At 67.2% G+C, this 55,283-nt stretch carries 55 protein-coding genes and 1 pseudogene (1 of these 56 running past the window's edge); 25 read left to right on the forward strand and 31 right to left on the reverse strand.

Features of this window, described 5'->3' with window-relative positions:
• Nucleotides 1-77: 77 nt before the first annotated feature.
• Nucleotides 78-686 (reverse strand): DUF4365 domain-containing protein, encoded by a 609-nt coding sequence (locus ACFWPH_RS10095; protein WP_378749528.1) that lies wholly within the window; start codon nucleotides 684-686, stop codon nucleotides 78-80.
• 209 nt (nucleotides 687-895) lie between these two features.
• Between ACFWPH_RS10095 and ACFWPH_RS10100 the strand changes: the two are divergent.
• Nucleotides 896-1,379 (forward strand): annotated as a pseudogene (locus tag ACFWPH_RS10100) (IS5 family transposase); the annotation flags it as partial.
• Here the strand turns inward: ACFWPH_RS10100 and ACFWPH_RS10105 are convergent.
• Complete coding sequence (locus tag ACFWPH_RS10105) at nucleotides 1,371-2,435, reverse strand: dTDP-glucose 4,6-dehydratase (RefSeq protein WP_378749530.1); 1,065 nt, start codon at nucleotides 2,433-2,435, stop codon at nucleotides 1,371-1,373. The pseudogene ACFWPH_RS10100 and the gene ACFWPH_RS10105 overlap by 9 nt on opposite strands.
• Before the next feature lie 123 nt (nucleotides 2,436-2,558).
• Nucleotides 2,559-3,050, reverse strand: a complete 492-nt coding sequence (locus ACFWPH_RS10110) for a DUF6083 domain-containing protein (RefSeq protein ID WP_378749532.1) — start codon at nucleotides 3,048-3,050, stop codon at nucleotides 2,559-2,561.
• 698 nt (nucleotides 3,051-3,748) lie between these two features.
• Here ACFWPH_RS10110 and ACFWPH_RS10115 point away from each other — a divergent pair.
• Nucleotides 3,749-4,417, forward strand: coding sequence for a hypothetical protein (locus tag ACFWPH_RS10115; RefSeq protein ID WP_378749534.1), 669 nt, complete (start codon nucleotides 3,749-3,751; stop codon nucleotides 4,415-4,417).
• A gap of 428 nt (nucleotides 4,418-4,845) precedes the next feature.
• Here ACFWPH_RS10115 and ACFWPH_RS10120 read toward each other — a convergent pair whose 3' ends face one another.
• A complete protein-coding gene (locus ACFWPH_RS10120; protein WP_378749536.1) occupies nucleotides 4,846-5,253 on the reverse strand; it encodes a VOC family protein in 408 nt (135 codons plus the stop codon).
• A 200-nt stretch (nucleotides 5,254-5,453) separates the two neighbouring features.
• On the reverse strand, nucleotides 5,454-6,614 hold the full coding sequence (locus ACFWPH_RS10125; RefSeq protein ID WP_378749538.1) for an epoxide hydrolase family protein: 1,161 nt from the start codon (nucleotides 6,612-6,614) through the stop codon (nucleotides 5,454-5,456).
• A 62-nt stretch (nucleotides 6,615-6,676) separates the two neighbouring features.
• Between ACFWPH_RS10125 and ACFWPH_RS10130 the strand changes: the two genes are divergently transcribed.
• A complete protein-coding gene (locus ACFWPH_RS10130) occupies nucleotides 6,677-7,639 on the forward strand; it encodes a helix-turn-helix transcriptional regulator (RefSeq protein ID WP_378749540.1) in 963 nt (320 codons plus the stop codon).
• Nucleotides 7,640-7,938: 299 nt separating this feature from the next.
• On the opposite strand, the gene ACFWPH_RS10135 is transcribed toward ACFWPH_RS10130, so the two are convergent.
• The 4 genes from ACFWPH_RS10135 to ACFWPH_RS10150 all read right to left on the reverse strand — a co-directional run bounded on the left by ACFWPH_RS10135 (nucleotide 7,939) and on the right by ACFWPH_RS10150 (nucleotide 10,366).
• Nucleotides 7,939-8,328 (reverse strand): MGMT family protein, encoded by a 390-nt coding sequence (locus ACFWPH_RS10135; protein ID WP_378749542.1) that lies wholly within the window; start codon nucleotides 8,326-8,328, stop codon nucleotides 7,939-7,941.
• Complete coding sequence (locus ACFWPH_RS10140) at nucleotides 8,325-8,861, reverse strand: DUF488 family protein (protein WP_378749544.1); 537 nt, start codon at nucleotides 8,859-8,861, stop codon at nucleotides 8,325-8,327. The genes ACFWPH_RS10135 and ACFWPH_RS10140 overlap by 4 nt, the downstream gene beginning before the upstream one ends.
• Complete coding sequence (locus ACFWPH_RS10145) at nucleotides 8,854-9,069, reverse strand: DUF2945 domain-containing protein (RefSeq protein ID WP_378749545.1); 216 nt, start codon at nucleotides 9,067-9,069, stop codon at nucleotides 8,854-8,856. Before ACFWPH_RS10145 ends, ACFWPH_RS10140 begins: the two co-directional genes overlap by 8 nt.
• A 310-nt stretch (nucleotides 9,070-9,379) precedes the next feature.
• Nucleotides 9,380-10,366: a helix-turn-helix transcriptional regulator gene (locus ACFWPH_RS10150; protein WP_378749547.1), complete on the reverse strand. Its 987-nt coding sequence runs from the start codon at nucleotides 10,364-10,366 to the stop codon at nucleotides 9,380-9,382.
• A gap of 102 nt (nucleotides 10,367-10,468) precedes the next feature.
• On the opposite strand from ACFWPH_RS10150, the gene ACFWPH_RS10155 reads away from it, so the two are divergent.
• Complete coding sequence (locus tag ACFWPH_RS10155) at nucleotides 10,469-10,930, forward strand: VOC family protein (protein WP_378749549.1); 462 nt, start codon at nucleotides 10,469-10,471, stop codon at nucleotides 10,928-10,930.
• A gap of 261 nt (nucleotides 10,931-11,191) precedes the next feature.
• Here ACFWPH_RS10155 and ACFWPH_RS10160 read toward each other — a convergent pair whose 3' ends face one another.
• The gene (locus ACFWPH_RS10160) at nucleotides 11,192-12,133 is read right to left on the reverse strand and encodes a LysR family transcriptional regulator (RefSeq protein WP_378749551.1); all 942 of its coding nucleotides are present in this window, start codon (nucleotides 12,131-12,133) and stop codon (nucleotides 11,192-11,194) included.
• A gap of 156 nt (nucleotides 12,134-12,289) precedes the next feature.
• Between ACFWPH_RS10160 and ACFWPH_RS10165 the strand changes: the two genes are divergently transcribed.
• Entirely contained in the window at nucleotides 12,290-13,033 is a 744-nt protein-coding gene (locus ACFWPH_RS10165; protein ID WP_378749553.1) for an SDR family oxidoreductase, read from the forward strand.
• 316 nt (nucleotides 13,034-13,349) lie between these two features.
• Here the strand turns inward: ACFWPH_RS10165 and ACFWPH_RS10170 are convergent, their stop codons facing one another.
• The gene (locus ACFWPH_RS10170; protein WP_378749555.1) at nucleotides 13,350-14,915 is read right to left on the reverse strand and encodes an ArnT family glycosyltransferase; all 1,566 of its coding nucleotides are present in this window, start codon (nucleotides 14,913-14,915) and stop codon (nucleotides 13,350-13,352) included.
• An 82-nt stretch (nucleotides 14,916-14,997) separates the two neighbouring features.
• Complete coding sequence (locus tag ACFWPH_RS10175) at nucleotides 14,998-16,641, reverse strand: FAD-dependent monooxygenase (RefSeq protein WP_378749557.1); 1,644 nt, start codon at nucleotides 16,639-16,641, stop codon at nucleotides 14,998-15,000.
• A 100-nt stretch (nucleotides 16,642-16,741) separates the two neighbouring features.
• Between ACFWPH_RS10175 and ACFWPH_RS10180 the strand changes: the two genes are divergently transcribed.
• A complete protein-coding gene (locus ACFWPH_RS10180) occupies nucleotides 16,742-17,389 on the forward strand; it encodes a TetR/AcrR family transcriptional regulator (protein ID WP_378749559.1) in 648 nt (215 codons plus the stop codon).
• A 43-nt stretch (nucleotides 17,390-17,432) separates the two neighbouring features.
• Here the strand turns inward: ACFWPH_RS10180 and ACFWPH_RS10185 are convergent, their stop codons facing one another.
• Nucleotides 17,433-17,750, reverse strand: a complete 318-nt coding sequence (locus ACFWPH_RS10185; RefSeq protein WP_378749561.1) for a DUF222 domain-containing protein — start codon at nucleotides 17,748-17,750, stop codon at nucleotides 17,433-17,435.
• Nucleotides 17,751-18,123: 373 nt separating this feature from the next.
• Between ACFWPH_RS10185 and glsA the strand changes: the two genes are divergently transcribed.
• The 3 genes from glsA (at nucleotide 18,124) to ACFWPH_RS10200 (ending at nucleotide 23,854) form a co-directional block, all read left to right on the forward strand.
• Nucleotides 18,124-19,158 carry a glutaminase A gene (gene glsA, locus ACFWPH_RS10190; RefSeq protein WP_378749563.1) on the forward strand — a complete coding sequence of 345 codons (1,035 nt, stop codon included), beginning with the start codon at nucleotides 18,124-18,126 and terminating at the stop codon, nucleotides 19,156-19,158.
• A gap of 2 nt (nucleotides 19,159-19,160) precedes the next feature.
• On the forward strand, nucleotides 19,161-20,780 hold the full coding sequence (locus ACFWPH_RS10195) for an MFS transporter (RefSeq protein ID WP_378749565.1): 1,620 nt from the start codon (nucleotides 19,161-19,163) through the stop codon (nucleotides 20,778-20,780).
• A 107-nt stretch (nucleotides 20,781-20,887) separates the two neighbouring features.
• Entirely contained in the window at nucleotides 20,888-23,854 is a 2,967-nt protein-coding gene (locus tag ACFWPH_RS10200) for a BTAD domain-containing putative transcriptional regulator (protein ID WP_378749567.1), read from the forward strand.
• A gap of 12 nt (nucleotides 23,855-23,866) precedes the next feature.
• On the opposite strand, the gene ACFWPH_RS10205 is transcribed toward ACFWPH_RS10200, so the two are convergent.
• The 3 genes from ACFWPH_RS10205 to ACFWPH_RS10215 form a co-directional block, all read right to left on the reverse strand.
• Complete coding sequence (locus tag ACFWPH_RS10205) at nucleotides 23,867-24,499, reverse strand: hypothetical protein (protein WP_378749569.1); 633 nt, start codon at nucleotides 24,497-24,499, stop codon at nucleotides 23,867-23,869.
• 91 nt (nucleotides 24,500-24,590) lie between these two features.
• Nucleotides 24,591-24,770 carry a hypothetical protein gene (locus tag ACFWPH_RS10210; RefSeq protein WP_280417050.1) on the reverse strand — a complete coding sequence of 60 codons (180 nt, stop codon included), beginning with the start codon at nucleotides 24,768-24,770 and terminating at the stop codon, nucleotides 24,591-24,593.
• 198 nt (nucleotides 24,771-24,968) lie between these two features.
• Entirely contained in the window at nucleotides 24,969-25,280 is a 312-nt protein-coding gene (locus tag ACFWPH_RS10215) for a hypothetical protein (RefSeq protein WP_378749571.1), read from the reverse strand.
• A gap of 172 nt (nucleotides 25,281-25,452) precedes the next feature.
• Here ACFWPH_RS10215 and ACFWPH_RS10220 point away from each other — a divergent pair, with 172 nt between their 5' ends.
• Nucleotides 25,453-26,655 carry a helix-turn-helix domain-containing protein gene (locus tag ACFWPH_RS10220; RefSeq protein WP_378749573.1) on the forward strand — a complete coding sequence of 401 codons (1,203 nt, stop codon included), beginning with the start codon at nucleotides 25,453-25,455 and terminating at the stop codon, nucleotides 26,653-26,655.
• Between the two features lie 325 nt (nucleotides 26,656-26,980).
• Here the strand turns inward: ACFWPH_RS10220 and ACFWPH_RS10225 are convergent, their stop codons facing one another.
• Nucleotides 26,981-27,205 (reverse strand): hypothetical protein, encoded by a 225-nt coding sequence (locus ACFWPH_RS10225; protein ID WP_378749575.1) that lies wholly within the window; start codon nucleotides 27,203-27,205, stop codon nucleotides 26,981-26,983.
• 94 nt (nucleotides 27,206-27,299) lie between these two features.
• On the reverse strand, nucleotides 27,300-28,511 hold the full coding sequence (locus tag ACFWPH_RS10230) for a hypothetical protein (RefSeq protein WP_378749577.1): 1,212 nt from the start codon (nucleotides 28,509-28,511) through the stop codon (nucleotides 27,300-27,302).
• Between the two features lie 101 nt (nucleotides 28,512-28,612).
• Between ACFWPH_RS10230 and ACFWPH_RS10235 the strand changes: the two genes are divergently transcribed.
• Nucleotides 28,613-29,374: a helix-turn-helix domain-containing protein gene (locus ACFWPH_RS10235; protein ID WP_378749579.1), complete on the forward strand. Its 762-nt coding sequence runs from the start codon at nucleotides 28,613-28,615 to the stop codon at nucleotides 29,372-29,374.
• On the opposite strand, the gene ACFWPH_RS10240 is transcribed toward ACFWPH_RS10235, so the two are convergent.
• Together ACFWPH_RS10240 and ACFWPH_RS10245 are read right to left on the reverse strand one after the other, a co-directional pair.
• Nucleotides 29,356-29,931 carry a dihydrofolate reductase family protein gene (locus ACFWPH_RS10240; RefSeq protein WP_378749581.1) on the reverse strand — a complete coding sequence of 192 codons (576 nt, stop codon included), beginning with the start codon at nucleotides 29,929-29,931 and terminating at the stop codon, nucleotides 29,356-29,358. The two genes, ACFWPH_RS10235 and ACFWPH_RS10240, sit on opposite strands and share 19 nt — an antisense overlap.
• A gap of 101 nt (nucleotides 29,932-30,032) precedes the next feature.
• Nucleotides 30,033-31,073 carry a hypothetical protein gene (locus ACFWPH_RS10245; protein ID WP_378749583.1) on the reverse strand — a complete coding sequence of 347 codons (1,041 nt, stop codon included), beginning with the start codon at nucleotides 31,071-31,073 and terminating at the stop codon, nucleotides 30,033-30,035.
• Nucleotides 31,074-31,580: 507 nt separating this feature from the next.
• On the opposite strand from ACFWPH_RS10245, the gene ACFWPH_RS10250 reads away from it, so the two are divergent.
• The 5 genes from ACFWPH_RS10250 to ACFWPH_RS10270 all read left to right on the forward strand — a co-directional run bounded on the left by ACFWPH_RS10250 (nucleotide 31,581) and on the right by ACFWPH_RS10270 (nucleotide 34,949).
• Nucleotides 31,581-31,949 (forward strand): ArsR/SmtB family transcription factor, encoded by a 369-nt coding sequence (locus ACFWPH_RS10250; protein ID WP_378749585.1) that lies wholly within the window; start codon nucleotides 31,581-31,583, stop codon nucleotides 31,947-31,949.
• The gene (locus ACFWPH_RS10255; RefSeq protein WP_378749587.1) at nucleotides 31,946-33,013 is read left to right on the forward strand and encodes an SRPBCC domain-containing protein; all 1,068 of its coding nucleotides are present in this window, start codon (nucleotides 31,946-31,948) and stop codon (nucleotides 33,011-33,013) included. Before ACFWPH_RS10250 ends, ACFWPH_RS10255 begins: the two co-directional genes overlap by 4 nt.
• A gap of 89 nt (nucleotides 33,014-33,102) precedes the next feature.
• The gene (locus ACFWPH_RS10260) at nucleotides 33,103-33,516 is read left to right on the forward strand and encodes a hypothetical protein (RefSeq protein WP_378749589.1); all 414 of its coding nucleotides are present in this window, start codon (nucleotides 33,103-33,105) and stop codon (nucleotides 33,514-33,516) included.
• Nucleotides 33,513-33,710, forward strand: a complete 198-nt coding sequence (locus ACFWPH_RS10265) for a DUF6186 family protein (protein WP_378749591.1) — start codon at nucleotides 33,513-33,515, stop codon at nucleotides 33,708-33,710. Before ACFWPH_RS10260 ends, ACFWPH_RS10265 begins: the two co-directional genes overlap by 4 nt.
• Before the next feature lie 144 nt (nucleotides 33,711-33,854).
• Nucleotides 33,855-34,949 carry a CapA family protein gene (locus ACFWPH_RS10270; RefSeq protein WP_378749593.1) on the forward strand — a complete coding sequence of 365 codons (1,095 nt, stop codon included), beginning with the start codon at nucleotides 33,855-33,857 and terminating at the stop codon, nucleotides 34,947-34,949.
• A gap of 153 nt (nucleotides 34,950-35,102) precedes the next feature.
• Here ACFWPH_RS10270 and ACFWPH_RS10275 read toward each other — a convergent pair whose 3' ends face one another.
• Complete coding sequence (locus tag ACFWPH_RS10275) at nucleotides 35,103-36,485, reverse strand: FAD-dependent oxidoreductase (RefSeq protein WP_378749595.1); 1,383 nt, start codon at nucleotides 36,483-36,485, stop codon at nucleotides 35,103-35,105.
• A gap of 264 nt (nucleotides 36,486-36,749) precedes the next feature.
• On the opposite strand from ACFWPH_RS10275, the gene ACFWPH_RS10280 reads away from it, so the two are divergent.
• From ACFWPH_RS10280 to ACFWPH_RS10290, 3 genes are read left to right on the forward strand one after another with little or no spacing between them, the layout of a single operon-like run.
• A complete protein-coding gene (locus ACFWPH_RS10280; protein ID WP_378749597.1) occupies nucleotides 36,750-37,496 on the forward strand; it encodes a DsbA family protein in 747 nt (248 codons plus the stop codon).
• Between the two features lie 46 nt (nucleotides 37,497-37,542).
• Nucleotides 37,543-37,806, forward strand: a complete 264-nt coding sequence (locus tag ACFWPH_RS10285; protein ID WP_378749599.1) for a type II toxin-antitoxin system Phd/YefM family antitoxin — start codon at nucleotides 37,543-37,545, stop codon at nucleotides 37,804-37,806.
• Entirely contained in the window at nucleotides 37,806-38,078 is a 273-nt protein-coding gene (locus ACFWPH_RS10290) for a Txe/YoeB family addiction module toxin (protein ID WP_378749601.1), read from the forward strand. Before ACFWPH_RS10285 ends, ACFWPH_RS10290 begins: the two co-directional genes overlap by 1 nt.
• A gap of 157 nt (nucleotides 38,079-38,235) precedes the next feature.
• Here the strand turns inward: ACFWPH_RS10290 and ACFWPH_RS10295 are convergent, their stop codons facing one another.
• Nucleotides 38,236-39,630: a DHA2 family efflux MFS transporter permease subunit gene (locus ACFWPH_RS10295; RefSeq protein ID WP_378749603.1), complete on the reverse strand. Its 1,395-nt coding sequence runs from the start codon at nucleotides 39,628-39,630 to the stop codon at nucleotides 38,236-38,238.
• Nucleotides 39,631-39,695: 65 nt separating this feature from the next.
• Nucleotides 39,696-40,292 carry an NADPH-dependent FMN reductase gene (locus tag ACFWPH_RS10300; RefSeq protein WP_378749605.1) on the reverse strand — a complete coding sequence of 199 codons (597 nt, stop codon included), beginning with the start codon at nucleotides 40,290-40,292 and terminating at the stop codon, nucleotides 39,696-39,698.
• 184 nt (nucleotides 40,293-40,476) lie between these two features.
• Between ACFWPH_RS10300 and ACFWPH_RS10305 the strand changes: the two genes are divergently transcribed.
• Nucleotides 40,477-41,421: an ATP-binding cassette domain-containing protein gene (locus tag ACFWPH_RS10305; protein WP_378749607.1), complete on the forward strand. Its 945-nt coding sequence runs from the start codon at nucleotides 40,477-40,479 to the stop codon at nucleotides 41,419-41,421.
• On the forward strand, nucleotides 41,418-42,179 hold the full coding sequence (locus ACFWPH_RS10310; RefSeq protein WP_378749609.1) for an ABC transporter permease: 762 nt from the start codon (nucleotides 41,418-41,420) through the stop codon (nucleotides 42,177-42,179). Before ACFWPH_RS10305 ends, ACFWPH_RS10310 begins: the two co-directional genes overlap by 4 nt.
• 16 nt (nucleotides 42,180-42,195) lie before the next feature.
• On the opposite strand, the gene ACFWPH_RS10315 is transcribed toward ACFWPH_RS10310, so the two are convergent.
• Nucleotides 42,196-45,411, reverse strand: a complete 3,216-nt coding sequence (locus ACFWPH_RS10315) for a BTAD domain-containing putative transcriptional regulator (protein ID WP_378749611.1) — start codon at nucleotides 45,409-45,411, stop codon at nucleotides 42,196-42,198.
• Between the two features lie 151 nt (nucleotides 45,412-45,562).
• Between ACFWPH_RS10315 and ACFWPH_RS10320 the strand changes: the two genes are divergently transcribed.
• The 3 genes from ACFWPH_RS10320 to ACFWPH_RS10330 all read left to right on the forward strand — a co-directional run bounded on the left by ACFWPH_RS10320 (nucleotide 45,563) and on the right by ACFWPH_RS10330 (nucleotide 47,789).
• Complete coding sequence (locus ACFWPH_RS10320; protein ID WP_378749613.1) at nucleotides 45,563-45,820, forward strand: ferredoxin; 258 nt, start codon at nucleotides 45,563-45,565, stop codon at nucleotides 45,818-45,820.
• Between the two features lie 33 nt (nucleotides 45,821-45,853).
• Nucleotides 45,854-47,080 carry a cytochrome P450 gene (locus tag ACFWPH_RS10325; protein WP_378749615.1) on the forward strand — a complete coding sequence of 409 codons (1,227 nt, stop codon included), beginning with the start codon at nucleotides 45,854-45,856 and terminating at the stop codon, nucleotides 47,078-47,080.
• Between the two features lie 76 nt (nucleotides 47,081-47,156).
• Entirely contained in the window at nucleotides 47,157-47,789 is a 633-nt protein-coding gene (locus tag ACFWPH_RS10330; protein WP_378749617.1) for a hypothetical protein, read from the forward strand.
• Nucleotides 47,790-48,017: 228 nt separating this feature from the next.
• Here the strand turns inward: ACFWPH_RS10330 and ACFWPH_RS10335 are convergent, their stop codons facing one another.
• Entirely contained in the window at nucleotides 48,018-48,452 is a 435-nt protein-coding gene (locus ACFWPH_RS10335) for a MerR family transcriptional regulator (RefSeq protein ID WP_378749619.1), read from the reverse strand.
• Nucleotides 48,453-48,512: 60 nt separating this feature from the next.
• On the opposite strand from ACFWPH_RS10335, the gene ACFWPH_RS10340 reads away from it, so the two are divergent.
• Nucleotides 48,513-49,169: a class I SAM-dependent methyltransferase gene (locus ACFWPH_RS10340; protein ID WP_378749621.1), complete on the forward strand. Its 657-nt coding sequence runs from the start codon at nucleotides 48,513-48,515 to the stop codon at nucleotides 49,167-49,169.
• A 39-nt stretch (nucleotides 49,170-49,208) separates the two neighbouring features.
• On the opposite strand, the gene ACFWPH_RS10345 is transcribed toward ACFWPH_RS10340, so the two are convergent.
• From ACFWPH_RS10345 to ACFWPH_RS10370, 6 genes are all read right to left on the reverse strand, one after another.
• A complete protein-coding gene (locus ACFWPH_RS10345; RefSeq protein WP_378749623.1) occupies nucleotides 49,209-49,487 on the reverse strand; it encodes a hypothetical protein in 279 nt (92 codons plus the stop codon).
• A gap of 78 nt (nucleotides 49,488-49,565) precedes the next feature.
• Nucleotides 49,566-50,114 (reverse strand): hypothetical protein, encoded by a 549-nt coding sequence (locus ACFWPH_RS10350; RefSeq protein ID WP_378749625.1) that lies wholly within the window; start codon nucleotides 50,112-50,114, stop codon nucleotides 49,566-49,568.
• 238 nt (nucleotides 50,115-50,352) lie between these two features.
• The gene (locus tag ACFWPH_RS10355) at nucleotides 50,353-51,291 is read right to left on the reverse strand and encodes an aldose 1-epimerase family protein (protein WP_378749627.1); all 939 of its coding nucleotides are present in this window, start codon (nucleotides 51,289-51,291) and stop codon (nucleotides 50,353-50,355) included.
• 141 nt (nucleotides 51,292-51,432) lie between these two features.
• Nucleotides 51,433-51,720, reverse strand: a complete 288-nt coding sequence (locus ACFWPH_RS10360; protein ID WP_280415283.1) for a DUF1330 domain-containing protein — start codon at nucleotides 51,718-51,720, stop codon at nucleotides 51,433-51,435.
• A gap of 136 nt (nucleotides 51,721-51,856) precedes the next feature.
• Nucleotides 51,857-52,861, reverse strand: a complete 1,005-nt coding sequence (locus ACFWPH_RS10365; protein WP_378749630.1) for an adenylate/guanylate cyclase domain-containing protein — start codon at nucleotides 52,859-52,861, stop codon at nucleotides 51,857-51,859.
• A gap of 531 nt (nucleotides 52,862-53,392) precedes the next feature.
• Nucleotides 53,393-55,283, reverse strand: partial view of a CocE/NonD family hydrolase gene (locus tag ACFWPH_RS10370; protein ID WP_378749632.1) — the 3' portion only. 584 nt of this gene lie beyond the right edge of the window; 1,891 of the gene's 2,475 nt are visible here — the last part of the coding sequence; its start codon lies off the right edge, out of view; its stop codon occupies nucleotides 53,393-53,395.

Raw genomic sequence — 55,283 nt, forward strand, 5'->3', positions numbered from 1 at the left:
GGTATGACAAACTCGCTGTCCGCTACCTGGCAACCGTCCGCGTCGCCGCGATCAACCTGTGGTTATCCGGCCGCAGCTTATGAAACAGACTCTAGTCTGATGACTCCAGCAAATGCGAGTATCTCCCAACCGTTTGGACGGTCACGCAAGAGCAAGTGGAGCTCTGCGTCTGTCGCGGGCACCTTGGGAAGTGCGTCAATTTCTGACTTCTCGCCGCGTAGAAGCCACGTCACATCCGCCTTTGCCGCTTCTGCAAGTCGCAATCGCGAATCGGTGTCGAGGACGTTCGAGCGTGGGACGAGGATCTTCCAGCCCTTCCCGCTCGTTCGTTGAAGTGAGTCGGAGTCCACCAATTCCCAGTATGCTGAGCGGTTGTTGACGTCGACAAGGACGATCGCAACAGGGAGCGAATGGCTCATCCAGTACTCGACGTGCTCGGGCTTGAGATAGTACCACCAACCGGAACTAGTTGGACTGTCAAATGCGCTTGTGCCACTCTTGATTTGGATTGCGAGTAGCTTTCCGGTGGGCGATTCGCCTGCGACGATTTCGATGTGAGCATCGATTCCGTAGTCCTCGATCGACTGCTCGCGGAAGATCCAGTTCAGGTCGCTCTCGATGGTCAAACCAACCTGATGTACGCCCGCCCTACCTGTAGTGGCTGAGCCAAGTCTCTGCACGCGCACATCGTTGCACGGGGCTTCGTGACTGGTCTAGAGAGTGTCCTCAAAGCTTGCGCGTTCGAGGTGCGAGTTCGATTTGATGTGTGGTCGTGGCGCGTAGGCATGAGTTGACCGAGGATCAGTGGCGTGCGATCGATCCGTTGCTGCCGGTCTCGGGGACTAAGAGGGTGTCGTACGTGGCTGTAATTCGTTGTCCGGCAATGATCTGACCCGTGGTCGACAGGCTTGCTCAGAGACTGGTCCCGGATGCTTTGTGGGACACGTGAAACCGTTGCTACCCGAGTTCACGCCCAGACCGCAGGGCGGCGAGACCGCTCCGGTGGACGAGCGGGCAGTGTTCACCGCAGTGATGTTCGCGTTGACCAGTGGTTGTGCGTGGAGGCATCTGCCGCCGTCGTTCGGGGTGAGCGTGCCGACCGCGCATCGGCGGTTCATGGTGTGGACTGATTCCGGGGTCTTCAACGCACTGCACCGGGAGATCCTCGACCGGCTCGGAGCCGCCGGCGACCTCGACTGGAGCGCGGCGATCCTGGACGCGGCGAGCGGGCGGGCGAAAAAAGGGGATCACTGAGCGGTCGCAGCCCGGTCGACCGCGGCAAGAAAGGGTCCAAGATCCACATCATCTCGGATGCGAACGGGATACCGCTGGCCACCGGCGTTTCCGCCGCGAACGCCCATGTTTCTAATCTAATGCGCCGGAGCCGGACCCATCTGGCTCCAGTCGAACCCGAGTTCGCCCTTGTCGGCGATGATCGTCTCCCACCATTCTCTATGCTCGACATACCAGGCCACGGTCTCGGCAATTCCGGCCTCGAACTCGTGTTCAGGCCGCCACTGGAGATCGGTTTCCAGCTTGGCGGGATCGATGAGGTATCGGCGGTCGTGGTTCGGCCGGTCGGGGATGTGTTCGATCCACTCCTGCGGATCCAGGTCGAGCGCGGTCGCGACACGGCGGGCGATGTCGAGGTTGGTGACCTCACGGCGCGCGGAGATATCGAAGATCGGCAGCAGTCCCGGGTCGGTGCTCGCGGCGGTCGGAATCGGGTCCAGGTCGGCGTGCAAGACGCGGTGTACCGCAGAGCAGTGGTCGGCCACGTGGAGCCAGTCCCGTGATTGCAGCCCGTCGCCGTAGACCGGTACCTTCTTGCCCCGCAGCAGGTTCGTCACGGCGAGGGGGATCAGCTTTTCCGGCAGTTGATACGGGCCGTAGTTGTTGGCGCAGTGCGTCATCCGGATATCGAGTTCCGGGTAGGTCGCCATATAGGCGCGCACGATCTGGTCCCCGGCCGCCTTCGCCGCACTGTAGGGCGTCTTGGCGTTCAACGGGCTGCGCTCGGTGAACCAGCGCTGGCCCGCCGCCAGCTCCCCGTACACCTCGATCGTCGACACGTGCAGATGCGCGGTCACCCCGACGATGCGGCTGCATTCGGCCATCATCTGCGCACCCAGCGCGTTCGACCGCATGAACGCGCCAGGTCCGAGGATCGCGCGATCATTGTGCGATTCGGCGGCGAAGTTCACCACGTAGTCGGGCCGGTACCGGCGATAGATCGTCTCCATTGCCGCCGGGTCGGCGATATCGACCCGTTCGAAGCTCACCCGGTCGATCACCGGATCCAGGTTGGCCATATTCCCCGCGAAGCCGACGTAGTCCACCGCCACCACCTGCGCTTCCGGTTCCCAGCCGGACAGCAGGTGCACATAGTTTGCGCCGATGAAACCGGCAGCTCCGGTGACGAGGTAAACGGCCATAATCGCTGAGCCTAGCCCAGCCCCACGGATACGGCTGATATCTCGTGGTCGGTGCCTGTGGAGATCGCAACATCAACTACCACGGCCCCGACCACACCCGTCCACGAGCTACCCGCGGAATCGTTACTGGTTCTGTTGCGCCATCCATTCGCGGTGGTTGCCCCTCCAGATGGCAAGCAACAGAGTCCCGTCCTCGGGAGCCCGTCTGGCAGGACATACATCGAAATGGGTGATCCGGCATTCATCGGTCGGATTAGCACCACCCAAGTTGATCGCGGTGCCATCGCCCGCAACGCGCCAACGCTTGCCCGGCGGGATCTTCGAGGTGGGATAGAACCCCGGTTCCATCAGCAACCAACGGCCGTTTCTGGTGCGATGCCAGGAGCATTCGGTCTCGCAGTGCTTGCACGCCGTGGGTGTGCCTTCTCTGGCGTCGGCCACCGGTGCGACGCGTAGCTGGTCGACGGTCAGCTCGAGGTCGAGTTTCTCCGGCTCCCGGTCCGGGAACTTCACCGCCTCGTCCCAACACTGATCGCAGGTGACCGTCCGCAGCGGAACGGGCCTTTCCTGCGCTCCCTCGCTCGCCCCGCAGACGATGCACACCGAGTTGCTCACACGAAGATGGTTGCACGATCGCCTCGAAGGCCAACAGCTTTCAGAGCTATTGCCGATCCGCCCGCCTGAGCCCGAGCATGGCCCTGCAGGGCGCGATTACCTGTTCCGAACCGAGACACCAATGACGGACCCGGCGCCTCCTCGGTCGTCACGCCGTAATCGACGCATCAGATACCCCACCAGCACCGCCCTGCGACATCACCTTGAACACATCGACAACGCTAATCGAACCATCGCCACCCACACGTCGTGCAGCGGCTTCCGTGAACGTCCGGCAATCGGCATTACCGAGGGTTCGAGCGTGTCCTTCCTCGCAAACCAACTGATACGAGATACTCCACCGCATGCCGCCCCGTGCAACCGACCCCGTCGAGCCACACCTCGCCAACCGCCGGCCTCGACGGACCAACGGACCAGAAGCAGACTTCGAAATCATCCTCGCCGACGGAGCCGAGGCAGAGACACTCACACGACTTCAGGCCAACACCTTCGACGCGATCGCACGATGGCACGCGGTACAGCAAGGCGGCGGCACCACCCACCTATAGCTGAAAATCGGCTTCGATCACCAACCGGCCACCCGAAAACCGCGGGTCGCCAGCGTTCCCATGTTCGACGTGCCCCGCCGAGGGCACAGACAGTGTGCAGAACAGCGACTTGCAGGCCCCTGGCCATTCGGCCGACATCGGGCCCGCGATGTGCGGGAGTCGGAGCGCGCGGCGGAGCACGCCGATTCACTCGCTCCGACCGCTGCCGCTCAGTTCCTGAAGTCCCAGATTCTCGCTGCGCGCCCCGGCGCACTCACTGCCGCACTGACCACCGCGACCGGGGTCGCCGACCGCCTGACACCCGACGCGCGCACACGCGGCGAACTGGAAACGGTGGGCATGGCACGGCTTCAGGCCGGGTTCGCCGAGACCCTGGCCGGAGGCGACGCACAGCCGCATATCGATGAAGCCGCCGAATTGGCGAGCAGGCTGGCCGATGCACCGACCGGCCTGAGCACGGCGCGCAATGTGACATTCGGCCCGGCCAATGTCGCGCTGTGGAAGCTGAGCGCAGCCGTTGAACGCCGTGAGCCCGGCGCTGCGCTGCGCATCGTGGAGACCCTGAACCCGGCGGACCTGCCGAAAGGTTCACGGCAGGCCCAGTTCTTCGTGGAGTGCGGCCGGGCATACACAATGAAGCGGGACCACCGCGCGACGCTCCACGCCTTGCTGCGTGCCGAACACGCCGCTCCCCAGCATGTTCGCGGACTGGCGCCGGTGCGGGAACTCGTGGGTGCGATGCTGCGGGAGGCCCGGCGCGATCTGGCCACCGGAGAACTCGGCCGGTTGGCACAGCGCGTCGGCGTCGTACCCGCATAACCGGCCCGGACGAATTCGGCCGGCCAGCTCGCGGGTCCGCTATGTGGCGCCCACTCGGAGAAAGGGCCCACCAGCGGGGATTTGGCCGACGTGCCTTCGCCGCGACTGTGACCTCTGAGCTGGAGGGCAAGAAGGTCCCGGACCTGTCGCGATCGAGTTCGTTTCGAGCTCCCCACCTGTGGCCCCTGAGCGAACGCCCACACCGCTTCGGTGAGCTGCGCCGCAGTGTGCAGGACGTCACCGAGAAGGTTCTTACCGCCGGCCCGCCGCCATCGTCCGCCGGTTTCTGCTGCCGTCCCAGCACAAAGACCTGCACCTGCATGCGGATGGTCTCGACCGGCTACAGCCGCAAGCCCCGACGAAGCCGACGCGTTGTCGGTCGACGTCGCCGCACTCGACCAGGAGAACGACCGGCGTAGCCCGCGATCTCAGGTCAGCCCGGGGTAGCCGTCGTAACGCGCGGTGAGCGCCTCCAAATAGTGTCCGGCCGGATCCTCGAAATACACTCCCCGGCCGCCGTGGTTGGTGTTGATCTCGCCTGGCCTGCGCATCTGCGGATCGGCCCAGTACCCAATACCCCGGGAACGGATGCGCTCCATGATGTGGTCGAACGTATCGTCACTGACCAGGAAGGCGTAGTGCTGGCCAGGGAAATCGGCGAGTGAATCGGCGAAGTCGAGCACCCGGCCATCGGTCAGAGGCACCGCAACGAAGTGCCCTGCGTCGTGTGGCTCGGGCAGTCCGAAGATTTCGGTGAAGAATCGTGCGGACTCGTGTTTGTCACAGGCGGTGATGATCGTATGGTCGAAACGTACATCCACCGGTGCATGCGGCACGGGAAGCTCCTTGTTCTCGGGATTCGGAAATCGTGCTGCCGCAGAAAGGCGGGCCGCGGGGCCGCCATGCAATCGAACAGCAGTCGGGAGACTCGATCACCAGCCTGGGCGCCATATGGTTGGTTCCGCCGACCGGCCGACGCAAACCGACGCCGATAATCGCTGTTCGGATGGCCGCAATGTAACTGGCAATCGGTGGGTCACCGGTCCTTCCTGTCGACAGAGCGGAAGAACTCGCGGATATCGGTGACGAGTTCGGTGGGTGCCTGGAGGGCGGCGAAGTGGCCGCCTACCGGGTACTCGGTCCATCGGACAATGGTGTTGGCCGACTCGGCCAGGCCGCGGACAGCGCGGTCGCCCTGGAAGTTGGCGACTGCGGTGGGCACGCCCGAGGGGGTGGGTTTGCTGTCCCATGAGGCCCCGGATTCTCGGTAGAGCCGGGCGGCGGAACCGGCGGTGCCGGTCAGCCAGTAAGTGGTGACGTTGGTCAGGATGATGTCGCGGTCGATGGGCGCTCGGTCGGTGGATGTCGGGTCCCAGTCGACGAACCATTCCAGGTTCCAGGCCAGCTGGCCGGCAGGCGAATCGTTCAGGGCGTAGGCGATGGTCTGCGGTCGCAGCGCCATCTGAGTGGCGTAGCCGTTGTGCCCGTACCACCACATCTCGTTATCGAGCGCCTGCGCTCGATCCGCTTCCGGCAACTCGGCGAGTTCTTGCCCGGAACCGGTCGCGGCGCTCGCGAGTGCGTTGACGTGCACGCCGATGACCTTGTCCGGCGCGATCCGCCCCAAGGCCGGGGAGATCAGGCTGCCGTAGTCGCCGCCTTGGGCGCCGTAGTGCTGGTAGCCGAGCCGTCGCATCAGCTCTGCCCAGGCCCGTGCGATTCGGGGCACGTCCCAGCCGGTGTCGAGGGTCGGGCCGGAGAACCCGAATCCAGGCACCGACGGGGCCACGACATGGAACGCGTCGGCCGGGTTCCCGCCGTGCGACTGCGGATCGGTCAACGGCCCGAGGATGTCGTAGAAGTCTGCCGGTGTGCTGGGCCATCCGTGGGTGAGGATCAGCGGGGTCGCGTCCGGTTCGGGTGAGCGCACGTGCAGGAAATGCACATTCTGCCCGTCGATTTCGGTGGTGAACTGCGGGACCGTGTTCAGCTGCGCCTCGTGCTCGCGCCAGTTGTAGCCGCTGCGCCAGTACTCGACCAGGTCGATCAGGTAATCACGGTCGACCCCGTAAGACCAGCCGACCCCCGGCAGGGCGTCGGGCCACCGAGTACGGCCGAGCCGGTCGCTCAACTCAGCGAGTTCTGACTGTGGAATCTCGATACGGAACGGCTCGATCGCGAAGGATGTCTCGGTCATGCCCAGAAGCATCCACGCTGTATAGGACAGTTCTGGTCCTACATGTGCGGGACAATCGGTCCATGTCGGAAAGCACGCCCTCACGACTTCTGCGGCTGCTGTCGCTACTGCAGATACATCGGGACTGGACCGGGAGGGAGCTGGCCGAACGACTCGAGGTCACCACCCGCACCATTCGGCGCGATGTGGATCGGCTGCGGGAGTTGGGGTATCCGGTGCACGCGGCGATGGGGCCGGTCGGGGGATACCGGCTCGGAGCCGGAGCGGCGCTGCCACCGCTACTGTTGGACGACGATGAGGCAGTGGCCGTCACGCTGAGTTTGCAGGCCGACGCGACCGGCAATGTCGCCGGCATCGGCGAAGCATCGCTGCGCGCGCTGACAAAGGTACAGCGGGTGCTTCCATCACGGCTGCGCCACCGAGTCGACGCACTCCGCGATGCGGTGATCACCATGCCGCCCCGGCACCGCCTCGGCCCCCATGTCGACGCCGATTCACTCACCGCCATCTCCGCCGCCATCCGTTCCACCGAGACCCTGCGCTTCGACTACCGAAGTCATACCGGCTCCGAAACTCTGCGCAACATAGAGCCGCACCGCTTAGCGCACTGGGGCCGCAGGTGGTATCTCGTCGGCTGGGATGCCACGCGCGCGGACTGGCGTACTTTCCGCGTCGACCGAATGTCGTTGCGAACACCCAACGGCCGATGCTTCACCCACCGTCCGTCCCCCGACGGCGACGCCGCCGCCTACCTCCGCCGCACCATGGGTTTCGCGATGTGGCCGTACCGGTCCGTCATGCGCGTGTACGTCCCGGCCGAGGATCTGGCCGGTCGCGTCGACGGCATCGTCACTCCCATCGATGAGCACACCTGCCGCCTCGAAATGGGATCGGACTCCTATGCGCTGGTCGCTCGGGTGATGAGCATGCTGGACGTCGAATTCGAAGTCGAATCCCCACCGGAACTGGTGAGCCACCTCCAAGCCCTCGCAGACCGGCTCAACCGTGCCACAAGACACGAATAGAACCCGGGGTGAACCGTCGACTTTTCTGGGGAGCAGCGGCACCGACACCAGCGCCCGCCGCAGCCGAGCGATATCGATCCGGCCTTGGACCGCGGCCGGGGACTGTGGTTTCACGGGCTGGTCTCTGGTCAAGCCCCGGCCGGCAGAGAGGTTCCCTTACTGAGATAGGCCCCGCCACAGCCGAGAACTGCGGCCGTTATCGGTGCGTCCCGGTGCCGGCCGCCGCCTCGTCCGGCGAGACAGAGGACCGACAGCCCTCAGACGCTCTCGACCCGGGAGAGTGGCCGGGAGACGCGAGCTCAGGTCGGCGTGTGCGACCGCGCGCTCTTCCATTCGTACCGCGCTCGAGCGAGATCCACGCGTCCCTCTCGCATCGGCACACCTTCGGATTCGAGCAGGGCAGCGGCGTGCCCGCCGCGGCAGGCCGCCGGCGTGCCGTCTGCGCGCAGGACGCGCCACCACGGAACGTCGTCGGGCACTCTGCCCACTTCACGGCCGGCCTGGCGTGGCGAGATGCCCAGCCGGCGACTTATATCGCCGTAGGTCGCGACGGACCCCGGCTCGATCTCCTCCAACGCCGCGCACACAGCCTTGCTGAGATCGTCTGTCATGTCTCTCCCCGAGATCGGCTGGACGTCGTCAACCAGATGGGCGAGCGCCGGATGGGACGCGGGCGATACGCCCATCATCCGCCGACAGGATACGTGACGGTGCCGTCCAGCCCGACGACCGCGCCTCGGCTCAGCTGCGCCGCATCGATGTGGCCGGGGCCGAGGATGTGCCGCACGTCCCCGTCGTAGGCGAGCAGATGATCGGCGATGATCCGCCGGTGGCACCGCCACCACACCGCCTCCGAGCACATCACTGCCACGCATGAAACGCGCCCCAGCTCGCGCAGCGCGCAGAGGGCTCGCCGGAAGTCGTCGGAGAGCGCGTGGTCGGCATAGTTGTGGAAGCTGCGGTTCTCCCACCAGCCGTTGACCTCGAACGGCACGTCCCGGCTCATCGGGCGACGCCCGGTGAGGGCCTCCGCGCGCCGATACCCGATCCCCGCTCCGTCAAGTGATGTCGAGAGCGCGTCCTGGTCGAACTGGGGGTACCGAGTCGAGCCCGGGAGCCTGCGGACGTCGACGATCAGCTCGACACTGCTGCCGCGGAGCAGGCCGACGAACTCGTCGACAGTTCGGGTGGAGTGCCCGATCGTGAAGAAAGGATCACTCATCGACCAGCCGCAGGGCGCTGCCCTTGTGTACGGCAACGTGGTCGGTCTTGTCGCTCTTGATCTCGTACTGCGGATCGTCCTTCGACGCCCGGCGGGTGTGGCCCTTGTAGTCGAAATCCTCCGTGTGCACCTTCGTCACCGTGCCCGCTACGTGGCCCGCCTCCGAGTTCCACATCACGTGGTCGCTCACACTGAACCGATCAGACATAACGACCCCCTTCGTGGTCACTTCCATTGAAGCACTGTCGCAGGGTGGCCAACGCGGGCGTCCCCGTGACCATGTTCGATGCGCCCCGTCGAGGGCACAGCATACGTGCAGGTCAGGCGGGTTTTTTCTCGAAGCCTACCTCTCCGGCGACTCCCCTGGTCCGCAGCGAATCCGGTGCGTGCCGTACCGAGCCTCGTCGTCGCATCACCCAGATCGAGCACAGAAATCCGGCGTGGTACTCGGTTTGTCGCGGCCTTGCGAGTGCACAATCGACCCATACCGCGACCGTGTGCCACGTTCACACCGGCGGCTACGCGCCCGCCCCGGCGGCCAGTGCCGCGCGACGAGACAGCTCGGCGAAGGCGTCGCGCAGCGCTTGCGGGCCAACGACCTCGATCTCGGTGTCGAAGCGTGCCAGCGTCGCGGCGAGCGCAGCCCATGACCACGAACCGATCAGCAGTCGGGTTCGCCCTCCGTCGAGGGACTCGACGACTCCGTCCTCGGCGAACGGAGCAACGCGGGTGGCGGGCAGCGGGAGAATCACCTCGCCTCGGCATGGCCAGACGTCGACGCTGTCAGAGCCTTTGAAGCGGGCGGAGAGGAAGGCCGCGACATCGCCACCAGGCACTTCCCGGGGTGCGAAACGTGGACCGTTGGGGATGCGGAGGGTGATGCGATCGGCGCGGTAGGTTCGCCAGTCCGCGCGCTGGGGGTCCCAACCGATCAGGTACCAACGTCCGTTGCGGACCATGAGGTGATGGGGTTGGACCCGGTGCGGCGGTGGTGGATCTGCGCTGCCCGGATCGGCCGGCCCCTGGTAGTCGAACCGGATCTCCTCCGTGGAACGAATCGCGGTACTCAGGTCCACCAGGATCTGGGTATCGATTTGAACGCCGGCCCCGGCCACGCCGATGTCGAGCGCGTCGACTCGCCGCCGTAATCGGGAAGGCAGGACCTGTCGGACGGTCGCGAGGGCCCGTGCGGCGCTCTCTTCGATACCCGCCCCGCTCGCTACCGCGATCCGCAATGCCACGGCGAGCGCGACAGCCTGCTCGTCGTCGAACAGCAGCGGCGGTAGCTCGCTGCCGGCTTCCAGGCGGTAGCCGCCCTCGGGGCCCTTGACAGCCTGGATGGGGTAGCCGAGTTCGCGCAGGCGATCGACATCGCGGCGCACCGTCCGGCTGCTGACATCGAGCCGCTCGGCGAGCAGACCCCCTGGCCAGTCCCGACGGACCTGCAGCAGGGACAGCAGCGAGAGCAGGCGACGAGAGGTCGCCGTCGAATTCGATATCGGCATGGTTTCCAGATTGCCAGCAGTAGCGGACGTTCTCTGTCCTCTACCGGTGACAGTGTGAATCTGTCGCCTTCCGGCGGCGCGGAACCACTCGAAGGGATCACCATGACGGTCAACGCTGTTACCCACCTGAATTTCCACGGCCAGGCCCGCGCGGCCCTGGAGTTCTATCAGTCGGTGTTCGGAGGTCAGCTCACCCTCGCCACCTACGCGGACTTCGGAATGCCTGCCGAACTGGCCGGCGCCACGAATGTGGTGTTCGGTCAGGTCATCGCCGACAACGGGTTCCGGGTCATGGCCTACGACGTGCCGGGTCAGGACGCACCGGCGGCCGCGCCGGCGACCCGCCGAGAAAACGGCACCACCATCACCGAAGATCGGTTCTTCCTCTCCGTGCGCGGCGAGACCATCGAGGAGGTCGGCGCCCTGTGGGAGCGCCTGGCCGCGGGAGCGACCGTTGTCGAGGAGTTCGGCCCCGCGCAGTGGGCGCCCGCTTTCGGCATGCTGACCGATCGATTCGGTGTCACTTGGATCCTCGACGTGGCGGCCGAATACGTCCCGGCTTGAGCCTTGCTCCGGGGTGCGGTCGGATTCGGTCGCACCCCCGAGGTCGACCCCGGGCGTGTCAGCGAGTAATCGGCGCGAGGGTTGGCGCTGCGGTGGTTCGGCTCCCACACCGTCCCCGGCCGATCGCCGATGATCTGACCGGCCATCTCAACCCATGGTGACCCGAGGGGCAGGCAGGCCGCAATGGTGCAGGAAGGGACCGATTCTGTCACCCCCGCCTGGAGTTCCGCGAGCCGAACGCTGCCGATCCGGCGTGTGGAACTACTGGTGTGCGCGGACTCCGATATCCCGGGTGAGGTGGGTCGTCGCGGATTCACGGAACCGGGCGATCAGCGGGTTGGCGTCGTCGACACGGGAGGCCACGACGACACTGCAGGGTTCGATGCCGTCGACGGGGACGGTGGCGAGGTCCGCACGCAGCGTGCTGCGGCGGTCGTCGGCGGGCACCAGGGCGACGGCACGGCCATCGGCCACCACCTCGAGTTTGTCCTCGAAGGTTTCCACCAGCATGGGGCCGAGCGGCGCGGGGCCGCCGTCCGGCCGGGGGTCGAGTCGCCAGAAACCGGTCCACGCGGCCGCCATGCCGGCACAGGCGACCAAGGGTTCGTCGGCGAAATCGTCGGGCGTCACCGACTCCTTCCCGTCGAGGCGATGCCCCGCGGGCACGAGTAGCACCCGGGGCTCCTCGTACAGGACGGTCACCTGCAGATCATCGCTCGGGATGGGCAGCGGGGTGCGGGCCACGAGCACGTCGACCCGACGGTCGGGTAGGGCGCGGGCTTGGTCCCAGTCCAGGTGCAGGGTGCGGACATGGGCGTCGGGATGGCGGCGCTGCAGGTCGCGCAGCGCCAGGGTGACGACGAGATCTTCCAGGTAACCGATGACGAGGGTGCGCTGCGGCGCGGCGGCGCGGGCTGCCAGCGTGGCCCTGCGCGCCGTGTACAGCAGTTCCTGCGCCCGCGGCAGGAAGGCAGCACCGGCCGGACTCAGCGTGCTGCCCTGGGTGGTCCGCTCCAGCAGGCGCACGCCGAGTTGGCTTTCCAGGCGCTTGATCTGGCGGCTCAGGGCAGGCTGAGCGATGTGCAATGCCGCGGCGGCCCTGGCGTAGTTCAGGTGTTCGGCCACCACCGTGAAGTACCGCACCAACCGCAGGTCGAGATCCGCCGCGGAATCGACCGTGGTGGCGGGGAGGTCGTCGGGCATGACGTCCACGGTACCCGTGATGCCGCCGCGGCATCACGGGGTGCGAAACAGGTCTTGGACGCCCGTCTCGGACGGCGGTTGACTCGGAAGTGCCCGGCGCGGGATCGCTTCGCCGGAACCGAAAGACATCGCCGATCCAGAACAGGGAACATCGATATGGGCAAGTACGAGAACAAGAAGGTTGTGATCACCGGCGGCAGCAGCGGGTTCGGCCTGGCCAGCGCGCAACTGCTCGTGAACGAAGGGGCGCGGGTGCTGATCACCGGACGTGACCAGGCGCGCCTGGACGCCGCACGCGAACAGCTCGGCGAGCGCGCGATCGCGGTACGCAGCGACGCGGCCTCCGTGGCCGCGATCGAGGAGCTGGCCGACCGGGTGAAGAACGCATTCGGCTCGGTGGACGCGCTTTTCGCCAATGCCGGGGTGAACGGTTTCGCACCGTTCGAGGCGACGAGCGAGGAACTGTTCGACCAACTGCTGACCATCAACACCAAGGGGCCGTACTTCACGGTGCAGAAGCTCGCGCCGCTGCTGGCCGAGGGCAGCGGGGTGGTGCTCACCACCTCGGTCGCCAACGTGTTGGGGCTGCCGATGCTCAGCGCCTACGCGGCCAGCAAGGCGGCGCTGCGTTCGGTCACGCGTTCGCTGGCCCGGGAACTGCTCCCCCAGCAGATCCGCGTCAACGCGGTCAGCCCCGGACCCATCGACTCGGGAATCCTGGAGAAGTCGATGCCCCGGGAACAGGCCGAGCAGACCAAGGCCCAGATGGCCGCGGACAACCCCATGCTGCGCATGGGCACGCCGGCCGAAGTCGCCGCGACCGTAGCGTTTCTCGCCTTCGATGCCACGTACACGACAGGTGCCGAACTGGCCGTGGACGGTGGTGGGTCGCAACTCTGAGGCGCTGACGGGGCCACCCACACGAAGGCGAGATGATGAATGCGAGTGCTGGTGCTGGGTGGGGCGGGCGAAATCGGCCGGGCCGGTTCGCCGGTCACGGCGCTGGGCTCGGCCGACCTGCCACCCCTGTTTGCCCTGGCCACCGGGACGCTCGACTCGGCTCCGGCCACGGTCGGCGTGGCCATGGCCCAGTTCCCCGGACTCACAATGGCCGCAGTAACGGGCATCCCTCTGGCGTCGGAACGCTGCTGCGGCATCGTGTGGGGAGCACCTCGGGCAACACAGAGTAGGTCGCCTCGATACGCCGGCCATCCCATTACCTGGGGCGGAGCTCTGGAGTATCGGCCGGCCCGATGCGGCGAATCGCCGGCCACAGCTGCGCCCACGACGCCGTCAGGTCCTGGCATAGGAACACCCGGGTGCCGTTCTCCTGATTCTCTATGCCGTAATCGTTGTGCACGACGGCGGCCTCGGTGAGCCGTCCGCAAGCCTGTTCGGTCCACGCCGGGACTTTCGAGGGTGCATCGGTACCCATGACGACGACCGTTGTGTACCGCTCGGGAGGGGGTCCCCACCAGCCGTACGCCTGATGCCCACTGTAAACAGGCGGAAATCTCGTGTTCTGGGCGGAGAAGTCAGGACCGAACTGCGCTATCGCACCGGCCTGGCCGTAATTGTCCGCCACCACAACAGTTTCGGTGCGCACCTCGACCGGTAGCCGGTCAACGACCTCGGCGACCGTGCGGCCCATCTCCGGCCAGCCGATCTGTTCACCGATTTCCCCGTTCACACCGACCACCGGGGTATCCGCAAGCACCGGCACCGGCAGAATCGGCAGCGAGAACACTGCTGCGATCGCGGCCGAAACGGCAACCAGCAGGCTCACCGCCGGTGTGCGTAGTTTCCGACCACCGGCGGCAACCCATTGTGAGACGGCGACACCGGCCGCGGCCAGCAATGGTGGGTAGGCGTCGACCAGATAGTGCTGCTGACCGCTCGTCACCAGAAGTAGTCCCAGCAGAGCGAGGAACGCGACACCGAAACAGCGCACCCCGGGCCGTTTCAGCAGCCACCACAGGCCGGCGATCCACACCGGCAGCAGCAGCGGGCCGACGATCACGATCTGGTAGGCCACCAGTTCCCAGCGGCTGTTGTCGGCGCTGATCTCGGTTGCCATCTGCCACTGCGGCCACCCGTTGCGGGCCTGCCAGGCAACCGTCGGCGCCGCAATCACCGCCGCCAGCCCCGCCCCGACCGGCAACCATAGGCCGCGTAGCACCTTCCGCGGACCCATCGCGACAACAGCAGCAACCACGATGACTGCGTAGACGGCGAGGAACACCCGGTTGAGCAGCCCGAGCCCGAGCACGCTCCCGGCGACCGCCCACAAGCGCCGATCACCGGTACGCACCAGACGCGCGACGAGGAACACGAGCGCGGTGGCGAACGCGATATCGAGCGTCGCCGTCGACAGGATATGGCCGGAGACCAGCACCAGGACCGAGCTCGCCGCGATCGCCGCGGCGAAGAATTGCGCGCGGCGGTCACCGCCGAACTCCCTGGCGATGAGGCCGATCAACACGATCGTGACGGCCGCCGCCAGCGCCGCGGGAATACGCAGCGCCGGCAACGAATCCGGCGCAAGCTCGTCGGCGAGGCGGGCCAGCAGGGGACTCAGCGGCGGATGATCCGGATAACCCCACGCCGGATGCCGGCCGGATTCGCGGATGTAGAACTCGTCGCGATGAAAGCCGTACCGCTCGGAGCACACCATCAGCATCCCGAAAACCGCGACCGCAAGCACCATCAGCGGCCAGAACTCGCCACAGGCAGTACGAAAACGGTGACGCGGGACCATGTCCGACTCGCTGATGTCACTCACCCCATGATTTCGACCCACGTTGTTCCATTGGTGAGCTGTCAGTTCAGCCATCGGTAGCCGCCGATCCTGGTTGCTCGATGCCTCAACGGATTTCCGGCGCCGGCGAGCTCGTCCGCCCTGCCGGCAGGAGAGCACGGTGCAGTGCTGTGCGGAGGGCCTGCCGGTCCGCGGTGTCCGGGTGGGGCGATGCGGTTGCCCAGGCGACGTAGCAGTCCGGGCGCAGCAGCAGTGCGGTGGGTAACCCGGGTCGGGGGCGTGCGGTGACGATATCGAGTTGGTCATGCCATTCGGGCAGCGATTCCGCCAAGCCCGTATCGCCGGTCAGGTCGAGCAGCAGTGGCCGTGCGTTCCTGGTCAGCTCGGCCAGCCGGACGGACCCCTGCGGAGTGAGCAGCTCCATGTCCGGGGCGAACCGGCCGATGAGTGGATGGGTATCGGGTCCGCCCATGTCGTAGCGAATATCGGTGCCTGCGGTGAGGGCGGCGAGACGCTGCACGGTGTCCCGATCGCGTAGCAGTTCGGTGAACAGTTCGCGCAAGGCGGTGACGTCGCTGCCCGGGCCGATCAGTGCGGATTGCGCCTGGGCGTAGGTGACCATGCGGGCGGCGGCTTGCCGGCGTTCGGTCTCGTAGCTGTCCAGCAACCCGGCCGGGGCGCTGCCGCGGAGGTCTGCCGCGAGTTTCCAGCCCAGGTTGGCCGCATCCTGCAGGCCGAGGTTGAGCCCGGGACCGCCTCCTGCGGTGTAGATATGGGCGGCGTCGCCGACCAGGAAGACGCGACGGTCCCGGAATCGGTCGGCGATTCGGGTGTGGCCACCGCTCAGTCGCCGCAGCACGTGCAGTCCCATGCCGGCGGGCGGACCGAGTGGTAGGTCGGCGGCGAGTACGCGGTGGACGCTGGCCCGGAGTTCGTCGAGGCTCATGGAAGCGCCGGTCTCGGGCTGGTCCCACTCGACGGTGCTGATCAACGGCGGATGACCGGGGAACGGTGCGTAGGAGAACCCCCCGTACTCGGTGCGCAGTGGCAGGAACGGCTGGACGGTCCCGTAACCGGGCACGGTCAGCGCACTGGTCGCCGGGTCCACCCAGTCGGCCGGGACGGTGGCGTGCGCCGCCCGGCTGGTCGCGCGGTCGTAGCCGACACCGGGGAATCCGATGCCGGACAGTTTGCGGATGCGGCTGTGAGCCCCGTCCGCGCCGACGAGGTAGCGGGTACGCAGCCGGTAGGTTCCGGACGGGCCTGCGACGTCCACGGTGACCGTGTCGTCGTCTTGCGCCAGGCCGACGACCTCATGTCCGCGCCGGATCTGGGCGCCGAGTGCTACAGCACGCTTTTCCAGGACCTCCGTGATGCGATGCTGCGGGACGGGCAGGCCGTAGATCGGGCTGTTGTCGAGCAGGCTCAGGTCCAGGGCCATCGCGGCGAACATGAAGTACGTGGAGTTCGGTTGCGGCGGTATCGGACTACCGCTGAGCTGCTCGTAGAGGCCCCGCCGATCCACCAGTTGTACGACCTGGCCGAGCAGCCCGTTGGCTTTCGGTTCCTCGCTCGCTGTGGCCAGTCGCTCCAACACGAGCGGGCGCACCCCGGCCAGGCCCAGCTCGCAAGCCAGCATCAGCCCGTTCGGGCCGCCTCCGCTGATCACAACGTCGACGGTCATCAGTGTCTTTTCTCCGTCTGTTGTGCTGACGAAGCCGGTGTCGTAGCTGATGCCTTTGCCTTTCATCGGCCCGGTTCCTGTCGATCGGGTGCGAACGCCAGACTAGAAGATAAAACTGCGTGCACGCAACTTTGCGCACACGCAGTGAAGGTGGGATGCTGAGACGGTGACGACACGACGGACAGGCTTGCGTGAGCAGAAGAAGCAGGCCACCCGGGAGGCGCTGCGCGCGGCGGCACTTCGACTGGCATTCGAGCACGGGCCGGACAATGTGCGCGTCGATGACATCGCAGCGGCCGCCGGCGTCTCACCGAGGACCTACAACAATTACTTCGCGAGTCGTGAACAGGCGATCGTCGCCGCTGTCACTTCCGAACGGGAAAGACGGATCGCAGCAGCCGTGGCCGGCCGGCCCGCCGCCCGCCTCGCCGACGCCGTCATCGACGCGATCGTGGATCAATACACCACCCAAGGCGAAACCGATCGCGACGCGCTGCTGCTGATCACCACCCACCCCGCACTGCGCACCGCATTCGTTCATGCCCCCAGCGCGATCGAACATCCCCTCGCCGACGCAATCGCCGAACGCATCGGCAACAACGACCCGTACACCGCCCGCGTGCTCGCGGCCGGCGTGGCCGCCGCGGTGCGCGTAGCCCTCCAACAATGGTTGCAGCCCGCCGGCACTTCCCCGGCGATCAGCGGACTCGTCGTGCCATCCGGCGCGTTACCGGATCTACTGCGTTCCGCACTCACCCCACTGGCCCCCGCACTCGATGCCGCCGAGAAACGGCCGGCCCCCCGGGAGCAGTGAACTCCGAAACCATGGCTACGCCTGGCTACAACCAGGCTCAACCTCAGCTCGCCGACGCCAACGCCCTCCACGGCTTCCTGGAACGCGACCGAGACCGCGGAGCGGCGCATTCGATTCGCCGATGCGCCTCGGAGGTACTGATCCGCAACAGATCACTCAACAGCTCCGCCGTATCCCGGTAGCCGGTGCCGGCGGCGAGACCACGGCGCTCGGCCTCGGCGACCGCGGCGACCATGGCCGCACCCAGGCGCCGCCGGTGGCGCTCGGTTTCGACCAGCGTGCGCAGCAAATCGACATCGGCCAGGTCCGACCATTTCCGCGCCGGTGCTTGCGGTGCCAGTGCAGTCGAATGTGTGTTCACCCCGCCGACCCTACCTCATGAATAGAACGTATGTTCGACAAATCGACTCGACTGGATATGTCGTGTCCGGGCAGCCGCAACGCACTCGGCACCGGCACCGGCACCGGCACCGGCACCGGAGATCATCGGACAACAGGCGGAACGCGGCATACCGGCCCGCGACCGCGACCGGAACCGGCAGGGCCCCGAAGGACGACCCTCGGCGAACTACCGGCGGTTCGTCCCGACCCAGGACCGTAATCACCGTTACGCTCGGGCAATCGGCAGTTCACCGGGCTTGATCAGCAATAGCCGGTAACAGGAGCGCAGCAGCACATCGCCGGGAAGCGCCGGGCAAACTCGCCGGAGATGAGACGAGGTGGAGGAGGCCACGATGTTCGAGGCGGATGTGCTCGATATCGCACAACACGCATTCACCGGCGACCTGCCCACCGAATCCCGAGTCGGCGAGCTCATCACCGAGGCCCACCGACGCTATACCGGCCTGCACGACGGACAGGTCGCCGACTACATCCCGATCCTGGCCGAAGCAGACCCGAACTGGTTCGGGCTGACGCTTGCCGGGACGGACGGCAGTACTCACTCGGCAGGTGACACCGGAATCGCGTTCTCGATCCAGTCGATTTCGAAGGCCTTCGTCTTCGCACTCGTCTGCGAGACCTACGGGCACCAGGCCGTACACGAGCGTGTCGGCGTGAACAATACGGGGCTGCCGTTCAATTCGGTGATGGCCGTCGAACTCAACGCCGGCAGCCCGATGAATCCGATGGTCAACGCCGGCGCGATTGCGACGACGGCGCTGATGCCCGGCGCGACTCCGGCGGAGCAGTGGGAGAACATCCGCACCGGCCTGTCCCGCTTCGCGGGGCGGTATCTCGAACTCGACGGGGTGGTCTATCGCTCCGAAATGCTCACCAACCAGCGCAACAAGGCGATCGCGCGGCTTCTGGAGAGTTACGGGCGCCTCGACACCGACCCGCTGGAGACCGTGGATGTCTACACCCGGCAGTGCGCCCTCGCCGTCACGGCCACCGACCTCGCGGTCATGGGCGCGACCCTGGCCGACGGCGGAGTCAACCCGGTCACCCGGGAGCGGGTGGTCTCGTCGGAGGTGTGCCGCGACACCTTGGCCGTGCTCGCCTCGTGCGGGCTCTACGAACGATCCGGGGAATGGTTGTTCGAGATCGGATTACCGGCGAAATCCGGGGTCGCGGGCGGCATCGTCGCCATATCGCCGGGCAAGGGTGCGCTGGGCACATTTTCACCGCGGCTGGATGCGGCAGGCAACAGTGTCCGCGGGCAACGCGCCTGCGCCTACCTGTCGCGGGCCCTGGGCCTCAATCTCTTCGCGTCCTCCGTCCACCAGCCCGTCGCGGCCGCCTACCGCGACAGCGCGAAAGGAGCCTGACCGTGCCGGACACCACCACCGCCGCCGAACCCGACCTGGAACGGCGCTCGTGGGTACCGATGATCGGACTGTTCCTCGCGCAGGTACTCATGTCGTTCAATGTGGCCGCGCTCCCGATCTCCCTGGGCGGCATAGGTGAGGACTTCGGGGTCCCGCCGACCGTCGCCGGCTCCACCATCGTCGTCTACGGCATAGCCGTTGCCGCACTGGTGATGACAGGCGCGAAACTGGGCCAGCGCATCGGCTGGCTACTCATCTTCCGCGTCGTGGTCGTCGTATTCGCCTGCTCCTCGCTGATGATGATCCTGTCACCGAGTATCGAATGGGCCATCGGCGGCCAGGTGCTGGCGGGCGCCGCCGCGGCAATCATCGTTCCGGCGCTGGTGGCGCTCATCGCGGAGAACTACACGGGTGATCAGCAGGCGACAGCGGTCGGATCGCTCGGTTCGGCCCGCGCCATCTCCGGTGTGAGCGCATTCCTGATCGGCGGCACGCTGGGGACACTGGTCGGCTGGCGCCCCGTATTCGGTGTCACGCTGGCCATCGCGGTCGCCGTCTTCGCGCTGAGTTTCGGTCTCCGCACCGATGAGGGCGACCCGAATATCCGCATCGATATCTTCGCCTCGGTACTGATCGGTTCCGCGATTGTCGTACTCACCCTGGGGTTCAACAACCTGAACGCGTGGGGCATCGTCTTCGCGAAAGATGCCGCGCCGTTCTCGATTCTCGAACTGTCACCCGCGCCGGTGCTGGTCGTGGCCGGAGTGATCCTCGGTCAGCTGTTCGTCATGTGGACCAGGCGGCGGATGCGTCAGGGCAAGGTTCCGCTGATCGATCTCAGCGTGCTGGGCCGTCCCACCGAACGTGCCGCCATTTACGCGATGTTCGTCATCGTGGCCATGGAAGCCGCGGTGAACTTCACCATCCCCACCTACATCCAGGTGGTGCAGGGACATAGCCCGTTCGATACGTCACTGGCGATGATCCCGTTCAACCTCACCGTTTTCGTCACCGCGACACTGATCGTCCGGTTCTACAAGCAGTACCCGCCGCGCGTGATCGCCCTCTTCTCGTTCGGCCTGACGACGGTCGCGTTGATCTGGCTCGCCTTCGCGGTCACGAACAACTGGGAAACCGTGCCGACGATCCTGGGGCTCATCGTCTTCGGCATCGGGCAGGGCGCGCTGGTCACGCTGGTGTTCAACGTTCTGGTCACCGCCGCGCCCAAGGAACTCGCCGGCGATGTCGGATCGCTGCGGGGTACCGCACAGAACCTCGCTTCGGCAGTCGGTACCGCCGTCATGGGCGCCGTGCTCGTGACCACGCTGAGTTTCGGCGTGACCCAATCCGTGGAAGAACACCCGGAACTGCCGCCGGAACTGGCCGCGCAGGTGGACCTCGACAACGTCAACTTCGTGAGCAACGACGAATTACGTGCCCTGCTGGAGCAGACCACCGCCACCCCCGAACAGATCGACGCCGCCGTAACCCTGAACGAGGAGCAGCGGCTGCGCACCCTGAAACTCGGTTTCCTCATCCTCGCCGGTATCAGCGCCGCGGCCGCACTGCCCGCATCACGACTGCCGAAATACCGGCCGGGAGAAATCCCCGAACCCCACTGACACGCTGCCTTCGCGCACCTCGATGACAAGAGTGCCGGTCACCCTCGAGCCGACGGGTGGTCTGTCCGGTGCCGGATGGCTGTCACCGACCCTGGATAATCGTTGGTGTGCGCATCGAGATCCTGGGTCCGCTGCGGGTTGTCGCCGACGACCAGAGCATCGGTGTCGGCGGGGTACGGTCGCGAGCGCTGCTGATCCGGCTGGCGCTGGATGCGGGCCGTGTGGTTTCCGCACGGACGCTGATGGAAACGGTGTGGCCGGAAGATATTCCGGATCATCCGGATGCCGCTCTCCATTCGCTGGTGGCAAGGTTGCGGCGGGCGCTGCCCGAATCGGCGATGCTGCGCGCAGGGAAGGCGGGATACCGGCTGGATGTTCCCGCCGAGACGGTCGACGCCGTACGTTTCGAGCGGCTGGCCGAGGAAGGCCGCCGCGCCCTGGGGGCCGGGCGCTACGCCGCAGCCCAGGAACTGCTGACCGAGGCGCTGGGGTTGTGGCGGGGCGAGCCGCTGGCCGATATCGCTCATCTGCCGTTCGCGACCGCGGTGGCCGCGCGGCTGGACGAACTGCGGCTGGCTGCCACCGAAGACCGGATCGAGGCGATACTGAGCGGGTCGTCCCCGGAACGCGCCCTGCTATCGGTGGAGCTGAATCAGCTGATTGCCGCCAACCCGCTGCGGGAACGTTTACGTGTCCTCCTCCTTCGTGCATTGGTTGCCAACGGCAGGCAGGCGGAGGCGCTGTCCGCGTACGAGGACTATCGCACCGTGCTCGCAACGCAATTGGGTACCGATCCCGGATCGGAACTACGCGAGCTGCATATGCGAATACTGCGCGGAGACACGGAGCGGTCGCACGCCCGCGGAAACCTGCGGGCGCCGTTGACGAGTTTCGTCGGCCGCGAGGCCGACCGGCGTCAGATCGGCCGACGGCTCCTGGACCATCGGCTGGTGACCTTGGTCGGGCCCGGCGGCGTAGGTAAAACCCGCCTCGCCACCATGACCGGTGCCGGGCTGGATATCCCGGTCTGGCTGGTCGAGTTCGCTCCGGTCACACGTCCCGGCGAGGTGCCCCGCGCAGTGGTGGCCGCCCTCGGCCTGCGGGACTCGGCGGATGCGATATCTCGTCTGGCCGACACGCTCGCGAACCGTGAGGCAGTGGTCATCCTCGATGGCTGCGAGCATGTGGTCGAAGCGGTGGCACAGCTGGTGGCAGAGCTACTCGGCCGTTGCCCGCGGCTCCGGGTACTGGCCACCAGCCGGGAACCGCTCGGCATCACCGGCGAGGCACTGTTCGCGGTAGCGCCGCTGGAAGCGGGTTCCGCGGCACAGCTGTTCACCGATCGGGCGCGGGCCGTGCAATCCGATTTCGTGCCGAGCGACTATGTCGATCGGATCTGTCGCCGATTGGATTACTTGCCGCTGGCCATCGAAATGGCCGCCGTTCGCCTGCGGTCGATGTCGATCGAAACCCTCGCTGCCCGCCTGGATGACCGATTCCGGCTACTGACCGGCGGCAGCCGCACCGCACCGCCCCGGCACCGCACATTGCGGGCCGTAGTGGAGTGGAGCTGGGACCTGCTGACCGACGTCGAACGCGCCGCGGCGGACCGGGCAGCCGCCTTCCCTGGGAGCTTCTGCGGTGAGGCCGCCGAACACGTCGGCCTCACCGCAGACATCCTGCATGCCCTGGTCGATAAATCACTGCTGGAGTACGCGGGGGGCCGATATCGGATGCTCGACACCGTCCGCGAGTTCGGTATCGAACAGCTGGCAGCCACCGGCCGCCTGGCCGCCGCTCGCTCCGCCCATGCACACTACTTCCTCGAGCTGGCGGAACGGGCAGAACCGCACTTGCGCGGCTCCGGACAACTCCCGTGGCTCACCCGCCTCGATGCGGAGCGGCACAACATGAACGCCGCGATCGCGTTCGCCGTGGACGGCGAAGATACCGATACCGCCGTCCGATTGGGCGCCGCACTCGGTCAGTTCTGGACCGTTCACGGCGATCACGCGGAAGCCACCCGGAAACTGGGCGAGATCGTTTCGATGCCCGGTCCGGCCGCGACCGAGGCACGACTGCACGCGCTCGCCGCCTACCTGATCAACGCGATCTTCGCAGGTAGTCTTGCCGCCGCCGCGGCCACCGTGGAAAGCCCCGGCGCCGCCCACGATCCGGCCGCTGGTTTCATCGGTGCCCTGATCGCCCTCGCCGCCGGCAACACCGATGACGGATTGGCCACGCTGGAACCGCATGTGAAACACCCCGACCCATGGACACGAGGGATGCTGTGGTTCATCCGTTCGCTGTTGCACGGGGCAGCGGGCCAGGCCGACGCCGGCCGACTGGCTATCACCGCAGCCGTTGAGGGGTTCCGCGGTTGCGGTGAGCGATGGGCGTTATCGCTGTCGCTGATGTCGCTGGCAAGTGCGTTGATCACTGCCGGTGACACCGTCGAGGCCCTGGCCACGCTGGACGAGGCGGCCCTGGTCGCCCGTGAACTCGGCACCCACGACGGGCAGCAAGCCTGGCTTGCCATGGTCCGCATCGACGCCGGAGATGTCGATAACGCCCGCAAACAATTGTCGGAGGTGCTCACCCGGGGCGCCTCTCCGCACGAGATCACCCTTGCCCGGATCTCCCTCGCCGACCTGGCCCGCCACAACGGCGACCTCGCCGAGGCCGAACAGCACCTCGGCTACGCCGCCGACGCCACCGATCCACCCGAGCGCGCCTTGTACGCGGCCGGTGCGGGATATCTCGCCGCGGCTACCGGTGATTTCGCCGCCGCCGCGCGCTATCTGCGCGAAGCGCGAGACATCGCCGTCGGACTGCCCGATATGCCGATGTTGGCCCATGTGGCAGTCGGGATGGCCGACGTGGCCCACCGGCGCGGCGAGCACGAGCGCGCGTCGGAGATTCTGGGCGTGGCCCACGCATTGCGGGGTGGCCCGAACTCCGGTAACCCCGACGTCGCGCGGTTGGCGCATACCCTGCGCGAATACCGAGACGAGTACGAGCGTGGATGCCGCCTGGCCCCCGCTACCGCAACGGCAGAGGTCCAGGCATACTGACCGCGCCCGCTGTCACGGCCGCGCGGCCTTCTCGCGTTTCGCCAGATACTCGGCGCGACAGCCGCGGCAACAGAATGCATACAGCTCACCGTCGATCTCGACGGTGGCGGTGTTGTCGTCCAACGGTACGAGCACTCCGCACATCGGATCCCGCAACGCCTTGCCCACCTCCAGATCGTCCCGGTACGGATCACTCAACATCTCGACGAGGTCTTCGGACTTCACCATCTTTCCGAGCATCCCGATGCTCCCCTCCGAGACACCGAGGACATGTACCTGCACCGTCGGACGCCGGTAGGGCAGGTCCCGATCGTCGAACTCGTCGGAGACGATTCGGGTGGCGTAGGAGATCAACGTTTCGCTCATATCCTTGCGCCACGGTCCCGGAACGTGAATCCGGACCAGGCAGTGCGGAGGATCCTGCTCGGTCAGGGAATGCTCTCCAGCGACCCAGATCTGCGGCTCGTGCACCACCACCTGAAACATCGACGCGAATACGGCCGCCGAACGGGGAGCCATCTCGTCTCCGCCGCTGTCGGGGTCACCCGCGCCCAACTCGTGGATCGTGCCCAGGCGCCGGGCTACCCGCAACCGTTGTGCGGGGTCGAGCGCACCTTCGGACAAGAATAATTCGATGAACATCATCGTCGATCACCTCCCCCTGCAGCCTCTCGAAGCTGCCTGCCGGATGGCTGTCGAACCACTGCCGCCGGCGAGGGGATCGGCCTTCGCGACGTCAGCGCGAGTAGTCCCGGAAGGTCATTACACCGCCGACCAGGAAAACCATCACCGCGAGGATGTAGACGGTGACGCGGAACCATGTCGGCCCGTAGTAGCTGACCGCCATCGCCGCACCGAGCGCCGCGAGAATCAGTACCACCCCGTACAACGGTGTGCGCTGCTCCCTGTCAACCATTCCTCCAGTGTCCGCCGGTGGCGTCCGGGTAGCAATGAAGATGCCACAGATCGTGACCTGACCTGCTGTTCCACGCTGGACCCGCGCCTCTGGAGACTGCCACAGCGTTCGCGGTTCAGCTGCGGTCGTCCGGCCAGTACACCGCCCAGACCAGCACGAGCACCGGCAGGCCGAGCACCACCAGCCATCCCAGACCGATCACCGGCCGATACCTGCTGTCGACCAACGAGCGAAGGACAGGCGAGGTAGCACCGTCTCCACGTCGGCGACGCCCATCACCCGGTTCAACTCCAGCGGGCCGAGGTGCCCCGGGGCCGGCATGATCACCACATCCGCCGCCGCATTGCGTACCTGATCGGCCACGGGTAGCACCGAACGCACATCAGGCCACATCACCCGGTAACCGAGCCGCCGCGCCAACCGCGCTACCTGCGCGCGGTCCCAATCCGGCGCAGTACTCACATCGTCGTCGACCCATCCGAACGCGATCGGCTCCCCTTGCTGCCGCATCGTGCCTCCCCTGCCTCCATGGTGAATGTGGAATGCATCCACCGCCACAGACATCGAGGTCAACCAGGCGGCGGGCGGCGGCAAGCATCACGCCAGGACACACGAATCCTGTTCCCCAGTGGAACAATGCGATCAAGGCGTGGGAACTCGACGGGGAAAGTGCAGGCACGATATGACCGACGAACCGGAGACCTACATCGGACAGCGGGTGCGCCAGATACGCGCACGGCGCGGTATCTCCCAGCAGATACTCGCAGACCGGGCCGGATTGAGCCGATCGGTGGTCGCCAAATACGAGGCCGGAATACGGCCGGTCGATTCGCGCCGGACCTTGCTCGCGCTGGCCGGCGCACTCGGCTGCACGCTCGGTGATCTCACCGGCGGCGACGACCGAATAGACCCGGCCATCAGTGCATTTCACCGAGCCGTGCCGGATATCGAAACCGCGCTGTGGACACAGGGAAATATCACCGACACCCGCGCGCCGCGCACCCTGGATCAATTGGTGCCGGCCGTCGACCATGCATCGGCGCTACGACATGCCGGTGATTACGCAGCACTGGGCCCGCTGCTGCCCGAGCTGCTGACCGACGCCTATCGCCTAGCCGACGCCGGCAGCGCGCAGGCATGGGACCTCCTGGCTGCTGCCACCTACGGCGCCGCGTCTGCGCTACGGCAGCGCGGACACGGTGCATTGGCCTGGACGGCGGTGCAGGAGTCCGAGCGGGCGGCGCGGCACGCCGATTCACTCGCGCCGGTCGCTGCCGCCCAGTTCTTGAAGAGCCAGATTCTCGCCGCGCGCCCCGGCGCCCTTACCGCCGCGCTGGCCACCGTGAGCGATGTAGCCGAGCGGCTGACACCGGAGGCACGTACGCGCGGCGAACTGGAAACGGTCGGGATGGCGCGCCTACAGGTGGGGTTCGTTGAGACGCTGGCCGGGGGCAACGCACGGCCACACCTGGAAGAGGCGGCGGAGATCGCGACCCGGCTGCCCGATGCACCCGACGGTCACAGCACGGCACGCAATCGAACATTCGGACCGGCCAACGTCGCTTTGTGGAAAATGAGTTCCGCCGTAGAGCAGCGTGACCCGGCGGAGGTGCTACGCATTGCCGAACACCTCGACCCGGCCGGTCTGCCCAACAAAGTCCGCCACGCGCAGTTCTTTGTGGAACTGGGCCGCGCATACGCGATGAAAAGGGACCACCTCTCAGCGCTACACGCACTCCTTCGGGGCGAACACGCGGCTCCCCAGCAGGTACGTGGACTGGCGCCGGTACGCGAACTGGTGGGCGCAATGCTGCGGGAGGCGCGCCGCGACCTGACCACGGGAGAACTCGGCCGGCTGGCACAACGGGTAGGCGTAGTGGCGTAAACAGGTATTCGCGTCATCGCCGCCTGACGGCATATTCGGCACCCGCTCTACCGGAGCCGGCTCTGCCGAAGTTCGGTGCTCGGCCGGCTACCGCACAGATCAGAGCCGGTACGCCAATCTGGCCGAAGGGCATTCACCCGGGCGCCGTCGAGCAGCGGACATCATGGACAGCAGCTGGTCCGGCGGCTACATACCTGCCGCCCGGTGGACATCCGACGCCACATCCCGGCCGTCGGCGGCGCAGAACCACCACAGGTAATCGGCCCGGTTGCCGCACGGGCCAGAGCCTGTGTGGCAACCGGGCCGATGGCATTACCCGCTGCTGTCAGGCAGCGGACATGGTCGACAGCATCTGCATCAGCTGCGCCATACCCGCCGCTTCGTTGGCCGAAGAGCCCGGGGCGATCGGCAGATCCATCTGCACCGATTCAGCGGACGGGGTGGCCGGCTGCAGGGGCAGCCCGGTGTCGGCATTGGCTTGCGCGGCACCGGCTACGGCGCCGATCGCGATTGCCGCGACGGCGATGCTGCCCGACAGAACACGTTTCATCGTTTATCTCCCATTGATCTTTCCGCGGTGGCGGATTCCTCCCGACCCGTTCCCATCAAACTCGGTCGGCCCGGTGTCAGGCAAGCCACTCCGGTCATCGCATGACCCCGGTGTGTCCGGTGGAGTAGCGGCCGGGTTGCGGCCACACCGTCAAACCGTGCGGCCCCTGGCCGACCGGGATACGAGCCAGTAACTTCCAGTCGACGATATCGATCGCGTAGACCTCGTCGTGTTTGCGTCCGGACACCCAGAAGGTCCGGCCGTCGGCGGAGAGATTGCCCATGTCAGGACTACCACCGCCCGGCAGGAACCATTTGTGCACGAGGCCGTTGGCGGCGAAATCCCATACCGAGATACTGCCTTCGTCGCGGTTGGTGATGAGCATCTGTTTGGAATCACGGGTTACATACAGGCCGTGCGTACCGGCGCCGGTCGGGATGAACCCGGTGTTGTCGAAGGTCAGTGCGTCGAAGGTGTAGAGACCGCCCGCGTGCATATCGGCGACGAAGAAGGTGCGGCCCTCCGGGGAGAGTTTGACGTCCTGCGGCATTCCGTGCCGTCCGTGCGGTAGATCGATGGTGCGGACCAGCGTGCGCCCGGCGATATCGATCACCGACATCCGGCCGGCGAATTCGCAGCTCGCCAGGGCGAACCGGCCGTCGGCGGTGAAGTCCATATGATCGACCCCGGCGCAGTCCGGGACCGGGAGGGCATGTTTCTTCTCCCAGGTCACCGGGTCGTAGAAGTCGAGCGATTTATCCGCCTCGGCAACGACCAGCGCGTATTTGCCGTCGGGCGTGTAATACATGTTGTACGGATCGCGGACCGGGAAACTCGTGCCCGGCTTACCGGTTCGAGGATCGATCGGCAGCAGGCTGCCGCCGCCGATCGGCAGATCGTTGGTGACGTACAGGGTTTGCAGATCGTAGGACGGCACCACATGCTGCGGTTCCACCCCACCGGCCGAGAAGGTGTCGATCACTCGGAAGGTCGCGGGGTCGATCACCGAGACATCGTGGGATCGGCTGTTCGGCACATACACCAGTTCGCGCTGCTCGGCGACCGCCGGACTCAATTCCCGGTTGGCCGCGTAGATATCGTCGAAGCGCAGCGGTGGAGGCATCCCCGGCAGCAGATTCGACATATGTTCCGGTGGCGGTGGCGCGGCCGGAGAAGTTGCCGGGGTCCGGCTGGATTCGTCCGTCGATACCGCCTGCCCCGAAGAACAGCCCGTCACCGCAACGAGGACCGCAGCTGCCGCGGTGAGCCGGACCGAATGGTCACGCCGCAGGGTGGTTACTGACACCGATGTCCTTTCGTCCTGCCGAGTGTGTTCACCAGGTCGAAAGGAGATGCCTCGAGTCAGAGTCTCTTCCGGGCACATCGGTGGTAACACTCGAGCGCAATATGAGACAACAGTTCGTGCACGATTTCCGCATCCGGAAGCGTAGTGGAGAAATGGGACTGCTGTTCGAGACACGGGCATCGGATTCGCCGTGGGTGGAGTCGGTGTGGATCTGCCGGAGCGAACAGGTCACCGAGATGACCTCGGTGGCGACCGAGACCTGGGGGCTGGTGTTCTGGGAACAGGAGGGTCGCCGCTTTGCGGCGGTCACCGGACCGGAGAGCCGTACCGGTACCGCACCGGTGCCCGAAGGCGCGGAGTTCGTCGGTATCCAATTCGCGGTGGGGACATCACTGCGTACGACGGCGACGACCGCCCTGGTGGACGGTGGGATCGCACTACCCGAGGTGACCGGCCGGACCTTCTGGCTCGACGGCGCCCACCGCGAAACCCCTCGGGCCGACGACGCCGAGGCGCTCGTCGCCCGGCTCGTCCGGGAGGAAGTCGTGATCCGCGACCCGCTGGTCGCGGCGACACTGGCGGGTGCGCCACCGGCAGTCACCGAACGGACTCTCGAACGACGGTTCCGGGCGGCGACCGGCCTCACCCAGGGCGCTGTCCGGCAGATCGGACGCGCCCGCACGGCCGCACTCCTGCTGACGTCGGGCGAGACACCCGGCGATGTCGTCGGCAAGCTCGGTTACTACGACGAACCCCATCTCGCCCGCGCGCTACGCCGGTACGTCGGCCGGACCGCTCAGGAATTGCGCACCCGGGCCGGTGGCGCGCTCGCGCTCGATCCCGGTCAGTGCGCGACCTCGTAGACGAGTTTGGCCACTCCGTTGGAGTAGGTCGCCGAGTCCCGCAACCGCAGCGTCTGCTTATCGCGGTCCGACCGGGCGAACAGGCTCTTCCCCGCTCCGAGGAGCACGGGGAAAACCAGCAGGTTGTACCGGTCGATCAGATCGGCGTCGGCGAGGCGGCGAGCCAGTTCGGCACTGCCGTGGATATAGATCGCACCGCCGTCGGTCTGCTTGAGCTTCGCGACATCGTCGGCCGATCGCAGGATCGTTGTGGGACCCCACCCGTCGATCAGCGCATCCTCGCTCAGACCGGCCGAGACAACATATTTGGGCAGGTCCTTGTAGGCGGCGTGATCGTCGGAATCGCGCCAGACCGGGGCGAACGCCTCGTAACTGCGGCGGCCGAACAGCAACGCGGTCGTATCGGCCAGTTCCTCGGCTTTGAGCGAATACGCTTCGGGCACGAACTCGGTGTCCATCACCCAGCCGCCGCTGCGGTGCCCCTCGGCCGTACCACCGGGCGAGTCCACGACGCCGTCCAGCGACATGAAACCCGTGTAGACCAGTTCGCGTGTCATCAATTCCTCCAGGGCATGGGCATCGGATTCGGGCTGCCACCAGCCTAGGAAGAGCCGCTGCCGATGTCTTGGACGAAACCGACACCACCACTCGGCCGGGTCTACCCGGGGACGACCGGCCGGGCCGCTCGGGGCGAACCACAGTGGCCGGCCGAACGCTTCGGGGCAGCGTGGGACCCGCTGCCGGGCTGCGGTGTGGCGGAGGCCCGGTTGGCGGGGCGAGGCCGGACGCGGCGGGCGGTAGGCCGGTCGCGGCGCGCCGGGCCGTCGGCACGACGGGGCCGTTCGGCACGGTTCAGGAGGCGTTTACCGGCTCCGAGGTCGTCATGATCGGTACCGGCGGCGCCGAGCATCCGGGGTTGGTACGGCAGGGCCGGGTCGAGCTGATGTTCGAGGACGGTCACGGTCTCGGGGACCGCGAGTCGAGCGTCGGCCCGTAGATCGGCAGGACCGGGGCGGGAAACCTCCGCCGGTACAACGGCAGCGCGGGTGCTCGGCCGAATCGACTTCCGCATGCTCAGGGCGATCATCGCGGTGATCACGGCGACCACGCCGCAGACGAGTGCCTGATTCGTCAATGCGACGGTGGCCACCTGTGCCGTATCGGCACCTGATTCCCGGTCGCCGCCGAAGAGTCTGCCCAGGATATCGCCGAGCGCGGCTTTCAGTTCATCGTGCTGTTCGGTCATCGCGCGCAGCTCCGGCGCTTTGCCGTTGACATGCAGCAGCGCCGCCGGGACGAGTACGGCCTCGACCGCACCGGCACCGACCATCGCCGGCAATCCGATGCCGAAGAGCCGGTAGGAGCATGCAGCCGCCAGGGTGATCACCGCGGCCGCGGCGGCCAGGATGCCCCACAGCCCGCTGATGGAAACGACGCTCTCGGTGAGGCGTTCGCCGACGCTGCGGAGCCCGGAAACGGAGCCGTCGAGCCGGCCGAAAGCATCCGCCTGCACATCACCCTGTGGACCGGATGCCGTCAGCCAGGGCTGGAACAGCAGGATCAGGGTGAGCAGACTGAGCGCCGAAACGGACCAGAATTTCCACTCGGATGGGAATTGCGAACCCGGTCGATCGATATTTCCGACCCTGGGTTGTGGTGAGTATTCCGACGTATTTCTGGTCTCGACCCTGTGGTCCACCGTTTCGCCTTACCGCGCGAATGTCAGGGGTGCGGCATCGCATCTCGCCGCATCCCCGATGAGCCCTTGCCGCCCATCGACTTTCCCCAGACTAGAACACCACACCCGCAGGTCAAAGGTCGTTTGGGCGATAAAGAGAGCTGTGCCACAATACCTTTCGGTAACATAGCCGCGCGCCGATCCAACCATAGACCGGGCCATTCTTGTGAATTAGCTTGAAACAAGCGATATTCGGCACCGAATCGGCGCCCGACCGCTTCGCAACCCCGCACGTTCGTTGTGACCGGATACACGAACGGCACACCTTTCATATTTCGTGAGCGGGCACACCGCCACAGGAGCTCACCCGGCCGACCACTGCGGCCACTGCTCCACCGAGCTACCCACTGGGCGCCTACATCCGGCGGAGACTGTTCAACAGCGGCCGCTTTTATCAACCATACGGTTGACTAAACCTGCGCAACCGCTCTACCGTTGTAGTCAACCAAGTAGTTGAGGAAAGGTCTTATGGACGAATCCGGGGAACAGCTCAACCGCGTATTCGCGGCACTGGCGGACCCGACCCGGCGCGCTCTGGTGGCCCGGCTGGCGGCGGCGGACGCGACGGTGAGCGAACTCGCCGAGCCCTACGAGATGAGCCTGCAGGCGATCTCCAAGCACGTGAAAGTCCTCGAGGACGCCGGGCTGGTGACCCGGAGCAAAGAAGCCCAGCGGCGGCCGGTGCATCTGGACGCCGAGATATTCGACCTGATGACCAAATGGATCGAACGCTATCGCCGCACCGCGGAACAGCGCTACCAGCGCCTCGACGCGGTGCTGGCTCAGATGACCGACGACGAACAACCGCGGGTTTTCCCGCCGAAGGAGGCATCATGACCACAACCGGGTACGACACCAGGATCATCGCGGACGAGAAGGTCCCCACGATCGAGATCATCCGGGAGTTCGACGCGGAGCCCGCCCAGGTGTTCCGCGCGCATATCGACCCCGCGCTCTACGCACAGTGGGTCGGCCCGCATGCGCTGAGCACGAAAATCACCCGGTGGGACGCCCGCACGGGCGGCGCGTGGGCCTTCGCCAGCGAAAGCGACGGCGTGGAGATCGCCGCCTTCTACGGCAGTTTCCACGAGGTGCGGCCGTCCGAACGAATCGTGTGGACATTCACCTACACCGGCGAACCGGACGGGGTCGCACTGGAGACGGTGACCTTCGAGAAGGTCGGCGAGCGGCGCACCCGGTTGCGGACTGTGAGCGTTGTCGCGGATTTCGAGACGCGCGACGGCATGCTGGCGAGCGGGATGGACACCGGAGTGCGCGAGGGCTACGACAAACTCGACCACCTGCTGGCACCGGAGTCCGCACCACCCGCGGTCGCGGGGCCCGCGACCCGGCACTTCGAGGACGCGGCCCGGTTCACCGCACTCGTCGAATCCGCCTCGCCCGGGGATTGGGGACGCCCCAGCCCGGTGCCGGAGTGGACGGCGCTCGATATCGTGCGGCATCTGGTCGAGTGGTCGCGCGGGTTCCTCGGCGGCGCCGGAATCGAACCGGCCGCCCTGGATATCGCGAGCGACCCGGTGGCGGCATGGAAGCGGCACGTCGCCGATATCCAGGGCATTCTCGACAATCCCGCCGGCCGGGTACTCAGCAACCCGCACACCGGTGACCAGCCGGTCGACCAGGCGATCGATAACTTCTACACGCCCGATATCTGGATGCACACCTGGGATCTGGCGAAGGCCCTCGGCTACACGCCCGACCTGGGTGAGCAGCGCTGCCGCGCGGCACTCGAGGGGATGGCACCGATGGACCGGATGCTGCGGGAGAGCGGGCAGTACGGCCCGGCCGTGCCGGTCGGCGAGAACGCTACGGCGCAGGACAAGCTGATGGCCTTCATCGGCCGGGATCCGGCCTGGCAGCCGCCCGCCACCGAGTCCTGACAGGGGCGCCCGGGGACCGGAATCCGACGCGACTTTCCTCCCCGCGCACCCGAGGGCTCGGCCGAGGTGGTAGCGGTACGCTGCCGACCATGGCAGCCGAATCGAGCCCGCCGGCCGATGAGGGTTCTCTTCGGCCGGTGATATGGGTGGGTGCCGCGCTCGTCATCGCCACGCTCGGCGCCCGGACCCATCCATTCCATTGGACGGCAACAGCCTTGATCGTGACCATTGCCGGTGTCGCGCTCGGGTGGGCCGCCCGCCGGCCGGCCGAACCGATCTCGGCGGGACCGCGTATGCGGAATGGTTTGCTGCTGTGGTCGTCTCTACTCTCGGCGGTTTCGGCCTGGGAGCTGTTCGCATTGTCACGGCAGGAGTTGTGGAACGTCCCGGATCAGGCCCATCCCACCTTGTCCACACTGCTGGACCCGGCGCTCGAACAGGGTCCGGGCCGCTGGGCCGGCTGGCTGATATGGCTGGCCGCCGGGTGGCGGCTGCTGCGATGACCGACCGGGCGCTTGTTCTCGCCGGGTTCGCGGTGCTCGCTGTCCTGGGTGTGCTGGCGGAGCTCACGGCGCGCCACTCACAGCGCTGCACCACTCTCGGTGAAACCCTCCGCTTGTTGCTACGGTCCCGCGTGCTGCGCATACTCGTCATCCTGGTGTGGGCCTGGCTGGGCTGGCATTTCCTGGCCCGGTGAACGGGTGCCACATCCGCACAAATATGCGCTGACCAGGCTCGATGCAGTCAGCGCCCGGTGGTAGCGTTTTTGTATGAAGCTCGGTACCCGACCGGCGGGCCGGCCCGGTATGGGCGAACCGATATCGCCGGACCCGGTGCCGCCATGACGGTCACGATTGTGCTCGGTGGTGACGTCATGCTCGGCCGTGGCGTGGATCAGCTCCTGCCGCGTCCGGGGCATCCGGGATTACAGGAGCCGTGTGTCCGCGATGCCCGGCGCTATGTCGAGCTGGCCGAGCAGGCCAGTGGGCCGATCCCACGGCCCTACGGATTCACCGGGCCCTGGGGTGAGGTGCCCCGTATTCTCGACGAACTCGCGCCCGACGTACGGCTGGTCAACCTGGAAACCGCCATCACCGCGGACGGTAGTTTCGCGGCGGGCAAAGGGGTCCACTATCGCATGCACCCGGATAATCTTGCGGCGCTGGCCGCATTCCGGCCCGACGCCTGCGCTTTGAGCAACAACCATTCCCTCGATTTCGGTATCCGCGGACTCGCCGACACCCTCGAGGCGCTGCCCCGCGCGGGTATCCGCGCCGTCGGCGCGGGCGCGAACCTCGCTGCCGCGCAGCGGCCGGTGGCGGTACCGGGTCCCGGGGGCCACCGAGTACTGATCGCATCGATATCGACTCCGTCCAGCGGTGTCCCCGCCGGCTGGGCCGCCGGCCGCGACCACCCGGGAATCTGGGTGATCGACCATCCCTCCGCCCGGCACGCCGAGGAGGTGGCGGCCCGGTTCGCTCCACTCGCCCGCAGTGGCGATCGCACCATCGTGTCGGTGCACTGGGGGCCGAACTGGGGCTATGGAACCGGTCTCAGCGAGCAGGAGTTCGCCCATCGGCTGATCGACGCCGGCGTCGATATCGTGCACGGCCACTCCGCGCACCATCCCCGCGCGATCGAAATCTATCGAGGCAAGCCCATCTTGTACGGCTGCGGCGATATCGTCGACGATTACGAGGGGATCGGCGGCCACGAGTCCTACCGGCCGGAACTCCGGCTGCTCTACCTCATCACCCTCGATCCCGGCGGTCCCGCCGAAGTGCGCATGCTGCCGCTGCGCATCCGGCGTATGAAACTCGAACGAGCCGGGCCCGCCGACACCCAATGGCTGAGAAGCACGCTCCGCGATATCAGCGACCGGTTCGGTACGCGAGTCGGCACCGGTCCCGACGGTCTGCTGACCGCCTCTCGGTAGCCGTACCGGGAGCGCCCATACCGCCGGGCATCGGTGGGAGACGACCGGCGACCCGCGATTCGTCCCCTCGGGCATCTCACCGCCCGGTGCGTTCCCGGCCGGCGTGACCGCGTCAGGACCGTGGGCCCGGCCGGGCTCGCGGAGCGAGCATGCTCAGCCCACGGTATGAATTGTGCCGGGCAGCCGGCTCGGGTCGGTCAGGGACGGGTCCGGCTGCCGGCCCGAGGACGCCCATTCGGCGATGGTCTGCTGTACGGCAGGTGATTGCATCCCGGAGGGGTCCATGTAATAGGCCGCCCGCCGCATGGCCTGGGCGACCGCGGGATCGGTCGTGGCGGCCGCAACGGCGAACGCTTCGCCCGCAACGGCTTCCGGTGCCGGAGGGGTGTAATTCACGAACTCGGCGCCGGGAAAGAACGAGTCGGTGTTCGCGGCCATGGCGAAGGCGTAGTCGGTCCACGGCGCCAGCTCGGCCGCGAACTTCTCCGCGACACCGGTGACCGAGCCGTCCGCGGACGCGACGACCTGCGCGAGCAGGGAAGCACCGATGGCGGCGATCGTCATACCCTGCCCGTAGATCGGGTTGAAGGCCGCGACGGCGTCGCCGATGACGACGAATCCCTCGGGCCGCCGGTCCAGCTGCTCCCACAGCCTGCGCTGATTACCCGGCATTCGGTAGGTATCCGGCTCGGCGACCAATTCCGCGGCGCGCACGGCCCGGCCCAGGAGGGGGCTCGGGGCCTCGTCCAGGTAGTCGAGCAGTTCCGCGTACCCGGCCGGCGGGTAGTTCTTCGACATCCCCATGGCGGCCACGACATGCTGACCGTTACCGCAGGGCAGAATGGCCCCGCCTTTGAGATGCCGGGGATTCGGGGTGGCAGCGATTCCGCGGAACCCGTCCGGCAGCGTGCCCTCGGGGAAACGGACCACCATCGTGGCGTAACCGAGGTACGGCCGCACATGCTGTTCGGCCGGTGGTGCGTAGCCCAGTTCGCTCAACCAATTCGGCGCCTTGGATCCGCGGCCGGTTGCGTCGACCACAAGATCGGCGTCCAGTTTCTCGCCGTCCACGCCGGTCACCTTCACTCCGGTGACCGCGGTCCCGTCCGGCCCGGCCAGCAGCCCGGTGGCGATACCGTGCACCGCGCGCACCTCGGGCAGGGCCAGCACCCGCCGCCGCAGCACCCATTCGAAGGCCGGCCGGAGAAACCCGATGACGTCCATGCCACCGGCGACCCGGGTCGCCCAGCCCAGCGGGTACAGGACCGCGATATCGCGGTCGATCTCGTAGCGTTCGCAACCCTGCTCGAGAAGTTCGTCGCCGAACCCGGGGAGCAATTCCTCGATCCGCGTCAACCCGGCCGGCATCAGCTGATGCACCTGATTGCCCTGCGGCACACCGCGGCGCATCACGGCACCCTCGGAGAGCTGATCCCGTTCGACGATCGTGACGGTGTCGAAGGTCTTGCTCAACGCGGCGGCGGAAAGCAATCCGGCGACACTCGCGCCGAGTACCACGGCATGGGAAAGGGACATCCGAAGCCTCCGAGACAGATTCGACATCACAGACACGGCCACCGACCCGCCGCGCCGACCCCGGTGGCATGCCGAAGTCACGTTCGCCGACCGTACCCGATCCGCGCCGACCGACTGTATGAAGTCGTGTACTGCGCTACAGAACCATACTGCAGCGCAACGACATTCAGCGACCTACCCACCCGAGTTCGCCGCGGACCGCCGGAGGTCGCCGCCGCGCATTAGTGTGTCGAGGAGAATGTCCGGCGAGCAGGGAGCAACGATTTGAGCACCTATCCGGGCGGGTGGCCGCCGCCGCAGAGCCCGGGGCCGAACCGCCGGCTTCTCGTCGTGCTGCTCCCCTTGGTCGCCGTGCTGCTGGCCGGCGCCGCGGTCGGCGCCGGGTTGCTGGCCCGCAACGCGATGGCGGAGACGATCCCCGGTACCGCAGCGGCCGTCGGTACCGGCTCCGGCCCCGCGAACGTCCTGGCCGACGGCGCGGTCCGGATCGGCGAACCGGACGCCGAGGTGACCGTGCGGGTCGTCATGGACCTGCAGTGCCCGTTCTGTAAAGCCTTCGAGGACGCCAACGGCAAGGTGCTGGAGGACGCCGTGCGCGTGGGCACCGCGGCGGTCGAGTACAGCGTCATCTCCTTCCTCGACCGCGCCAGCACTACCGAGTACTCGTCGCGCGCGGGTAACGCGTCGTTCTGTGTCGCGAACTCGGGACTGGACAGGTACCAGGCCTGGCTGGCGGAAATGTTCGCCGAACAGCCGGCGGAAGGCGGCGCCGGCCTGCCCGACGGCGAGCTGATCGCTATCGCCGAATCCACCGGCTATCCGGATTCCGCGGTGGCGGAGTGCATCACCGAACGCCGGTACGACACCTACCTGCGTACAAAGACCGACGAGGTACTCGCCTCCAGCGTCAACGGCACCCCCACCGTCTACGTCAACGACGAGGAAGTCACCGATTCCGAGGCCCTGCTGGGCCAGGACGGCCTCGCCCCGGTCATAGCTGCCGCCCGCTGAGCGAATCGTCGTACAATAAGTCGTACGACTTCGAGAGGACGTCGCAATGGCCAAAGCGCTACCCATATCCACCGTTCGCCAGAACCTCTTCGGGCTGGTACAGCAGGTCAACGACGACCACGACACCGTGACCGTCGTGTCCAGGAGCGGCGAGAACGCCGTACTCATGGCCGAAAGCGACTACAACTCGCTGATGGAAACGCTGTACGTACTGCGTACCCACGGCGGTATGCGGTTGCTCCAATCCGCCGAGGACGCCCGCGCCGGCCGCACAGAAGCCCACCCACTCGTCGACCCGGACGACGAGTGATGCCCGGCGACCGGAAACTCACCTTCACAACCCAAGGCTGGAAGTCTTACACGAGCTGGCTCGCTACGGACCGGTCCGTGCTCAGAGGCGCGAACAAAATGATCGACGCCGCCCTGCGCGATCCGTTCGCCGGAATCGGCAAACCCGAACCACTACGGCATCAGCTCGCCGGGCACTGGTCGCGAAGGATCACCCAGGAGCACCGGCTGATCTACTTCGTCACCGATACAGAAATCGTTGTGGTGCAGGTGGGCTCACATTACGAATGCTGAACACTCGAGAAAACCGGCGGGCCCGATGACCCGACGACCCCGCGTAGCGAGGCGAAAGCCACCACACGCTTCCACTGGCCGACTCGGCGGCGGCAGATATCCGGGTCGCCCGTGCGCTGAGCCCTGGGAATGATTCCCAGGGCTCGCCCGTCCGGCTTCACCGACGCGGCAGGAACAACGCAGGTACCACCGCGAGCGCCATCAGGATCGGCGCGATCAGGTAGGCACCACGGAATGCCTCCGCCAGGGCAGGCGCGAGTGCCGCGTGCGCGGCGGGATCGAGCCCGTGCAGCGCTTGCAGACCCCCGGCGATCGGCAGCAGGGTGGAGAGCACCACCGCCACCACCGCCGTGCCGATGGCCATGGCCGTGGTGTTGATCAGGTTCACGGTTGTACTGCCGCCCGCCTGCTGCTCGGGTGTCAATGCGCGGGTCGCGGTCGTGATGGCGGGCATCATCGTGCCCCCACCCCCGGCACCCATCAGAAGCATGGCCGCGCAGAGGCCCCAGTAGGATGAATCGGTGTCCAGCTGGGCGCGGAAGAGCAGGAACCCCGCTATCCCGACCGCGATCGAGAACGGGAGATAGCGGCCCGGCGGGAACCGGTCGATGAGCCGGCCCGCGACCTGCATCGTTGTTCCGGAAGCCAGCGCGAACGGGATACCCAGTGCTCCGGCCATCAGCGCCGATTCACCGCGCACCACCTGGAAGTACAGGGGCTGTAGCAGCATCGCGCCGAAATAGCCCGCCGCGAACAATCCGAGCAGCACCGCGGCGGCGCCGACTTCCCGGCGGCGCAGGATCCGCAGGTCCAGCAGTGGCTCCGGGGCGGTGAACCCGCGGTGCACGAATACCGCCACCAGGACCGCTCCGAGTACCAGCGGCACCACGACCTGGCCGAAGGGGAAGCCGCCGCGTTCGCCCGCGGCGGTGACCCCGTAGATCAGCAGGGCCAGGCCGGGCGACATGAGCGCGACCCCGACCGTATCGATCCGCCGCCGCGGTTGCGGATCGTCGGCCGGGAAGACGCGCAGGGCGAGGAGCATCACCACCGCGGCGACCGGAACGTTCACGAAGAACATCCAGCGCCAGGACATCTCGTCGATGAGGTAGCCGCCGAGCACCGGTCCCGCGAGCGGACCTACCAGGATGGCCAGTCCCATCGTGCTCATCGCGCGACCCAGCCGCTCCGGGCTCGCCGCCCGCAACAGCACTGTCATTCCCACCGGCATGAGCAGCCCACCGCCGAGACCCTGGAGTACCCGGAAGGCGATCAGGGATTCGATGTTCCAGGCCGCGCCGGCCAGCAGGGAACCGATCGCGAAGATCGCGACCGCCACCAGGTACAGGCGTTTCGCCCCGAATCTCCCCATCGCCCACGCGGCCACGGGGACCACCCCGGCGACTGCGAGCGCGTATCCGGTCGATACCCATTGGATGGTGGCCAGCGGCGCCGCGAACTCGGCCGAGAGCCGATTGATCGCCACGTTGACGATCGTCTGGTCGAGGGTGGCCATGATCGAGCCGACCACCAGAACCAAGGCTACCGTCATCGGGTTACGGGCCGCCGGCTCCGGCCGGATGCGGGCCGTTGCCACACTGTGCCGCATCACGACCCTCACTGCCCGTAGGGCCGGGCGGCACGGGCCGCACGAAGCGCCTCACCCCACCAGACCAGCTGATCCAACAGAGTTTTCGCGGCCGTCTCGGCTTCCGCGGTGGCGATCGGGTCATCCTGTGCGGCGCTGTTGCGCCACGGATTGTGGAAGCTGACGGTATCGCGCACGGTGACCGCGTGGAGCTCGGCGAAGACGCCGCGCAGGTGTTCGACCGCGCGCAGGCCACCCGAGATCCCGCCGTAGCTGACGAAGCCGACGGGTTTCGCCTGCCATTCCCGCCCGTGCGCGTCGATGAGGTTCTTCAGCGCCGCGGGATAACTGTGGTTGTACTCCGGTGTCACGATGACGAAGGCGTCCGCCTCGGCCAGCGCGGCCCGGGTTTCGGCGGCTCCAGGGGTGGATGCACCGAAGGTATGTGGCAGGTCCAGTTCACCCACGTCGAGTACGTCGACCGTGAGGTCCGGTCGCGCGGTCGCCTGTGTGTGGAACCAGTCGGCCACGGTCGGCGCGAAGCGGCCCTGCCTGCTGCTGCCGATCACGAGAGTCAGCCGCAACGGTGCTGCGAGGGCGGTGGTGCCGGTAGTTGTCGTGGTCATCGGTATCTCCCCTACTGCGTTCGGCGGCCCCGTCGGCCACCCGCAGACCACCTTGCTTCCTCAACTATTGTTGAGGTCAAGCCTCCGGCGAAAGACCCTGGTCGCCCACGGCCGAACACCCGTATCAGCGGAGATGTCAGCCCGCCGTCAGTCCGGTATCAGCCGGCCCGGCGACTGTGTGTCCATGAGTAGTTCAGCAATCGCGGCCTCGGGGCTGCGGAAGGCGTACGGGGACAAGACCGTCCTCGACGGTATCGATCTGAATATCGGTGCCGGCACGATCTTCTCCCTGCTCGGCCCCAACGGCGCGGGCAAGACGACCACCGTCAACGTCCTCACCACCCTGCTGCGGCCAGACGGTGGCACAGCACAGGTGGCGGGGCACGACATCACCACCCGGACTCGGGCGGTGCGCGCGGCGATCGGAGTCACCGGCCAGTTCGCGGCGGTGGACGATCTGCTCACCGGGGCGGAGAACCTGGAGCTGATGGCGGATATCCATCGGCTCGCGGGAGACGACCGCAAACGAGTGGTCGGCGGGCTGCTGGAGCGGTTCGGCCTGACCGAATCCGCGGGCAAACGCGCCGCGACCTACTCCGGCGGTATGCGGCGCAAGCTGGATCTGGCGATGACGCTGGTCACCAAGCCGCAGATCGTTTTCCTGGACGAACCGACCACCGGGCTGGATCCACGCAGCCGGCGCACCATGTGGGAGATCGTGCGGGACCTGACCGACGAGGGCGTAACGATCTTCCTCACCACCCAGTACCTCGAAGAAGCCGACCAGCTGGCCGATCGCATCGCCGTCCTCGATCAGGGCCGGATCGTCGCCGAGGGCACCCCGGACGAACTCAAGCGCCGGATCCCCGGCAGCTATATCCGGCTGCGGTTCGACCACCTCGCGGACCTGGATGCGGCGGCCCGGGCACTGCCCGGTTCCACTCGCGACGACGAAACGCTCGCCTTGCGGGTGCCGGGCGACGGCGGTTCGAAATCGCTGCGCCGCCTATTGGACCGCCTCGACGAGGCAGCGCTCGAGGCCGCCGAGGTATCCGTGCACACCCCCGACCTCGACGATGTCTTCCTCACCCTCACCGGCCACGCGACCACGGAGGTCACCGCACCATGAGCACGCTCACCGCACCCCTGGCCGATTCGTCGATCATGCTGCGCCGCAACTTCAAACACATCACTCGCAATCCGGTGACGGTGTTCAACGCCGCCTTCATGCCGGTCGTGATGATGCTGATCTTCGTCTACGTCTTCGGCAGTGCCTTCGATGTCGGCGGCGACTATATCGACTACGCGACACCCGGCATGCTGCTGCTGGCCGTCAGTTACGGACTGTCGGGCACTGCGGTGGGGGTGAGCTCGGATATGTCGACGGGCGTCATCAACCGGTTCAAAGTAATGGATGTATCCCGCGGCGCGGTGCTGACCGGCCACGTCGTGGCGACCGTTCTCACCAATGCGGTGGCCATCGTGGCGATCTTCGCCGTGGCGTTCGCGCTGGGATTCCGGCCGCCGGCGAGCGGGCTCGACTGGCTCGGCGCGATAGGCATCCTCGCGGCCACCTCGTTCGCGGCTGCCTGGCTCACGGTCGCGCTGGGTATGGCGGCGAAAACGCCGGAATCCGCGGGTATGGGTGTGGTGCCGCTGCTCATGCTGCCGTTCGTCAGCACCGCGATCGTACCGGCGGAGAAAATGGGTCAGGGCGTACGCCAGTTCGCGCAGTACCAGCCGTTCACGCCCATCATCGAATCGTTGCGTGGATTCCTGGCCGGCACCCCGTCCGGCGGTTATACCGCCGCGGCGCTCGCTTGGTGCGCCGGGTTCGCCGTTATCGGATACGTCTGGTCTCGGGCCACGTACAACAAACGGGCCTGACAGCCGGCCGTCGCCGTCAGCGAGTGAGCGCGGTGGTGGCCAGCTCCCGCCAGTCCGCTTCCGAACCTTCCCGCATCGCCTCGGTGAACTCCGCTTCACCGAGGCGATCTCGCACTGTCTGTTCGATGCGGGCCGCGTCCGGTTGGGAGCGATCGGGCACACCGTAGACCACCGCGCTCACGGCGAGCAATCGCGCGGCCTCGGCATCGCGGCCCGCGCGCAGCGCCCAATCCGCGATCCCGACGAGCACCTGGGCGACCAGTAGCGAATGACCGGCCTCGGTTGCCGCCCGGAAGGCCGCGGCATGATGTTCGCGCGCCTGCTCGAGATCGGCGCCGAGGTAGCCGCGCAGGGTGTGGACGGCCGCCGCGAACTGCGGCATCTCGGCTTCGCCACCCGATACGGTTGTCGCGATATCGATCTGTTCGAGGGCCTGCTCGGTATCACCGCTCCAGCGGAACAGCTCCGCCCTGGCCAGGGCGAGTTCGGCCAGCGCGAACGGCCAGACCACCCGATTCGCGCGGCGCTGCGCTTCGGCCACGGCGGCCGCACCGGCCTCGGGATCGCCCGCCAGCCAATACAACTGGGCCTGACGCGACAGCAACGCCACGATATCCTCGGCCGAACCTATCTCGGCGACCACGGCGATGCTCTCCTCGTAGAGTTCGCAGGCCGAGACGAATTCGCCACGGGTGGCACGCCGGTTCGCCAGCTCGGTCAGCGCGAACGAGATCCCCCACCGCTCCCCTAACGCCCGGAACTCGGCGAGCGCCCCTTCGAGGTAGGCGTCCACCTCCGGCCCGTCCTGCCCGACCACGATCCGCATCTTGCCCATCTGCAAACGGGACAGCGCGCGCACCCAGGGGTCGTCATCGGTGAGCAGCGGTTCGAACGCGGTCGGTAGCGCCGCCGGCCCCTGCAACATGGCTTCCAGCGCATCGATGAACGCGAGCGTGGGATGGCCGGCCCGGATATTCCGGCTGAACCGGTGGGCTTTGCGAATCCACTCCCCCACCTGGACCGCGTCATTGCGGCCGGAGCTCAGGAAATGCGTAACCAGCCCATACACCAGTGCGCGGGTCGCATCGTCGATATCGGCGGGTTGGTCGGCGACCGCCGTGAGCAGCTCCTGACCTTCGGCTTTGTGCCCGCCCAGCCACCAGTACCAGCCTGCCGCCCCGGCGAGCCGCAGCGCCCCGGTCGTATCGCCCGCCGCGAGCGCCGTGCGCATCGCCGTCGAAATATTGTCGTGTTCGGCTTCCAGTACAGCGAGCCATTCCAATTGCTCAGCACGCCGCAGATGCGGTTCCGCGGTATCGGCGAGACCGGTGAAGCAGGCGAGATGCGACCGGCGCACCGCCTCGGCTTCCCCTGACTCCAGGAGCCGTTCGTGCGCGTACTGCCGGATCGTCTCGAGCATCCGGAAACGGGGCTGGCGCTCTCCCGCAGCACTCGGCACCACCGGCCCGCTGCCGGGTGCGTCGCCCGCTACTGCTCGTTCCGCCGTGAGCAGTAGCGATTTCTCGGTCAGCGTGGTGAGCAGATCGAGCACCTCCAACCGGTCGACCACCACCGGCTGCCCGTCGCCGGAATCCGCACAGACCTGCTCGGCCGCTTCCAAGCTCGCGCCCCCGGCGAATACCGCGAGCCGGCGCAACACCGCCCGTTCGGCTTCACTGAGCAACTCCCAGCTCCAGTCGACCACCGCGCGCAGTGTCCGATGCTGTGGAATCGCGGTACGACTACCACCGGTGAGCAGGCGGAACCGGTCGTCGAGGCGTTCGGCGAGCTGATCCGGAGAGAGGGTGCGCAGCCGGGCGGCGGCCAGTTCGATCGCCAGCGGTATTCCGTCCAGCGCCCGGCAGACGCGGGCCATGGTCGCGAGCGTGCGGGGATCGGCAGTGAGATCCTTGCGCACCGCGCGAGCCCGGTCCCGCAGCAACTGCACGGCCGGGGAGGATTCTATCGCCGCGGGATCGGCGTCCGCGACGGGCAAGGCCAGCGGTTCGACCTGCCACAGCGCCTCACCCGTGATGCCCAGCGGTTCGCGGCTGGTCGCGAGGATCCGCAACCGCGGGCATTCCCCCAGCACCCGGTGCGCGAACGCGGCCACGGATTCGATCACATGCTCGCAGTTGTCCAGGATCAACAGGGTTTCGCGGTCGCGGACCGCCGCGATCAGCCGGTCCACCGGTTCGGTGTGCACGGCAGTGCCGAGCAGCGCATCGCGCAGTCCGATCGCGGCGAGCGCCGACTGAGCCACATCACCGCTCGAACCGACCGCCGCCAACTCCACCAGCCAGGCACCGTCCGGCAGGTCGTCGAGCAGGGTCTGCGCCGTTTCGCCGGCGAGCCGTGTTTTCCCGGAACCACCGGGCCCGGTCAACGTGGTGAGGCGATGATTCGCGATGAGGTCGCGGACGGCGGCGATATCGGCGAATTTGCCGATGTATCCGGTCAGTTCGGCGCGCAGGTTCGTGCGGCGCTCGGCGGTCTGCTGGGCACCCACTTCGCCGCGCAACAGCGCCACATGCAGCGCGGAGAGCTCGGGTGAGGGGTCCACGCCCAACGTATCGGCAAGAGCTTCGCGGGCGTTCTGGTACACGAGCAGCGCCTCGGAACCACGCCCCGCGGCGCCGAGGGCGCGCATCAACGCGGCGACCAGCCGCTCCCGCACCGGGTTCCGGGCCACCAGCTCGGTCAGTTCGGGCACGAGCTGTGCGCCGAGACCGAGGTTGATCTCCGCTTCGTACAAATCCTCGAGCGCGGCGGCATGCAGCCCCTCGAACCGGGTGATCACGGCATCGACGGCCGCGCTGTCGCGCGCCTCGACACCCTGCATCGGCGCTCCCCGCCATAGCTCGAGCGCCTGACGGAGCAACCCGGCGCGGTGTGCGTCGCTACCACCGCGCGCCCGGTCGAGCAGCTGTTCGAACCGGACGGCGTCGACGGCGCCGGGTTCCACCACCAGCCGGTAACCGCCGGCCTCGCCGTTGAGCGCCCCCTCAGGCAGCAGCCTGCGCAACCGGGAAACCAGTGCCTGCAAGGCGTTGGCTGCGTCGGTCGGCGGTCGTTCACCCCAGATCCAGTCGACCAGCGCCGGTTTCGATACCACTCGGCCGGGCTCGAGCGCGAGCGCGATCAGCAACGCCCGCAACCGGGCGCCCGGAACCTCTATCGACCCGCCGTCTTCTTCCCGGATCTCCAGTGCTCCCAGCAACACGATCTGCACTCGGTCATTCTGCCTGCCCGGCGGGTGGAGTTCTGTTGGACCCTGGTCACGGGGTGGACCGTTCGTGAAGGGAATAGCGCTGGGTGTCGCATCAGCGGGCGTATCAGGCGGGTGTCAGGGCGGTATCAGCCGGGCCCGCGACAGTACTCACATGAACAGCACAGCACCTTCCGAACCACGGAAGAACTCGCACCGCAGCGGGCGCGCACCGAGCGAACTCCGGGTCGATCGCGAGCGCTGCATCGGCGCCGGGATGTGTGTACTGACCGCCGCCGCAGTTTTCGACCAGGACGACGCGGACGGCCGGGTGGTCGCGCTGACCACCGCACCCACCACCGACCAGGAGGCGGCCGTCCGAGAGGCCGCCCAGATGTGCCCCGCCGGCGCGATCACCCTCCTCGCCCACTGACCGAACAGCCACACCGGACGAACAGGAAACCCGATGACCCGCACAGTCCCCGTACCGCACGGCCTGCCCACCGAACGCAATGCCGGCCCCTTCGACCCGCCCCGTGAAATCACCGAGCTGCGCGAGGTGCGCCCGGTCAGCCCGATGATCTTCCCCGACGGGCACGAGGGCTGGTTCGTCACCGGTTACGACGCCGTCCGGCAGGTGCTGGCCGATACCCGGTTCAGTTCGCGCCAGGACATCGGCGTACTGCACGCGCTGGACGCCGACCCCGATATGCCTGCCCAGACCGAACCGTCCCCGCAGATCCCGGGCATGTTCATCGCGATGGACCCGCCCGGCCACACGCGGTTGCGCCGCAAGCTCATCAGCGCGTTCACCGTCAAACGGATGAAGCAGCTCGAAGAACACATCATCGATATCGCCGAACGACAACTGGACGAGATGGCGCTGCTGACCCCGCCGGTCGATCTTGTCGCGGAGTTCGCGCTACCGCTGCCCTCCCTGGTGATCTGCGAAATGCTCGGCGTCCCTTACACCGACCGGACGGGTTTCCAAGCCAACTCCGCCAAGTTCATGCTCCGGCAGCAGCCGATCGAGGAGAAGATGGCGGCCTACGGCGCGATGATGGCGTACCTGGGTGAACTGGTCACCGCCAAACGCGCCGACCCGGGCGACGATATCCTCTCCGACCTGGCCCGCGACGAGGACCTGAGCATCGAGGAACTGACCGGGATCTCGTTCCTGCTGTTGCTCGCCGGCCACGAAACCACCGCCAATATGCTGGCCCTCGGCACGTTCGCGCTGCTGGAGCATCCCGATCAGCTGGCCGGACTGCGTGCCGACCCCGATCTGGTGCCCGGTGCCGTCGAGGAACTCCTGCGGTACCTGGCGGTCGCCGATATCTTCTACCGCTACGCCACCGAGGATCTCGAACTCGGCGGCGAAACGATCCCCGCGGGGTCGACCGTCGTCGTCTCGCTGCTCGCCGCCAACCGCGACCCGCGGCGTTTCGACGACCCCGATGCCCTCGATATCCACCGTACGGCCCGCGGACTGGTGTCCTTCGGCCACGGCGTGCACCAGTGCCTGGGCCAGCAACTGGCCCGGGTCGAGATGCGTGCCGGTTTCGCGGCACTGGTCCGCCGCTTCCCCACACTCGCCCTCGCCGTTCCCGCGAGCGAGGTGAAACTGCGGACCGATATGAACATCTACGGCGTCCATGAACTGCCGGTCACCTGGACCGAAACGTCCCGATAGTCCCGTCGGCGGCAAGGCAGGCCCCGCAAGTCCGCCGCCCGTTCACCGAGCCACCACACCCCAGAGGAGTACCGCCATGCCTACCTTCCAGACCCCGGACCCGATCGCCGTCGCCGTCGAGGTGCTGTCCGCCGACGTCCTCGTGCACGCCACCGACCGCACCGACACCGTTGTCGATATCGGGCCGGCCGACGAATCCAAGAAAGGCGATATCCGCGCCGCCGAGCAGACCCGGGTCGATTTCACCGGCGGCGTCCTGACGGTGAGAACTCCGAAGGACTGGCGCACCCACACCCCGTTCGGCGGTAATCCGACCATTGCGGTGACCCTCGAGGTGCCGGCCGGTTCCCAGCTGAAGAGCACCGCCGGAGTCGGCCGGATCGCGGCGAGCGGCGAACTCGGCCGATGCGACCTCGAAATCGCCGCCGGCGATATCACCGTCGAACGCGCCGGTGATTCGGTGACCGCGAAAGTCGCCAAGGGCGATATCCGGATCGGCGAAGCCATCCGCGGCGAGCTGCGGCTGGAAACGTCCATGGGGGAACTGGAGATCGGGATCAGCCCCGGCAGCGCGGTCCGGTTGGAGGTCAACGCCGTGCACAACCAGATGGGACCGGCCGACCGCCCGCAGTCCGAAGAGGAAACCGTGCGCGTGTACGCCCGGAATTCCTACGGGAATATCGCCATCCGGCACGCCACAGCCGCCTGAGCCGACGCAGCGCACGGACCTGCACAGCCGAACCGGCGAACCAGTCCCGGTCGACCTCACCTCGGTCGACCGGGGCTGATCGCTGTCCCAACCGGCCGGCGTGGTGCGAGGCCCCATTCATCGTCGCGAGGTGGCCGGGACCCCGTGGAGTTGGACTTCGGCCAACGCGCCCCTTCCCTCGGCCGCTCCGGCCGTCGATGCCTACCCCGGTCGTGGAGCCCTGCGCGGCTACGGTTCGGCGTGGTCCGCGGAAACGCCGGCGACGGCCGCGACGATCTCCTCCTGGAATCGGGGGCATTCGGTGAAGTCCTCGTGCCGGCACGTGAGTACGTGGGTGATCAGCTGTTTCGAGGTCTGGATCCGCTGGATCTGCTCGTCGAGAGCACTCAGCTGCGTCTGCAGGATGCTTCGGCGCCCACGACCGTCACAGGCGTCGAGCAGGTCGCGGATCTGCGTCAGGCTCAAACCGATCTCCTTGCTGCGCAGAATCATCGCGACCCGGGCGAGATGCGCCCGGGTGTAGCGGCGCCTGCCACCGACACGCGCAGCCGGGGTGAGCAGACCGACGGATTCCCAGTGCCGGAGTACATGTGGCGCCAGGTCGAAGTAGCCGGCGATCTCACCGATCGAGTAGTTCGCGCCGCCGGACGGGCTTGACTTCATGTTCACATTAACTTGCACAGTGGGCTGTGTCGTCAAGATATCGCCACCGAGGAGAGACAGATGGATATCCGGACACCGGCCGAACTGTGGAACGAGCGCTATACCGAACCGTTCGCGTCGTACGGCACCGAACCCAACGACTACCTGCGCGAAGTCGCGGATCGGATCCCCGCCGGGCCGGTGCTGTGCCTGGCCGAAGGCGAGGGACGTAACGCCGTGTACCTGGCGGGCCGCGGCCATCCGGTCACGGCGGTGGACCTGTCCGAGGTGGGACTGGCCAACGCCCGGAAACTGGCGGCCCGGCAGGGGGTCACGCTCGATACCGTCGTCGCCGACCTCACCACCTACGACTTCGGTGATACCCACTGGTCCGGGATCATCTCCATCTGGGCGCATATGCCGTCGGCGGCCCGCCCGGCGCTGCACGCTGCCTGTGCGCGCGCCCTCCGGCCGGGCGGCGTCTTCGTCCTCGAGGCCTATACCCCGCGCCACCTGGACCGCCCCGGCGTCGGCGGACCACCGGTCGCGGACGCACTGCCGACCCCGGCCGAACTACGCCGCGCTCTCCCCGGACTACGGCTGGAACACTGCCGGGAAGTGGATCGCGAGATCAGCGAGGGAAAATACCATCACGGTCCGAGCACCACGGTCCAGGTGCTGGCGTTCAAACCGCCGGCCGGCGCGGCAGGGCAGGATTCGCGCGACGACAGGCGGTAGTGATCGATCGGCGCCCTTCGGGCACGAAGCTCAGCCCATTCAGCCCTGGGCGAGCATCACGTGCGCGGCCAGGTCTTCGATCGTCATCATTTCCGGATGGCTGTAGTACACCAACTCGAAGCGGCGCCACCGCCACTGCACCGGGTCCATCCGGCCCTCATGGCTGGTATCACACAATGCTTCCAGCCGCTCCAGGTCGAAGGGCTCCTTACCGCGGGCATGTGCGTCCGCTTTGACGGCGGCAAGCCGCTGCGGCCCGGATAGATCCGGGCGCCGCCATATTGCACCCGCGAACCGACGGGCGCCCTCGACATCCATTCCGTTCCCCTGCCTGCGCGCGGATCCGTCCGAACCCGCTGCTGTCGAGGATAGAGCCGTCCGGTCCCGGACCGGCGTTCAGGAGGCAGGGCGTTCGGACAAGGCAGGTAGGCATTTTCGCCCGGCGACCAAATCCCGCGCGAGGGCCTCGTAGCCGATGTATTCACCGACGAGCCGCCGGCGGTTCGGCCCTTCGGGGCCGTCGAGCACGAAGTAGTCGAAACTGATCGTGTACAGATGCGCCATCCGGCCGAATACCGCGCCGAGCCCTTCGCGATGCGGCACCGCATCGGGTCGCGGTGGCCCGAGGATACGGCGGGCTTCGAGATCCAGCGACAGCATATGGCGCTGCACTTCGTCGCAGGCGCAGGCGAAAGGGTCGGTATCGGAGCCGGTTTCCGATGGCCCCGGCAGATCCCCGGGGTGCCCCCAGGGCAACACGATTTCTTCCCAGTCCGGTCGCGTGGCGGCCATCCGGCGATGAGCCACCACGAGGCCCGCCAGCGATTCGAGCATCGAGCAGCCGATTTCCGCGGCGGCGGACCGATCGAATTCGGCCGCACGGGTGAATACCGACGAGATGATCCGGCTGCTCGGGAACGGCCCCAGTTCGTCGGTGTTGCCCATGCCGGTCCCCTTTCGTCCCCCGGGCGATGCCGCTGAGAGATCAGCCCCCCGGACATATTCCGTGGCCGGCGCCCACTCGCCGGCTCCCCTGGCGGATTGCCGGATACAGGTTAGCCAGTTCCGGGCGATCGAGAAGGAGTGTTCGCACTATTGCGTTGAAACCGAATCATGCTTTGCGATAATGGTTTCAACAAACAATTGGTTGCTTGCGAACAACCGTCGCCGGTGCATCGGCCGTTCAGTCGGGATCCGTTCCACCGCGGCCGGGCACATACCGGACCGTCCAATGACCCTCCCAGCCCTCCCCTGGCTCCAGAACGCGCAAACCGTCCCCCGAATTCAGCGCATCGGGAGCCGCAGTCATAGGTTCCAGCGCCACTGCGAGCCCGGTTCCTGCCGGTCGCGGGAATTCCTTCGCGGTGAACACCTGGAGGTAGCGCCAGCCGGCGTCGACGAGAAGTTCTACTTGCGCCCCGTCCGGCGCGGTGAGCCGGGCAGCGACACCCGCAACCACCCCACCGAAAGGCGTATCGAGCGTCAGGCCCGCCAGTGCGGCCCCCGCCCGCAGATCGTGCGGGGTCCCCTCGACGGGATGCTCCGCGACCGGATTCATCCGGCCGTCGACCTCGTAATAGCTGGTCGCGGCGACGGTGAGTACCAATTCCTCCACCGGTACCGCGCCGACCCGGAAATACGGATGGGCACCCACCGCATACGGCGCCGACCGGTGCGAATGATTGATCACTCCGTGGGTCACCGTCAATCCGTCGGTACGCAACTCGTAACGCACCCACGTATCCAGCAGGAACGGCCAACCGTGCTGGGGCGGTATCAGCGCGCCCAGCGTCACCGAATCCGGTGCCTGTGCCCGCACTTCGTAATCGGTGTTACGCAGCAGTCCGTGGATCGCGTTCGACCGCGCGACCTCGGTGATATCCAGTTGCTGCGGCCGCCCGTCGAGCATCCAGACCGCGTCACGTACCCGATTCGGCCACGGCGCCAGCACGATACCGGCGGCCATCGGCGGTGCGGCACCGGCGGGAAGCTGTTCGGTCACGGCGATACCGCCGACGGTGAGGCCGCGCAATACGGCGGCCACCGTACCGATTTCGGCGCGGACATCCCCGGCTACCAGTACAAGCGAGCGGCCGGTCGGACTGGGTTCGGGTGCGGTCACGCCACCAGGGTATGTTCCGGGCCCGCCGGACAGCCGCGTTCGAACGGGTGAGTCCCGGCGCTCCGGCGGAGACCGCCGGCCCGGCGAGCGGACCCGGCCCGGATGCCGGTGCGATTCACCGGCCCGGGCCACGCTCCGGCGCTACAGGCCGTTGACGATCACCGCATTGCAATCGGCCGCCGCCTGCCGCAGCGGAATCGCGGCCTGGTATTCCTCGGATTCGTACCACGCACGGGCGGCCTCCGGGGATTCGAACTCCAGCACCACGGTCTGGGTGGCAGGCCACTCCCCTTCGAGGACCTGCGGTTTCGTATCGACCGCCAGGACTTTCACACCGTTGGCCATCGCCTTTGCGGCTGCCTTACCGTATTCGGCCATCCCCGCCGGATCCTTGATCGACTCGGTCACGATGACATAGCCCTTGGCCATCCCGGAACTCCTCACTCACACGAGCCGGACACTTTCGGCTCCCCGACGACCATACTCAAAACGTGATTTCCGAATGAGGGAATCTCATATGCTGAAACCGGCCGCAATGCTCTCGACCGCGATACGGGCAGCCGGTTCAGGATTTACCGTTACGCCGGAGCAGATGCGGACGCAGCCGGTTGAAACCTCGGACCCGGACGCTGCGCAGATGCCGGATGCTGAACTCTGTCTCCCCCTCCAGCTCCGCTGCCGCGCCGTCGTCGACGAGGATCGTGCCCGGGCGGGCAACGCCGGTGAGCCGAGCCGCCATATTCACCACCGACCCGTACAGGTCGCCGAAACGTTGCAGCACAGGCCCGTAGGAGATCGCTACCCGCAGTTCCGGAGTGGTACCTACGGTCATGGTGGATTCCTGGATCTCCAGCGCGATCCGGGCGGCGATCAGCGGGGATTCGGCCGCGTACATCACCTCGTCCCCGACATTCTTGATCACCCAGCCACCGTTCTCGGTGATCGCGGCCGTGGTGGTGGATTCGAACGCCTCCAGCAGCGTGGACAGCTCGTCGGGATGCAGATGCCGGGTCAGCCGGGTGTAGCCGACCATATCGGCGAACCCGACGGCCAGCGTCCGGGTGGAATCCTGAGTCGGCCCGGTCTCCTCCAGATGCCGGACGAGCGCCGCATCAAGGTGGCGCCGCCAGGCATAGGACAGCAGGCTCTCCATCAGTTCCACCGTTTCCGCGGTGGCATTGCGGGTGATCTCGTCGGGGTCTGCTCCGGGGCCGGCGGCCGCGACCCGCCGGTCGATCTCCTCGAGTACCAGGTCGACCTGCCATTCGGCCAGCCGCGCCATGGCCTGCCCGATGGTCCGCGCGGTCGCGGCCTGCTGCCGGGAACCGGCCGCGGACAGCACCTCGACCTCCCGGAACCGGTGGATAGCCGCGATATCGGAATCGGTGTAATCGGGCGCGCTGTCGTCCTCGCTGGCCGGGAAACCCAGCGATACCCACAACCGGCGCGCCAGCTCGGGTGTCACCCCGGCCTTCTCCGCCACCTCCAGGCGGTTGTACCGCCGGCTGCCGGCGAGCAGGCTCGTCTCCGCCGCCGACCGAACCAGTTCGGACCTCTCCTGCGACCCCATGCGCGCCACATTACGACCCACCGGCGCCCAGGCGGGCAAACCGGGCAGATAGACCGGTGATCTGCGTCATGCCGCCTGTGGGCACCGGCCACCACGGGCGACGGGTGAGGTGTCGCGACGTCGAGTAAGGAGGCAGCGGCGACCGTGGCAAACGCGCGAACCACCGCCACCGGACGCCGGCGATACACCGCGCGACAGTGGCGCCGCGCGATAGTACAGCCGAGCCCCGGTTGCGCGGGCCAACGGTGGCGCCGGGTAGTCGCAGCACCACACGATCAGACGCCGGTGGTGGTCCCGGGACGATGCCGTCCCGGGTGATAGCGGCCCGGCCGAACTCGCGGGTCGGGGATACAGGACAGCCCCGGCGACCGGGCCGCAGGTGAATATCGCGGCGCCGAGTGAAGGGGGCGGCGGCGACCGCTACAAGCGCGCCGGGCTATCGGACGGTGGTCGATGATAGTCCAGGGGTGAGACCGTCCCGGCGATGGCGGACCCGACCGATTGCGGCGCGCGATGGGTGCCAGGTAGATGCTACGGCTGCGATGTCGCGGATCGCGGTGAGGTGTACTCCGGAATCGGTGCGGGCGACCGGGTCGGCGGGAGGGTGGGTTCCGGGCCCGGTCCCACGGGAGCAGGGGGCGGGACGTTGCGTACCGCCGGCGGCTGGGGTTGCGTGCTCTCGGCGCGCGGAACTCCGGCGGTCCCGGGCGGTTCCACCGACGGGGCAGCCGGTCGCGGGACGCCGGGTTCGGGCCGGCCCGCGGTCGGTGCCGGAAGTTCCGGCGCGGTAGGAGCGGCCGGCGCAACCGGCGCTCCCGTCGACTCCGGCGCACGTTCCGGGCGTGCGGGGGGCGCCGCCTGCCCGGGCGGGGCGGTAGACGTACTCGGCGTGGTTGGGGCCGCCGGAGCCACCGCGGGTTGCGGAACCGCGGATGGACGCGAGGCGTCGGGAAGTGGGCGGTCGGTGGGGAGATTGATGAAGCTCGGGGTGGCCGGGTCCAGCGCGAGATGCTGGGGTTTGAGTTCGGTGTCGTTGAGCATCGGCCGGAACGCCAGCGCTTTGGGGGCGTTGGCGGCGAATACATCGAGGCGGAGGCGGTGGCCGGGTTCGAGCACCGCCTGGGTCGGGATCACCCCGATATCCAGCGCGACCGGCTCGCCCGGCGGCACCGGTTGCACACTGTCCAGGGTGATCGGGTTGAACGGGGCGGTGAGGTCGCCGTTGGGTGAGCGGGTGCTGCGGGCGTCGTCGATCGCGCGTAGTGAGGCGGTGAGCTGGCCGGTACTCAGCACGGTCGAGGTGCCGTCGGGCGAGACGTCGTTCACCGTGACGCTCCAGTAGCCGTCGGCGGCGTCGTGCACCGTGTTGAGATGCACGTTGATCGGGCCGGAGATGACGGTCCGTTCGGTAACCTCGGCGCTGGTGAAGGTGAGCGCACCACGTTCGGCGATCCGGGAATCTTTGGCGCAGGCGTCGAATACCGCGCCGATGCCGGCCGACCCCTGCGCCATATCCCGCGAACAGAATGTGGCGAGCCCCGGCGCCACCGTGAGCTGGGCCTTGTCCCCCGGCTGACCGATCAGCGATCCGTCGTGCACGCTTTCCGCGCTGGTACCGCTGGGTGCACCCGACAGATACACCCGCCGGTGCGCCATTCCGGGCTGCGGGAACTGGTCGAGGAAAACCCAGCCACCGCCCTGTTCCCAGACGATCACCGGCCCGTAGTCGGCGATGCCGTTGTCGATGTCTTTGAGCCAGTGGTCGAACCACGCACGCTGCAGAACGTCCAGCCGCGGTGGTGCGCCGGGCCGCCCGGTCCCGGCGCCCGGGTTGGCGTGGTAGGTGTCGCCGACGACGAGTTGTTTCTGCCCGGGCGGGAGCGGGATGTCGTTGTAGAGGGTGGTGGCGCTGTTGGCGAAAATATCGTGCCAGCCGCCGTAGACGAAGGTGGGGACGGTGATCTTCGACGGATCGCCCATGATGCCCTGCCGGAACGGGCTGTCCTCGTCCAGCGCCGCGGCCAGCGTGGGGGGCATCTTGTTCAACGACGGCGTGAGCAGTGACTGAGCGAGCAGGTCGTAGTTGGTGGCGGGATCGGCCAGCCGGTCGGCGAGCCACTGCCAGTCGAAGGTGCCGTTGAGCATCGACTGCACATCCGGCATGAGTTTGGCCTGATTCACCTGGTTGAGCCACAGCGGCAGGAAGGTCACGCCGACACCGCCGCCGGGCGCCACCACATCGCGCATGAGATCGCTGCCGGGCTCCACCGGGAAGATGGCCTGCAACGGTTCCGGAGCGTTCTCGGCGGCGCGCAATTGATTGATGCCGGAGTAGGAGCCGCCGCTCATCGCGACCCGCCCGTTCGACCACGGTTGCGCCGCCGACCATTCGATCACCTCGCGGGTGTCGAGTTGTTCGCGC

The organism is Nocardia sp. NPDC058499, assembly GCF_042719915.1.
Classification (GTDB): domain Bacteria; phylum Actinomycetota; class Actinomycetes; order Mycobacteriales; family Mycobacteriaceae; genus Nocardia.

Excerpts from the sequence above, each read along its gene's own strand:
- ACFWPH_RS10165 (WP_378749553.1), top strand. The coding sequence starts at position 12,290 with ATGGGCAAGTACGAGAACAAGAAGGTTGTGATCACCGGCGGCAGCAGC.
- ACFWPH_RS10140 (WP_378749544.1), bottom strand. The coding sequence starts at position 8,861 with ATGAGTGATCCTTTCTTCACGATCGGGCACTCCACCCGAACTGTCGAC.
- ACFWPH_RS10220 (WP_378749573.1), top strand. The coding sequence starts at position 25,453 with ATGACCGACGAACCGGAGACCTACATCGGACAGCGGGTGCGCCAGATA.
- glsA (WP_378749563.1), top strand. The coding sequence starts at position 18,124 with ATGTTCGAGGCGGATGTGCTCGATATCGCACAACACGCATTCACCGGC.
- ACFWPH_RS10250 (WP_378749585.1), top strand. The coding sequence starts at position 31,581 with ATGGACGAATCCGGGGAACAGCTCAACCGCGTATTCGCGGCACTGGCG.
- ACFWPH_RS10145 (WP_378749545.1), bottom strand. The coding sequence starts at position 9,069 with ATGTCTGATCGGTTCAGTGTGAGCGACCACGTGATGTGGAACTCGGAG.
- ACFWPH_RS10360 (WP_280415283.1), bottom strand. The coding sequence starts at position 51,720 with ATGGCCAAGGGCTATGTCATCGTGACCGAGTCGATCAAGGATCCGGCG.
- ACFWPH_RS10365 (WP_378749630.1), bottom strand. The coding sequence starts at position 52,861 with ATGGGGTCGCAGGAGAGGTCCGAACTGGTTCGGTCGGCGGCGGAGACG.
- ACFWPH_RS10340 (WP_378749621.1), top strand. The coding sequence starts at position 48,513 with ATGGATATCCGGACACCGGCCGAACTGTGGAACGAGCGCTATACCGAA.
- ACFWPH_RS10270 (WP_378749593.1), top strand. The coding sequence starts at position 33,855 with ATGACGGTCACGATTGTGCTCGGTGGTGACGTCATGCTCGGCCGTGGC.
- ACFWPH_RS10240 (WP_378749581.1), bottom strand. The coding sequence starts at position 29,931 with ATGACACGCGAACTGGTCTACACGGGTTTCATGTCGCTGGACGGCGTC.
- ACFWPH_RS10215 (WP_378749571.1), bottom strand. The coding sequence starts at position 25,280 with ATGCGGCAGCAAGGGGAGCCGATCGCGTTCGGATGGGTCGACGACGAT.
- ACFWPH_RS10150 (WP_378749547.1), bottom strand. The coding sequence starts at position 10,366 with ATGCCGATATCGAATTCGACGGCGACCTCTCGTCGCCTGCTCTCGCTG.
- ACFWPH_RS10105 (WP_378749530.1), bottom strand. The coding sequence starts at position 2,435 with ATGGCCGTTTACCTCGTCACCGGAGCTGCCGGTTTCATCGGCGCAAAC.
- ACFWPH_RS10285 (WP_378749599.1), top strand. The coding sequence starts at position 37,543 with ATGGCCAAAGCGCTACCCATATCCACCGTTCGCCAGAACCTCTTCGGG.
- ACFWPH_RS10135 (WP_378749542.1), bottom strand. The coding sequence starts at position 8,328 with ATGATGGGCGTATCGCCCGCGTCCCATCCGGCGCTCGCCCATCTGGTT.
- ACFWPH_RS10320 (WP_378749613.1), top strand. The coding sequence starts at position 45,563 with ATGAACAGCACAGCACCTTCCGAACCACGGAAGAACTCGCACCGCAGC.
- ACFWPH_RS10160 (WP_378749551.1), bottom strand. The coding sequence starts at position 12,133 with ATGCCCGACGACCTCCCCGCCACCACGGTCGATTCCGCGGCGGATCTC.
- ACFWPH_RS10310 (WP_378749609.1), top strand. The coding sequence starts at position 41,418 with ATGAGCACGCTCACCGCACCCCTGGCCGATTCGTCGATCATGCTGCGC.
- ACFWPH_RS10350 (WP_378749625.1), bottom strand. The coding sequence starts at position 50,114 with ATGGGCAACACCGACGAACTGGGGCCGTTCCCGAGCAGCCGGATCATC.
- ACFWPH_RS10155 (WP_378749549.1), top strand. The coding sequence starts at position 10,469 with ATGACGGTCAACGCTGTTACCCACCTGAATTTCCACGGCCAGGCCCGC.
- ACFWPH_RS10275 (WP_378749595.1), bottom strand. The coding sequence starts at position 36,485 with ATGTCCCTTTCCCATGCCGTGGTACTCGGCGCGAGTGTCGCCGGATTG.
- ACFWPH_RS10130 (WP_378749540.1), top strand. The coding sequence starts at position 6,677 with ATGTCGGAAAGCACGCCCTCACGACTTCTGCGGCTGCTGTCGCTACTG.
- ACFWPH_RS10295 (WP_378749603.1), bottom strand. The coding sequence starts at position 39,630 with ATGACGGTAGCCTTGGTTCTGGTGGTCGGCTCGATCATGGCCACCCTC.
- ACFWPH_RS10125 (WP_378749538.1), bottom strand. The coding sequence starts at position 6,614 with ATGACCGAGACATCCTTCGCGATCGAGCCGTTCCGTATCGAGATTCCA.
- ACFWPH_RS10175 (WP_378749557.1), bottom strand. The coding sequence starts at position 16,641 with ATGAAAGGCAAAGGCATCAGCTACGACACCGGCTTCGTCAGCACAACA.
- ACFWPH_RS10235 (WP_378749579.1), top strand. The coding sequence starts at position 28,613 with ATGAGACAACAGTTCGTGCACGATTTCCGCATCCGGAAGCGTAGTGGA.
- ACFWPH_RS10345 (WP_378749623.1), bottom strand. The coding sequence starts at position 49,487 with ATGGATGTCGAGGGCGCCCGTCGGTTCGCGGGTGCAATATGGCGGCGC.
- ACFWPH_RS10265 (WP_378749591.1), top strand. The coding sequence starts at position 33,513 with ATGACCGACCGGGCGCTTGTTCTCGCCGGGTTCGCGGTGCTCGCTGTC.
- ACFWPH_RS10205 (WP_378749569.1), bottom strand. The coding sequence starts at position 24,499 with ATGATGTTCATCGAATTATTCTTGTCCGAAGGTGCGCTCGACCCCGCA.
- ACFWPH_RS10330 (WP_378749617.1), top strand. The coding sequence starts at position 47,157 with ATGCCTACCTTCCAGACCCCGGACCCGATCGCCGTCGCCGTCGAGGTG.
- ACFWPH_RS10300 (WP_378749605.1), bottom strand. The coding sequence starts at position 40,292 with ATGACCACGACAACTACCGGCACCACCGCCCTCGCAGCACCGTTGCGG.
- ACFWPH_RS10290 (WP_378749601.1), top strand. The coding sequence starts at position 37,806 with ATGCCCGGCGACCGGAAACTCACCTTCACAACCCAAGGCTGGAAGTCT.
- ACFWPH_RS10210 (WP_280417050.1), bottom strand. The coding sequence starts at position 24,770 with ATGGTTGACAGGGAGCAGCGCACACCGTTGTACGGGGTGGTACTGATT.
- ACFWPH_RS10325 (WP_378749615.1), top strand. The coding sequence starts at position 45,854 with ATGACCCGCACAGTCCCCGTACCGCACGGCCTGCCCACCGAACGCAAT.
- ACFWPH_RS10225 (WP_378749575.1), bottom strand. The coding sequence starts at position 27,205 with ATGAAACGTGTTCTGTCGGGCAGCATCGCCGTCGCGGCAATCGCGATC.
- ACFWPH_RS10305 (WP_378749607.1), top strand. The coding sequence starts at position 40,477 with ATGAGTAGTTCAGCAATCGCGGCCTCGGGGCTGCGGAAGGCGTACGGG.
- ACFWPH_RS10255 (WP_378749587.1), top strand. The coding sequence starts at position 31,946 with ATGACCACAACCGGGTACGACACCAGGATCATCGCGGACGAGAAGGTC.
- ACFWPH_RS10335 (WP_378749619.1), bottom strand. The coding sequence starts at position 48,452 with ATGAAGTCAAGCCCGTCCGGCGGCGCGAACTACTCGATCGGTGAGATC.
- ACFWPH_RS10260 (WP_378749589.1), top strand. The coding sequence starts at position 33,103 with ATGGCAGCCGAATCGAGCCCGCCGGCCGATGAGGGTTCTCTTCGGCCG.